Consider the following 57,671-nt stretch of genomic DNA (forward strand, 5'->3'; position numbering starts at 1 on the left):
TTTTGGGGCTTTTCTTTATTCTACTAGTTTGACTTGCATCACCTGTTCGGGATCCAAGTTGAAAAACTCTTTATGAACATTGAAAGGAGGCTCATCTCCTACAGGATGCTTGGCTACATAAGTTCCATTTTCCTGCATCACATAAGCGTTGCAATTATCTCTCAAATTGTAAGAAAGAATATTCATTAATTGCTTCTCCAAAAGTGGTGCTTCGACTTTAAATAAAGACTCCAATCTCTTATCAAAGCTTCTTACCATCATATCAGCACTACCCGCATAAGTTCTGGTATTTCCATTGTTATGGAAATGGTAAATTCTGGAATGCTCCAAGAAATCTCCAACAATTGAAATCACTTGAATATTTTCACTCAAGCCAGGTCTTCCAGGTCTTAGGCAACATATCCCTCTCACGATCAATTTGATGGTCACTCCTGACTGAGAAGCTCTATACAAAGCATAAATTATCTCGGAATCTTCAAGGGAATTTACTTTGATGAAGATCCCACTCGGAAGTCCATTTCGCGCATTCTCTGCCTCCTGCTCGATATATTCAATCAATTGATTTCGCATATCTCTAGGAGCAGTAATCAGGTTTTGATATTGAGATGGCATGCTATGGCCTGTGATTACATTGAAGAATTCCGAAACATCATTCGCCAACACCTCATTGGTAGTCAAAAGACCAATATCTGTATACAACCTTGCGGTATCTTCATTGTAATTCCCTGAACCCAAATGCACAAACCGGGTAATCTCATTGTCATCCTTACGAACAATCAACAATAGTTTAGTATGGGTCTTTAAGTGGGTAATTCCATAAATCACAAAACAACCAGCCTTCTGAAGCTTTTTAGCTTCACGGATATTGTTTTCTTCATCAAATCGAGCCTTCACCTCAAAGAGAACAGAAACGTGTTTCCCGTTTTCAGCAGCTTTCAAAAGTGCTCTGGTAATACGACTATCTTTTGCGAGACGATAAATGGTCATCTTGATTGCCATGACATCTGGATCATCAGCAGCCTTTTCAATCAAATCCAAAATCGAATCGATGTTGTTATAAGGATGGTGAAGTAAAATATCTTTCTCCTTCAGCGTATCAAAGATCTCAGCCTGTCCTTCCTCTTGATAAGAAAGTGGCTTAACAGGATCAGGCATTTGAGGAAGTCTATCTCTAAACTTTTTGTTTCCCACGATCTGCCAAAAACCGGTATAATCCAACATACTGGATCTTTTCACCATAAATACAGAATCATTTTTCAGATTCCATCTTTCCAAAAGTGAATTCAACATCCACTTGCTATATCCTTCTTCGATTTCAATTCGAACTACCCGACCAGTCTTTCTCTCCATCAATTTCCGCTTCACTTCCTCCAAGAAGTTAGCATCCATATCTTCACTTTCCTCAAGGGTAAAATCTCCATTTCGGGTGATTCTAAACAAACTAACAGCTTCGATATCTACATTTCGGAAAAGTGAAATGATATTCTCCCGAATCACCTCTTCGATTGGAATCATCAACAAAGAATTCTCTCTTTCAATCTCAAAGAAGCGAGGGATATTTGCCGGGATCTGCACAAAGCTCAACTTTCGCATATCCTTTCTTTCCCCTGGACTAGTCGTCACTACTCCAAATATCAAGAGTTTATTCATCAGAATAGGGAAAGTCCGGTACCCATCATAAACCATGGGAGTAAGCATGGGATAGATTGCTTTTTGAAAGTAATCTTTCACTTTGGCCTGCTCGGCATCCGTCAACTTAGAGGTATTGACCAAAGATATTCCTTCATCTTCTAATTGAGGAAGAACTTTATCAACAAATAAAGAATGTTGGTTTACATGAAACTGCTGACAATCTTTCATCAGTTTGGCTTTGAAGGGATCCTCTCTTAATCCGGAATAATCCACACGCTCTTTATCGTAATCCAGGTAATTATACAAGGACCCCACTCGGATCATGAAAAACTCATCCAAATTAGAGGCAGTAATTGCCAAAAACTTTAATTTCTCAAAAACAGAACGGTGCTCTTTCTTAGACTGATCTAATACCCGTTCGTTAAATTTCAACCAACTGAGATCTCTACTTACAAGATCACTTTTTTGGACTACTGATTCGTATCTGTCTCCTACTGCCAGTTTCATACTGTATAAAATTAAGGGACCGGAAAAATAAGCTTTTTAGCCGGAATTCGAATTTACATTTTTGTTAAGACTAAAAAAGGGGCCTGAGAGCCCCTTTATGATTAAGTATCGATTTTAGCGTATTTGGCATTTTTCTCGATAAATTCTCTTCTTGGAGCGACCTCATCTCCCATCAACATGCTGAAGAGGTGATCAGCTTCAGCTGCTGACTCGATGGTCACTTGCTTGATAGTCCTAACATTCGGATCCATAGTAGTAGTCCAAAGCTGCTCTGGGTTCATTTCACCCAAACCTTTGTACCTCTGGACGTTTACGCTATCTTCTTTTCCATCTTTTGCCATCTCCATAGTGAGAAGCTTTCTTTCTTCCTCAGTCCAGCAATAGCGCTCGTCCTTTCCTCTTTTCAATAAATAAAGAGGTGGAAGTGCAATATAAATGTATCCATTCTCGATCAAGGCTCTCATGTATCGGAAAAACAGAGTCAAAATCAATGTTCTAATGTGAGACCCATCAATATCGGCATCCGTCATGATGATAATCTTATGATATCTCAACCCTGCTAGATCCAATTCTTTATCGTCATTGACAGTACCGAACTTAACACCTAATGCGGTTAGGATATTTTTGATCTCATCATTGTCATAAATCTTATGTTCGTGAGCTTTCTCCACGTTCAAGATCTTTCCTTTCAAAGGCAAAATCGCCTGGAAATCTCTATCACGACCTTGCTTTGCAGATCCACCTGCAGAGTCCCCTTCCACAAGGTAAAGCTCACATACAGTTGGGTCAGAATTAGCACAGTCAGCAAGTTTACCTGGCAAACCTCCGCCTCCTAGGACGTTTTTACGCTGAACCATCTCACGTGCCTTTCTAGCAGCATGACGGGCCTGAGCAGCCAAAATCACTTTACCTACAATAGTCTTGGCCTCTTTAGGATGCTCTTCCAACCAAGATTCCAAAGTTTTGGATACTGCTGAATCCACTGCACCTACCACATCAGAGTTACCCAATTTGGTCTTGGTCTGACCCTCAAATTGAGGCTCAGCAACTTTCACAGAAATAACAGCTGTCAAACCTTCACGGAAGTCATCTCCAGACACCTCGATTTTCAATTTATCCAGCATCCCTGACTTATCCGCATAGGACTTCAAAGTTCTGGTCAAAGCTCTTCGGAAGCCGGTCACGTGCGTACCACCTTCATAGGTGTTAATGGTATTCACATAAGAAACCACATTCTCAGAGTATGAGCTATTATAGCTCATTGCTACCTGAACAGGTACCTCCTGATCGATTGATTCAATATAGATTGGCTCTTCGATGATTTTGTCTCTGGTTTCGTCCAAATATTGAACGAATTCAATCAAGCCACCTTCAGAGTAGAATTCATCTGATTTTGGATTACCATCCTCCTCGATTTCGCGAAGATCCTTCAGGAAAATTCGAATCCCGGCATTCAAAAATGCCATTTCTCGAAGCCTGTTGGCAATCGTTTCGTATTTGTACTCAGTAACGGTGAAAATGCTAGCATCCGGTTTGAAATGAATGGTAGTACCTCTTCTTTCAGTTTTTCCGATTTCTCTGGCTGCGTATTGAGGAACACCTATCTTAAACTCCTGCTCGGTAATGACCCCGTTTCTATAGACAGTAGCCTTTAGATCTGTGGAAAGCGCATTCACACAAGAAACCCCTACCCCGTGCAAACCACCGGATACTTTGTAAGTGTCTTTGTCAAATTTACCTCCAGCATGAAGAACAGTCAAAACAACCTCCAAGGCTGATTTCTTTTCCTTCGGGTGCATGTCCGTAGGAATACCACGGCCATTATCTTCTACTGTGATGGAATTATCTTCGTTGACAGTCACGTGAATGGTATCACAATGACCAGCTAAAGCCTCATCAATGGAGTTATCTACAACTTCCCAGATTAAGTGATGAAGACCTTTGATACCAACATCCCCGATATACATGGCTGGTCGCTTTCTTACTGCTTCCAGACCTTCCAATATCTGAATATTCCCGGCACCGTACTCTGCCGGCTTTTTCGCTTGTTCGTCGCTCATATTTGTTGGAAAAAAACCCTCAAAATCGGGCTGAAACGGTGATTTTTTGATAGTTTATTGATTCGGCAAGTTAAGCAAAAAATGTGAGTTTATCACTATAAAATTCAGGCAATCGCCGCCACAGGAAGCTTACCTAAAGTATCTAAAAAGCAATCACTTAAAACTGATTTGTACTGAGCATCACTAAGTTGCAGGCAGGAACCACCTCTACTCCCTGAGCTTTAGCCTTTTGAAAAAATTCTGGATTTTCCGTACCCGGATTGAAAATGATCCTCTTTGGATTCAGAGAAAGCAAATAATCAATCCATTCCCCCTGATGATCCGGCCCAATATAGAGTGTAATCGTATGAATATCCTCCAATTTGGGTTTAGTCTTCAAATCAAGAATTTCTTTACCATAAACCTCTCCCTTTTTAATACCGATTGGGATAAAATCGTATCCTTTATCGGTATACATTCCAGCAGCCACATAGGCATACCTAGAAGGATTCGGAGTAGCTCCTACTAGTAAGGTTTTGATGGTTTTTGGACTAGACATCCCTACTTCCCAAAACCCTGTCCCTTTCAAAAGTATCCATGTGTCTATGCTTCTTGGATTCGTAAATATCAGCCAAAGTGATCAGGATTCCTGTCTCTTCAACCTCTCCAAATTCATCATTCAAAGCAGTCCCGAAGGTCATCATAGTCGGAGAAAGATTCATATAAGTATTGATCAAAGGAGGAATGTTCTCTCCATAAGATCTAACCCTGGTATTCAATAATTTATATCCTTCTTTGTAATCCATTCTTTCAAATGGACTTGGCCCGCTTCCAACTGCTGTTTCATAGCCCAGTTTCAATTCTGGTTTAGGAACAACCAAGGAATACTTATCCGGAAAATAATGATTCATGAATCGAAGCAAAAGATCTCTTGCTTCACGATTATAATGAGGGTACATAGTTACCTTTCCAAACAGAAACTTCACGTCCGGATTGAGCAAAACCACCGCTCCCAAGCCATCCCACAAATTATCCAAACTGAAAATTCCTTTTCGATTATCAATACTTGGCTGATATTTCGGTTGAACGAAAGAACGCCCCAATTCAATGGTATAGGGCAGGTAATCTTTGACAAAATTCTCTGAAAAATCGAATAGATGAGTCGTAGAAAGGTTGATATCCCCATCCTCTCCAATTGCAGTCTTGCAATGGATCAGTCGGTACCCGGCAACTATTTCCTCATTCTCAGGATTCCAGGTGATCAATTGCTGATAGCAATTTTCACAAGTATCATTTTCATCCAAATCCAACTCGAGACCAGTCCCTCCTCCAGCAGCTCTAAAAGTCAATTCTCTCAGGCGACCAATCTCTCTTACCACATTTGGGGAGTTATGATAATCCACTAAATAGATCAAATTATCCCCATTGTTTGCATATCGAATGAATCGATCCGGGCTTAATTCGGCTTTTATCAGAGCTGTATCTACAGCAGGGATTATCTCAGCTTCTTTATCCATTTTTCGATCCAAGTTCATATACTTTTTCTTTCAATTTTTCGGCCCATTGAGTGTCAGTTTTCTCTTTGGTAAAACTTTCAAAAGAAATCTGCTCACCGACCTTAATTGTTACCTTTTGTCCGCGTTGCTTATACATTTCATCCACAAGATAAAACATCTCAACATTAGCTTTGATCCCCAGCTTCTTCCTCCAATTAGCTAAATTGTAAAAGAAATTTGAATTCTTCCCTTCAATAAAGCAAAGAAGGACATCTTTTTTATACTTCTTCGCCTTGGTGATAAAGCTCTTTTTCCACTGAAGGTCTTTTATTCCTTTACCCGATTTTCGAGATACAAGACCAGCCGGAAATACCAAAACTGCATAATCTTCTGAATAAACCTCCTCAATTTTCGCCAAACTGTCCAGAGAATTCCTCCCATGTTTGTTGACAGGTACAAAAAGCGGTTCGAAGTTGTCAAAAGTCATCAGTAAATCATTCACCAAAAAACGAATGTCAGATCTGATTTTGCCTAAAGCATACATCAGAGCAATTCCATCCAATCCACCCAAAGGATGATTTCCTGCAATGATCACCCCTCCTTTTCTTGGTATTTTTTCTTCACCGATCAGTTCCACTTCCAATTCAAACTCCTCCATAAGGGCATTGACAAAGTCAATTCCTTTCAGGTGTCCAATCCTGTTCAACACTTCATTCATCCAAGTTTCATGAGTCACTTTCTTGATGTATGAAAGTACAAATCCGGGAATCCACTTGAGTAGCTTTGGATTCTTGGAATGAATCGCATTTTCTATATCGATAAATTTTTTCGACATCTAGGTTATAGGCTCAAAAAGGAATTTTATATCTGGGTAATCTTCGGTAAAATAAAGTAAAAACAGGAAAAGTTCTGCATGCATACATTTTTTAATCATTTTTTAAAACGCAGCTACCTGAAAACCAAATGATATCAAATCTGAATTTAACATGGAAATAATTCAAGATTTGCGGATAATACTCCATCCTCTCCTCTTCCAGTTATAATTCCCTATTTTTGCCTGCTCAATAGACGAGCTATGAACGAACGCATTTTATCTCTGACTCCAGGTCCTTGGAAAGATTACGAATTGATCGATACAGGAGGCTTTGAAAAACTGGAAAGATTTGGAGAATTTATTGTCAGCAGACCCGAACCGCAGGCAATTTGGGACAAAAGCATGTCCGAGTCAGAATGGAGAAAAATGGCTCATGCTCATTTTGCCAAAGAAAAAAACAACCCTGACAAAGGTAAGTGGGAACAACTCAAAAAAATGCCCCACAATTGGCAAATCGCCTATTCCAATGAAGCGGGTCTAAATTTGAAACTCAACCTGGCCCAGACTTCCTTCAAGCACATCGGACTTTTCCCCGAGCAGGCAGTCAATTGGGATTATTTATACAAATCCATCCAGAGATCTCCTGTTCAAAACCCTAAAGTCTTAAACCTATTCGCCTATACTGGGGCAGCCTCAGTTGCTGCAAAAGCGGCAGGTGCTGATGTAACTCATTTGGATTCGGTCAAGCAGGTGGTAACCTGGTCTAGACATAATATGGAAGCTTCCAAACAAGAAGGAATCCGGTGGATGGTAGATGATGCGATGAAGTTTATCAAGCGCGAGGCCAGAAGAGGCAATAAATATCAGGGAATCATTTTGGATCCTCCTGCTTACGGTAGAGGCCCCGATGGAGAAAAATGGGTTTTGGAGGAGCAAATCAATGAAATGCTTAAAACTTGCGCAGAAATCTTGGATCCCAAAAACCATTTTCTTTTACTGAACATGTATTCACTTAGCTTTTCCTCCTTGATCGCAGTCAATTTGATCCGATCCAATTTTGGAGAGGTTAAAAACCCAGAGCACGGGGAATTATACCTACAGGACAGATTTGACAAAAAACTTCCATTAGGCATCTTCTTCCGGTTCTCTAGCTATTAAAACCCACCTATGAACAACCGACAATTATTCCTATCCCATCTAGCTCAAACCACGGATTTTCCTCTGCTGATAGAAATCGAAAAAGCTGAAGGAGTCTACATGTATGGCCCCAATGGCGAAAAATACCTGGATTTGATTTCTGGAATCGGTGTGAGTAATGTAGGGCACCGTAACCCCAAGGTTTTAGAAGCAATCCAAAATCAGCTTGACAAATACCTTCACCTTATGGTATATGGGGAATATGTCCAGAGCCCTCAAGCCCAGTTGGCAAAGGCTCTTTGTGACACCCTTCCTGAATCATTAGACAATGTTTACTTGGTCAATAGTGGCTCTGAAGCAGTTGAAGGGGCACTCAAGTTGGCCAAGCGATTTACTGGAAAGCCCAAATTGGTTTCATGCGTCAATGCGTACCATGGAAGCTCCAGCGGCGCTTTGAGTGTGGGTGGAAATGAGATTTTCAAAAGAGCCTATCGTCCCCTACTTCCTGGTGTTTCCAACATCAATTATGGTAGCCTAGAGGATTTGGAGAAAATTGATACTGACACCGCAGGAGTGATCGTAGAGACCATTCAAGGTGAAGCGGGAATCCGGGTTGGTACCAAAGAGTACTTTCAGGCATTGCGAAAAAAATGTGATGAAACGGGAACTCTCTTAATTTTGGATGAGATCCAGGCAGGTTTTGGAAGAACCGGGAAATTCTGGGCTTTCGAGCATTTTGACATCGTTCCTGATATCGTTGTTTGCGCTAAAGGAATGGGAGGAGGAATGCCGATTGGAGCTTTTATCGCCAACAAAGAAGTGATGGGAGTTTTCAAAAACAACCCGCTTTTAGGTCATATCACCACTTTTGGAGGACACCCAGTAAGCTCGGCAGCTTCTTTGGCTACTATTCAGGTCTTGCAGGAAGAAAATCTGATCAGTCAGGTTGAGGAAAAGGCAGATTTAATTAAAAGCCTGCTGGTCCACCCCAAAATTAAGGGAATCCGAAATAAAGGACTGATGATGGCCGTGGAGTTCGAGTCTTTCGAAGTCTTAAAACCTATCATCGATCAGGCAATTGAACTGGGAGTGATTACAGACTGGTTTCTTTTCTGTGATGATTCCATGCGCATTGCTCCTCCACTGACGATCACCAAAGAACAGATCAAAGAGGCTTGTGACAGTATCCTGAAAGCCATCAACCTGGTAACTGAAAGTTAATATGGGACAGAAAAAATGTCCTCACTGCCAAGAATGGTCTTCATGGAATCAAAACATTGAAGATATCTGCGAACATTGTGGAGAAAAACTAAGTCACTTAGAGCTTGCCAGAAATCAAAAAAGGGAAGAAGAAAGAAAGGCCAATGAGGAAAAATGGATGTTTTATATTCAAAAATCTGACCCTCCATTTGTCGTATTTCTTAAGAAAATGGGGAATTTGTTTTACACAGTCTTTATGGCTATCATGACTTTTATTATTTGGTTAATAGCAGCACTTCCTGGATAAATATGTCAGTATTCAAGAACCCTTTCTTTTTTATTTCAGCAGCATTTTTTTGGATCAATCAAGGAGCTGAGAAACTTTTTGGTAGGACATCTACCTTCATTTCCTCCTATTCCGATGATTTATTGGCAATGCCGGTAATTCTGGGGATTACGCTTCAAGTTTTCCAATGGATTCACCCTTTAAAAAATCAATTTCGATTTACTTGGGTACAATGCCTGGTAGGTTTCCTTTATGTTTCTATTGCCTTTGAAGGAGTTTTACCTCTTTATTCTGAAACATACACGCGAGATTACTGGGATATTGTATGCTATGCCATCGGTACCTTCGGTTTTTATAAATTGATCAATCCTGAGGTGAGGCCAAAAATTTCTTAAGGTTAGAAAAACTTACCACACCTATTATTTGTTGAAAACCTATGAGCAAAAAAGATAAAAAGGAATATCCGATCCAGATTTCCGAGGATGATTTAAAATTGAAATTAGATCCTGAATCCTATCATGTGCTTCGGGAAAAAGGAACTGAAAGACCTTTCACCGGTCAATATTATCTCAACAAAGAAACGGGCATTTACGAATGCAAAGTCTGTCACAATGAGATCTTTCATTCCAGCAAAAAATACGATTCAGGCTGTGGTTGGCCGAGTTTTACCGAACCGATTAGACCAGAAGCCATTGACGTTCAAATGGATTACTCCCATTTCATGATCCGTGAAGAAATTTTATGCTCCAATTGCGGTTCACATTTGGGACATCGGTTTCCTGACGGTCCAAGTGACCAAGGAGGAATCCGATACTGCATCAATTCGGTCAGTATGGATTTTAAAAAAGGAGAAGATTAAGGTCAGGAAAGGATTTTTGTCACTCTGAGCGGAGTCGAAGGGTTCTTGACTCCGCTCAGAGTGACTAGTTTTTAAAAATTCAATTAGAACTTTTTCTATTTCCAGGAACATACCTTTCCTCGGCCTTGGCTTCTACATCCTCACGATAATAGGCTACATCTTTAAAATTGGCATCCGCGTATCGCTGTGCTTGATCCAAGAAATGAGGTGAATCAGGATGACCACTTTCCCCTCCAGCCAACATACTTTTTGCTTTCACCTTGTCTCCAAATTCTACCACAGCAACGAAGCTATTTCCGGAACTACCATACAACCTTTTGGCACCTTCCTTGGCACTAGCGCCATAGGAAGCCAATGCACCCCAGCGTCCAGAAGCCAGGCCAATGGGAATGTAAGGTTGATCATCATCATATTTTAAGTCAATATCACCAGACAATCTCTGGAATCTATTGATCTCTCCCCAAGGTGTATTCCAGGTCCCAAAGTCTTCATTCATTTTATTTAAAGTGAAATCCAATACCTCAACCATTCTTTTTTGATAAGAAGGGTCAGCAAACTCCGGTAAACTTTCTACCTCCACCAATTGATTGAGGTTTCTAAACTCACTTTGGTAATTCATTGCATAAAAATGGGCCAAACTCATAGCCACAGACTCCTTGGATGTTTGAAAGTTCCAATCTTTCAACACTGCTATTGCTTGCTCAACCTCCTCAGACCCCCCCTGCTTTTCAGCTGCCTCCACTACTGCAGGAATAAGTCGCTCAAAAGCGGGAATAGTGGGATCATATGCTAATTCGATAAAACTGTCCAGGTTTAAATTACTGGCTTTTCTAAGAACACTGACGGCGTGAATTCCTCTGAAATTCTCCGAATCAGGAGCCATGTAAACTGGGTAGTCTTCTCTTTTTGGGCTAAAATCCCCTGCTGCGGTAAATGGTGTGGAATTACAGTTCTGTATCCAACCTGTCCCAGGATTTAAAATGGTTATCGTTTCATCCACTTCATGCAAACCCTTCCAATCGGTTGCAGGATCAAAACCATCCACAGGCATCGAATAATCAAGGTTAGGATCTCTTTTGGGGATAAAATTCCCATGGAAGTAGGCAATATTGCCTTCGGAATCGGCAAAAACCGTATTGTTTGAAGAGTTTGTCCGGATGTCCATCATCTTTCTGAATTCCTGGTAATTGGCCAATTTGGTTCTGGAAAAACTCTGAATCAAGGCATTCACAGGGTCCCAATTGATCTTGGTAGCCACCCAATAATCATCCAATTGATGAGTGATCGGGCCATGATGGGTTCGATAAAAAGTGAACTCTTTTTCCTTCAACTGTTCCCCTTCCCTGTATTTCAAACTGATTGTTTGACTTTGAACGGCACGCTGCTCATCTCCATATTTGTATTGGAAACCATCAGTTGTTTCACTCACTTCCTCTTTGAATTCATCGATGAAATCCACCCTAGTAGAGGTGTGGATCCAACCTGTTTTTTCATTGAATCCCTGGTAGACAAAAAACTGTCCCCAAGTAACAGCTCCATAGGCATTCAAACCTTCCTCCGAGACCACATGAACCTCAGGTCTAAAGTAAAATGAAGTGTGGGGATTGATCAAGAGCATGGCATTTCCAGATTCTGTCATTTCACCGGAAACTGCTATTCCATTCGACCCTTTGGGCTCCTCATAAGGGTCTGGATGCACCAATCCGTCTCCATATTCAGAATAGGCCAAAGCCTTTTGGTCCTCATAAAAAGCCTGAATTCTCCGAGTCGAAATCTGCTCTATGTCTCCTCCAATTGAGCCTTCAAAAAAGTACATTGTCAACCAAGGTTCATAGGTCTTGATCACTTGAGCCTCCACTTCAGGATGTTGGTTCAAATAGAAGTTAATTCCATCAGCAAAGGCCACACAGAGTTCCTTCAACCAATCTGGCGCTGTTTCATAGGCAGCTTTTGCTTCGGCCTCTGTCATATATAGATTCGCTCGCAAATCAGAGAAAATAGCTCCCTGTCCCTCTAACTCTGCCAATCTTCCAGATGCCCAAACATAATTTCTCTCAACTCTTCTGAAATCATCTTCACATTGTGCGTATAAGAGTCCAAAAACGGCATCAGCATCTGTTTTACCATAAATATGAGGGACTCCAAAATCATCTCGAATGATTTCAACATCATAGGTTTTACCGTTCCACTCAAGGGCGTTGGAAGTAGAAACTGGCTTGCATGAGCTTGACATAACAAGTGAAACCAGAAACAAAAAGGTCAAATTCTTTCTCATAAGATGGGGGTGATTGAATCCTTGAATTTAATTTATTCCAAAATCAATTTTCAACAAAATGATTAGCGGTGATCATGGTAAAAATTCGCAGGTAATTTCCTTCTGACTGCTTGGATAAAATCCTCTTCAATCCCTTCACTCTCCTCATAGGATCGAGCAATCCGTTCGACCTGTTTGACACTACTGGCTCCTATTACCAAAGATCCAACGGCTTTTTGATTCAATCCAAATCGGATCAACAAAGCCTCAGGAGAAATATCGAAGGAATTAAAAAAGTCTTGGACAGATTTCACTTTGGCAGCATCATAGCCTAAATATTCATGGGCTTCCTTGTTAATCAGTAATCCTTTTGCAAAAGCTCCCCGAACCAATACTTTGGTGTCACTTTGCTCCAAAACTGGAAAAACCACCTCTTCAGGCCTTCTGTCCAAGGGATTGTATTGCATCATGATCGTGGCTGGAGGGTTCATTCCCATCACTTTTCGAATGACATTGGGGCGAATAGAGGAGATTCCAAAGGCTAAAATTTTACCTTGTTTCTTCAGAATTTCAAAAGCCTCCAGTGTTTCTTCCCAAGGATCATCAATGGTTCCTCCATGCAACTGATACAAATCAATTCTATCGGTGCCCAACCTTTTCAGGCTCTTTTCAACTGCTTCTAGGATATATTCCTTTTTTGGATTCCAATCCCAACCACTTCCATCGGGTCTGATTTGGTTTCCAACTTTGGTTGCTAGAATCACTTCTTCCCTTTTGTCTCTGATGGCCTCTCCAACCATTTCTTCATTCAAGCCATTTTGATACAAATCCGCCGTATCCAGCAAATTAATTCCATGTGAAATAGCAGAATGGATAATAGCATGAGATGTTAATTTCTCATGAGGAAGAGACATACATCCCAGCGAGATTTCTGGGATTTTAACGTCCGTATTAGTTAGTAAATTTGTATTCATTTGTTTTTCAACAGGTTATAAATCGGGTTTTTTAGTTTCAAGAATCAGGTGATTTTTTACACTTAATTCATCCAAGAAACTACTGCTTTCCTTCTTTAATCCCTATTTTTGGGGGGCTTAAAACCTATTACTATGAAAAAAATCGCTGTTTTTACTTCTGGGGGAGACAGCCCTGGAATGAACGCCTGTGTGAGGTCGGTCGTAAGAACTGCCATCTATAAAGGACTGGATGTTTACGGTATTTATCATGGCTATGAAGGCATGATCGAAGGTGATATCAAACGCCTTCAATCAGGTTCTGTATCCAACATCGTTCAACGTGGTGGTACTATTCTAAAATCTGCAAGATCTCAAGAATTCAGAACTCCTGAAGGAAGAAAAAAAGCCTATGAAAACCTTGTCAAGCATGGAATCGAAGGAATCGTAGCCATTGGTGGTGACGGTACTTTTACAGGGGCGAAGATTTTCTTTGAAGAGTACGGAATCCCAACTGTAGGCTGTCCGGGCACCATCGACAATGATATCTACGGAACTGATTATACCATTGGCTTTGATACAGCTGTCAATACGGCTTTGGAAGCCATTGACAAAATCCGTGACACTGCCGCAGCCCATGACAGAATCTTCTTTATCGAAGTGATGGGAAGAGATGCAGGCTTTATCGCTGTAGAATCTGCCATTGGAGGGGGAGCTGAATTTGTGATGGTTCCTGAAACCAAAACTGATTTGGATGCGGTAGTTAAGTCTTTGAAAAACCTTCGCAAAACCAAGACTTCAAGCATTATCGTCGTTGCAGAAGGTGATGAAGAAGGAAATGCCGAAGAAATCATGGCAAAAGTGAAGTCCAAAATCAAGGACAACACCAAGGAGTTTAAAGTAACTACACTCGGGCATATTCAAAGAGGAGGAAGTCCGACTGCCAGAGATCGAGTTTTGGCAAGTAGATGTGGAATGGCAGCAGTGGAAGGATTAATTGCAGGAAAAGTAAATTGCATGGCAGGAATCATGAATCAGGAAGTGGTCTACACCCCATTCAGCGACTGCATTGGTAAAACCAAACAATTGATCCCTGATCAACTGAAATTGATTGATATTCTAAGTATTTGATATGGGCTATATCCCTTTATTTCTAACAGTAGGAGGCGCATGCCTCCTATTCTTTCTTACAGTAAAAAATTCACTCCAAAAGAAGCTAAACCTTCAAAAGGAGCTGACGGCTCAATTAACCATGGCTTTCCCGGAATTGGGAATTACAGGTTTTGAAAATTTGGATACCGAATCGATTTTCGAAAATCTAAAAGCATCTGGGCAAAAAAAATCCAAGGTTGAAGAAGCGTTAAAATTACTTCGCCAATTGAAAATCAACAGACTTCAGTATAACCAACTGATTAAAAAAGCCCCTTACAATTGGGTGGCTAAAATGAGTGGTTTTCAGGAAATCTGATTTTCAATAAAAGCAATGATTTCATCCTCTTGATCCGGGTGAAACCAATGGATTTTTTCATCTCTTCTAAACCAAGTCAATTGTCTTTTGGCGTATCGCCTAGAATTTCTTTTGAGAAGACGTATAGCCTCTTCCCTATCATATTTTCCTTCCAACATTGCGAAAATCTCCTGATATCCCACCGTTTGAAGGGAATTGAGATGTCTCTTGTCAAATAAACTTTCGGCTTCCTCAAAGAGTCCAGTCTCAACCATTTGGTCCATTCGAAGATCAATGCGTGAATACAATTCATCACGATCCCGGTTTAAACCAATTTTGATGGTTTTGAAAGGTCTTTCAATTTTGCTTTTCACTCGAAAGGAGCTAAAGGTTTTTCCAGTGCCCCTACAGACTTCCACAGCTCTCATCAAGCGTTGGGGATTCTGCTGATCCACTAGTTCAAAATAAGCTGGATCAAGCCTTTTTACTTCTTCTTGCAGGAATTCCAATCCTTTTTCCTGATACTCTTTGATAACCTGTTCTCTGATCCCTGCAGGAATCTCTGGCATCTCATCCATCCCTTCGGTGACTGCGTCTGCGAAAAGTCCAGAGCCTCCAGTCATGATCACCACTCTGTGCTTTTGGAACAATTGATCCAACAATTCCAGCACATCTTCCTCGAAAGATTTCACATCATAATTTTCCTCTATAGAATGAGAATTGATCATATGGTGAAGCACTTCGCTCAACTCTTCCTTGGTTGGTTTGGCAGTACCCAAATTCATTTCGCGATAAAACTGTCTACTATCGCAGGATATAATTTCTGTATCGAATTTTTTGGCTAGATTTAAACATAGGTTAGTTTTTCCAACCGCAGTTGGGCCTACCACCAAAATCAAAATAGGTTTTTCAGAAAAGTCCATAAGGCAAACTTGGGGCAAAATTGGTATTAAAGTATGAAAAGCAAAAACATTTTAATTGTTGATGACAATGATCTCAACAGGAAGCTTTTCGAAAATTTGGTCGGTCAGATTTGGTCTTACCAATCTGCTACCGATGGATTAGAAGCGATTCAAAAAGTAAAAGAAGATAAATTCGACTTGATCCTGATGGATATTCAGATGCCAAAATTGGACGGTATCTCTGCATTGAAGCAAATTAAAGCAAGTGATTTAGCTACTTGCCCAATCATTGCTGTGACAGCTTTTGCGGATGAATCCGACCGAATGGCCTTTCTGGATCAAGGTTTTGATGAGTTCATTACCAAACCCATCAGGCCCAGAGAGTTCTTAGAAAAAATCCAGCATTTTTTGGATATAAATCAGGAGAAGAACTCGAAATCTTCTGAAAAATTGAATGTAAAAAATGTCATATTGGATTTGGATGTATTCGGTCAGCTTGGCAAATACAACAATCCTCAGATGATCAAAAAAGTATATTTAGATTTCATAGAGGAATCTATGGGGATTTTGGAACGAATCCCCAAAGAATTAGAAACCAACAATTTTAATGAAGTAGCCGAGTCCCTACATATTCTGAAAGGAAATTCAGGAACTTTAGGTGCAAACAAAGTTTTTATGGAGGCCCAAAAGGCTGAACTTTTGGCAAAAGAGGGAGACAAATCAACTCTATTGTCTCAGCATGAAAAAATCCATAAGGAAATCGAGTCATTTCTAAATTATTTAAACGAAGCAACTATTTTTGAATCATGAATGAACCCAAAAAAATATTGGTTGGCGAAGACAGTTCAGTGATCATCAATTTGACTAAAAACGTCTTGGCATTTGAAAATTACAAAATGACAGCCGCCAGAAATGGTCAGCAAGTTTTGGATTTACTAGGCAAGGAAGACTTTGATCTGATTTTAATGGATATCAGCATGCCTGTCTTGGATGGAATCGCATGCACGAAAGCGATCAGAAACCTACCAGATGAAAAAAAATCCTCTCTTCCAATCATTGCCATTTCTGGAAATATTCTAAACATGACCCATGATGAATTCAGAAAGGCTGGTTTTGATGATTTCATTCAAAAACCATTGGATTATGATCAGGTCTTGGCCACAGTCAAAAAATTCCTAAGCTAATATGGCTATCAAATTCACAAAGCATTTTTTGGACAAATTGGAAAACCTTTTTGCAGCGTCGGATTATGTATTGCGCTATGAAAAGGGGAACTTCAAGTCCGGCTATTGTGTATTGAAAGAAACCAAAATTGTCATCGTCAATAAATACTTTCCCCTAGAAGGAAAAATCAATGCCCTAATCGACATCCTTGGCGAATTGCAATTGAACCCGCAGGATTTTAAAGAAAAATCAGCACAGGATTTCTTGAAAGAACTGCAACAAACTCAATTAAAATTTTGAAAATCAAATTCTTAGGAACTGGAACTTCCCAAGGAGTACCTGTAATTGGATGCCAATGTGAGGTCTGCAGATCCTTGGATTATCGGGACAAAAGATACCGATCTTCAATTTACTTGGAAATAGATGGTGTTCATCTGGTGATCGATACCGGGCCCGATTTCCGGTCCCAGATGCTCGCCCAGAACATCTCGAGACTTGATGCGGTTTTGTTTACCCATGAGCACAAAGACCATACTGCAGGATTGGACGATATCCGACCTTTTAATTTTTCTCAGCAAAAAGACATGCCTGTCTTTGGAAGAGAACAAGTTTTGGATCAAATCAAAAGAGAGTTTTCATACATTTTCTCAAGCCATAAGTACCCAGGTGTTCCACAGGTAGAACCCATAGAAATCACAGAATCACCTTTCAGTTTTGAAGGGATTACCATCACTCCCATTCCTGTTTTGCATTATAAGCTGCCGGTTTTTGGGTTTAGGATTGGAGATTTCACTTATATCACCGATGCCAATCAAATTCCCGAAAGTTCGATTCAATTGATACGTGGTTCAGAAACAATCGTCTTGAATGCCTTGCAGAAAACTCCACATATCTCCCACTTCACGCTGGAGGAGGCCATTGATATGGCTGGACAATTAGGCGCAAAAAACACCTATCTAACTCATATTTCACACAAATTGGGACTTCATGCTGAAGTGGAAAAAGAACTTCCTGAAGGAATCCATCTTGCTTATGACGGCTTGGAGTTATCTTTGCCTTAATGCACCTTAATTTTCATTTCCTACAGTACCTCTGCCCTGTTCTCAGTTCCGAATTCAAGGGAAAAACAATCACCGAATGCTTTTCTCAAAGTAAGGATGAACTGATCATTCATACCTCCGATGAACAAAGTGAACGATTTATTCGGGCGCACTTTTTACCACCACAGATTTATTATTCCTTTCCTGGCCAGTTTAGCAGAGCAAAGAGGAATTCGATCAATCTCTTCCCAGAAATCATAGGAGAGACCATTCAATCTTGTCAGGTCTTGCAATTTGAGAGGGCTTTCTACTTCGAAATGGAATCCAGCGGAATTCTACTTTTCAAACTCCATGGAAATCGAAGCAATGTCCTTTGGTATCCTGATGGTGAAGAAACTCCAGAAAAGATATTTAGAAATGAATTCCAAGAAGACAAAACCCTTAATTGGAAGGATTTAGAAAAGAATCTAGATCTCAGTAAGGAATCATTCGGAGCTCTTGATGGAAACGCTTCTAAGTATCTGCCCACCCTGGGAAAAGTACCACGCGAATGGCTAAAAAACCAGGGCTATATTGATGCGACTTTACCTGAAAAATGGGAATTAATGCAAAACCTAGTAGACATGCTATCCACTCCCCTGTTTACTTTGGCAGAAAAAGAAGGAGATGTATTCTTGAGTCTCCTTCCTGAACAAAATCCAATCAAGACTTTTTCCGACCCAGTTGAAGCGGTCAATGAGCTTTTCTACAAAGCCATGGTTGTTGGAAACTTTGAAAAAGAGAAAAAGCAGCTTTTGAAAAAATATGGGGATGAGCTAAAAAAAACCGAAAACTACATCACCAAGTCAAGGAAGAAGCTTGAGGACTTGCAAAACGCCCAACCACCCTCCCAAATCGCAGATGTCATCATGGCCAATCTGCATAAGTTCAATGCCTCACAGCGAGAATATGAATTAGAAGACTTTTACACAGGTAAAACACTTAATATCAACCTAAAACCGAATCAAAAAGCGACAGACCTGGCAGAAAATCTTTATAGAAAAAACAAAAACCGACAAATCGAAGTAGATCAAATCACCCAGGCTATTCAATCCAAGGAAAACAAGCAATTGGAATTGGAAGAAAAAATTCTGGAACTAGAATCCATGGATGGATTTCGAGATCTCAAGGATTTCAAAAAAAACCACAAAGAGGACAAGGCCCTGCAAAAAGAGCAAATCAATCTTCCATTCCGGCAGTTTGAGCTTCAGGGCTTTTCTATTTGGGTAGGGAAATCCGCCAAAGACAATGATGAGATGCTTCGTCATTACATCCATAAAGATGACTTATGGCTCCACGCCAGACAGGTTGCTGGATCACACGTGGTGATCAGAAATAAAGGAAAAGCGAGTATCCCTAATTTTGTATTGGAAAGGGCCGCATCACTGGCTGCCTTCTATTCCAAACTTAAATCCGACAGTCTGGCTCCTGTGATTTACACAGAGGCAAAATTTGTAAGAAAAGTGAAGGGATTGGCTCCCGGAGCGGTGATGGTAGACAAAGAAAAAGTAATCCAGGTTCCGCCACAAGGGCCATCTGAAGACATCATCTCCTGATTATTGGTTGATCCAATTTTTGAATTCGGCCACCCTTTCTCGGGCTACTACCACCATTTCCTCAAATTTTGAATTCATCGAAAGGACCAATCTTCCATTGACATAAGGTTTGATTTCGATGAGACTTTCCAAATTAATGATCATCGAGCGATTGATTCTGTAAAAATGAAAAGGGTCCAGCAAATCATTTTCCAGCTCATTGAGGCTGTGATTAAGGATGTATTTATTGGAAGAGCCATTTTCCATTAAATAAGTAATCCCGTCTTCTGTAAAGAAAAAAGCAATTTCCTGAGTGGGAATAAATACATACTTCTTCCCTATTTTGGTTAAAAACCGTCTTCTGAAAGACTTGGGTTTTTCTTCATTCCATCTATTTTCTTTTCTGAATTTGGAGGCTAGTATCGAATTGATTTTTCTGGTCTTTTCAAATGCCTGAATGATTCTATTTTCATTGGCTGGCATAAGGATGAAGTCCAGGCAAAAAAACTGAGTAGCCTGATACGCATATTCGGTTGATTGGGCTAAAAATATGATCGGAATAGCCATACTATCCCTTTTCAAAACATCAAAAACAAAAGGCTCTGAATCAGTGACTTGACAAAAAATCAAGTCAAATTGATCAAAATTGGGACTTGAATCTTCGAGGAACTGCATCGGAGATAAAGCTAAAAAGCAGGAATTCGGAAATTCAGTCAATTTCAATGCTTTTCTAACCAAATTTTGACTTACTGAATCACAGCCTACTAGAAGAATATTCATGGGTTATTTGGGTTAAAAATTGTGGAAACTGGGCACTTTATGAACAGGATCGATTATAAAATGTTTAAAAAAAAGGGGTAGAAACCTCTACCCCTCGATGTGCCTGTCTGAAATTAATATTAGAGAGTCGGTAATAAGACCCCGTCAATCACATGCACAACGCCGTTCCCGATTGCCACATCTGCAGCTACGACATTATAGGTATTCCCCATGGCATCGGTCACGGTTACTCCAGATCCAGATTTGGTAACGGTCAATTCTTCCCCTGCCAAAGTTGGAACCATTTGAGTGCCTTCAGCTAGGTCAAATGAAAATGCAGCAGCTGGAACTACATGAAATCCAAGCGTCTTTTGAACACCATCTAGACCAATCATACCAACCAATTCCTCCAAAGAACCCGCTCCCAATTCCGTTAACAAATTCATAAAAGCCTGATCAGTTGGCGCAAAAACAGTCATTTCCTCCGCATCCAATAAAGTTTGTCCCAAACCAGCTGCAGTCACAGCTTGCAAAAGAATAGTTAAGTTGGCCGCTGTTGCAGCTTCTACTACATTTGGAAGCGAATATTCAGGAAGTAAAACTCCATCTATTACATGTACAACTCCATTTTCAATGGCCACATCTGCTGCTACAACTTGAGCTGAATTTCCCCAAGCATCAGTTACCATTACACCTGATCCATCTTTTGTAACAGTCAAATCCTGACCGGCAAGTGTGGTAAAGGTATTGGAAGCGTCCAAATCAGTGGAGAAAGCAACCGCTGGAACAACATGAAAACCAAGGATCGATTGAAGGTTTTCAATACCACCTATTTTGGCTACCAGCTGGTCTAGATTATCAGCATCATATGCTTCCAAAGCTGCTGCAAATGCATCGTTAGTTGGTGCAAAGACTGTCATTGCTTCTGCATTTAACAAGGCATTGCCTAATCCTGCAGCAGTTACGGCGTCAATTAAAGTGGTCAATCCTGCCGCTTGTGCAGCTTCCACAACATTCGGCAACATCAAATCCGGCAACATCATCCCATTTAGAACATGAACCACTCCGTTTGAAATTTCAATATCAGCAGCCACAACTTGTGCTGTTCTTCCTAGTTGATCTATCACAGTAACTGTTCCACCAGATTTTTCTACTGTAATCTCTTGCCCAGAAAGTGTAGGAAAAGTATTAGTCGCCTGAAGATCCGAAGAAAATGCCACAGCCGGTACCACATGGAAGCCTAACACTTTTTCTAGGTTTTCAAGCCCTCCAATTTTAACTACTAATTCATTTAAATCAGAGGCATTGAAAACCTCCAAAGCAGCTGCAAAAGCCTCATTTGAAGGAGCAAAAACTGTGATCTGATCAGCAGAAAGCAGATTCTCCGCTAATCCATCGACAGCTGTCACTGCTGTGATCAGGGTTGTTAAATTATATTTTGTGGCTGCTTCTACTAAAGTCGGAGCAGGTAATTCAATCGACGGAATAAGAACTTGATCAATTACATGAACTAATCCATTTTCGATATTCACATCCGCCTGAATCACTCTTGAAGAATTTCCCGCATAATCCTTAACTATTACACCAGCTGGAGATCTTTCAATTTGTAAAGGTTGGCCTGAAAGAGTTGTAAAATAATTTACTTCTTTCAGGTTTCGAGAATAAATTTTGGATGGAACGACATGGAATCCTAAAACAGTTTGCACATTCATAGCTCCACCTACTTTTTCTACCAATTCATTTAGATTGGAAGCACCAAATTCTTGGAGTGCATTGGCAAATGCTTCATTGGTAGGTGCAAAAACGGTAATTTGATCCTGATCTTGCAGAGTTGCCTCAAGACCCGGAATGGATCTAACCGCGGTCACCAAGGTAGTCAAACCGGCATCTTCAGCCGCTTCCATTAAGGTTGGATAAGGAATCGGACCTTGATAATCTTGATCATCACAGGAAAGGATCGAGAGAAAAATCGATCCCAAAAAGAAGTACTTAAATAATTTTGTCATAGCTATTTTAGTTGTTTATCTCAACAACTACCAGCTATTCAGAAGAATCGAAAAAAACCCTTCGAATTGTACCAAATTCATGTTCAATTGTCATTTTTATTGGGTGAACCGAAAAACAAAAAAGGCTGAAACCCTTAGGAATCAGCCTTCTTTCAAAAGATTTGGAAAATCTATTCCACCATGTGGATTTTAAGCATATTGGTTCTTCCTTTTGCTTTCAATGGCATGCTAGCTGTATTGATAATTAAATCACCAGTGTTCACATGCCCATCTTTTTGAAGAGTTTTTTCGATATCAACAAAAGTCGCGTCAGTAGAAACTTGATTTTCATAGAAATAAGCTCTTACACCCCAAACCAATGACATTTGGGTAATTAATGATCTATTTCTTGTAAAAATAAAAATTCCAGCAGAAGGTCTATGAGATGCGATTTTGAAAGCTGTAAAACCAGAGGAAGTAATTCCTACAATTGCTTTGGCACTTACATTTCTAGATAATCTTGAAGCCATCAAAATCAAATTGCTGCTTAAGAAAGTAGGATCTTCTTCAGGGATCTTATACAAATGATGATAGATATCTGCATTTTGCTCCAAATAGCTGATGATGCTACTCATCGCTTTTACAGCATTAACAGGATATTTTCCAGAAGCTGTTTCTGCTGAAAGCATTACTGCATCTGCACCATCCAAGACTGCATTACCTACGTCATTTGTTTCTGCTCTAGTTGGACGAGGATTGGAAATCATACTTTCCATCATCTGGGTTGCGATAATTACTGGCTTACAGGCAACCTTACATTTTTGCACCATTCTTTTTTGCCAGAGAGGAACTATCTCCATAGGAACTTCAACCCCCAAATCACCTCTCGCTACCATGATCGCATCAGTAGCTTCAATGATGGCATCAATATTTTCTAAAGCTTCAGGTTTTTCAATCTTAGCAACAATCTTACAGTGTTTTCCTGCCTTTTGAATTCTTTCTCTCAAATCGATGATGTCTTCAGCAGACCGAACAAAAGAAAGAGCGATCCAATCCACATCCTGGCTTAATCCAAATGCCAAATCTTCAATGTCTTTTTCCGTCAATGAAGGTGCAGAAACTTTAGTATTTGGAAGATTAATACCTTTTCTGGACTTCAAAATCCCACCATGGATTACTGTACAGTTAACATTCTTACCATCAGTATCATTTACTACTACTTCCAAGTTACCATCATCAATCAAAATTCGATCTCCAGCCACTACATCATTTGGAAGGTTTTGATAAACAGTACTGACTAAAGAACTTGTACCAACTACCGGGTCATTGGTGATGGTAATAGGATCTCCTGGCTTGATTTCAACACCGTTATTTTCAACTTCTCCAACACGAATTTTAGGCCCTTGCAAATCCTGAAGAATCCCCAAATTCCAATTCATCTCAGCATTTACTTTGCGGATGATTTCAATATTGGCTTGGTGAACATCATGGGATCCATGAGAAAAATTCAATCGAAAGACGTTTGCGCCGGCCAAAGCAAGACTTTTAATCGTCTCATAATTATTAGATGCAGGGCCTATTGTCGCAAGAATCTTGGTTTTGTTAATATGACTCATTGATTTTTAATAAGTTAACAGGTTCTCTTTAGATTTAAGTTTGCTGACGTCCAATTTCATCACGTTCTGAATAAAAGGAATTTTCGCCAGTTCGTTTGCAAATGTATTAATACTTATTTGAAAGGTTTGGTCTTGTACCAAAAGGAAATAATCCATGGACTTCAGCTCAGGGATGAGATAAGACACCTGATTGTTGGTGTTTAGGGCTTTGTTTTTGAGCAATTGAACATATCCATGCGGTAAAGAAAGGAAATATTGACTAATTTTCAGATGTGGATCCGAAAGAAACTCAATTTCTAAGTCCTCCCATTTAATGAGGTCCAGGTCCAATTGCCGATTGATCAACCAGGCCATCTTATAGTCCCTCACAGGGGACACAAGGCCCAATACATCAAAATCATACGTATGTTCAATCTGTAATTTTACCTTCTTCATTGAGGAAGAAAATGGAGCTAAACAAAGTTAGAAAATTAAATTCTACACAAAGAAAACGCAATTTGCTTAAAAATTTACTTGAATCATTTCTTTGTCAATTAGCTTATAAATATATTTCTTTGCGGAGTGTTATTAACTAAACTGATCACAAAATGTCTGAAATTGCACAAAAAGTAAAAGCCATCATCGTTGACAAACTGGGCGTTGAAGAATCTGAAGTGACTATGGAAGCTAGCTTCACCAATGACTTGGGAGCTGACTCTCTTGACACTGTAGAACTAATCATGGAATTCGAAAAAGAATTCAACATCTCTATCCCAGATGATCAGGCTGAGCAAATCGGCACGGTGGGACAGGCTGTTTCCTACCTTGAGGCTAACGTAAAATAATAACCAATAAATTCATTCCATGAATTTAAAAAGAGTTGTTGTAACTGGTATTGGTGCCCTTACCCCCATTGGCAATACTTCCGAAGAATTTTGGAAGGGATTGGTTGCGGGTGTAAGTGGCGCTGCGCCAATTACCAAGTTCGACGCTTCACTTTTCAAAACCCAGTTTGCTTGTGAAGTAAAAAACCTTGACCTGGATCAGTTTATTGATCGAAAGGAAGCCAGAAAAATGGACCCTTTCACACAATATGCTATGATCACAGCGGATGAGGCTATGGCAGACTCCGGTTTGGATCTAGAAACAATCGACAAATCCAGAGCAGGTGTAATTTGGGGATCGGGTATCGGCGGTCTGAAAACTTTCCAAGATGAGGTGACTTATTTTGCGAATGGTGACGGAACTCCTCGATTCAACCCTTTCTTTATCCCAAAAATGATCGCTGACATCAGTGCAGGCTTTATTTCCATCAAGTATGGATTCAGAGGACCAAACTTTGTCACCGTTTCAGCCTGTGCCTCTGCAACCAATGCCCTGATTGATGCATTTAATTACATCAGACTAGGCAAAGCAGACATCTTTATTTCAGGAGGTTCCGAAGCAGCAGTAACTGAAGCAGGAATCGGCGGGTTCAATGCCATGAAGGCACTTTCCCAAAGAAATGATTCTCCTGAGACTGCCTCCAGACCATTTGATAAAGACCGAGACGGATTTGTATTAGGTGAAGGTGCAGGAGCATTGATCCTTGAAGAATATGAGCATGCCAAAGCCCGTGGAGCAAAGATTTATGCTGAGCTTGTAGGTGGCGGAATGTCTGCAGATGCCAATCACATCACAGCACCACATCCAGAAGGATTGGGAGCTAGCTCTGTGATGGACTTTGCACTTCAAGATGCTAATTTGAAACCAGAAGATATTGATTACATCAATGTGCATGGAACTTCCACTCCTCTTGGAGATGTGAGTGAAACCAAAGCAATCCAAAAAATATTTGGTGACCATGCATACAAATTGAATATCAGTAGTACCAAATCCATGACGGGTCACCTTCTTGGAGCTGCAGGTGCTATCGAAGCAATTGCTTCTATCAAGGCCATTCAAACAGGCATAATCCCTCCTACTATCAATCATTTCACCGATGATGAAACCTTTGATCCGGGATTAAACTTGACCTTTAATAAAGCTCAGCAAAGGGAAGTAAACTATGCTTTGAGTAACACTTTTGGATTTGGCGGTCACAACTGTTCTGTCATTTTCAAAAAATATAACTGATCAGGGTTTGAAACTCTTTCAGCAACTCGGAGTACATCTTCTCTTTCTCAATAAAAAAGACAAAAGGCTTGCTGCCGCCATCAAATTGATGACTGGCAGCAAGCCTTTTAATATTTCCCTATACCGACTCGCCATCACTCCTGCAGGATTGGGTGAAGAAACCAGCCAAGGATTTAAAATTTCCAATGAACGACTGGAATTCCTTGGGGACGCTATACTAGGAGCTGTAATAGCAGAGCATCTTTTCCAGAAATACCCCTATAGAGACGAGGGTTTCCTAACAGAAACCAGATCAAAATTGGTCAACAGGGAAAGTCTCAACCAAACAGGGATCAAAATTGGTCTTCGTAAGATTCTTGACCAAGAACTGGAAAACAGAACTTTTACAGGCAATAAATCTCTCTTTGGAGACATGTTGGAGGCATTAATCGGAGCCACTTATTTGGATCATGGCTATGCTTTCACCAAGAAGTTTATTCTAAAACGGATCTTGCTTCATTTTGACCTGGAAGGAATGATCGCCACCACTACCAATTACAAAAGTAAAATCATTGAATGGTCCCAAAAGGAAAATAAACAGGTAGAATTTAAAGTTTTACATGTGCATGGGAACCAGAGATTCAAGGAATTTATTGTTGCTTTGGAAGTAGAAAACAAAGAAGTAGCCCAAGGCAAAGGGAGTACCAAGAAAAAAGCAGAACAGGATGCTTCCAAAAATGCCTGTGAAGAACTCAACATAGCCACCTGATTTTGATATCAATTCTATGTCATCAATAAAAATCGGAGCAGCCACACTCAACCAAACTCCACTAGACTGGAAAGGAAATTTTAATAGGATTGTCAGTGCCATTGAGCAAGCGAAATCTGAACAAATTGAAATCCTTTGCTTTCCCGAGCTGGCTATCACCGGCTATGGATCTGAGGATCTATTCTTAAGCTATTGGTATCCTAAAAAAGCTCTGGAACAACTCAAGGCTTTAATTCCTTTTACAAGCGGAATTACAGTGGCTGTAGGCCTTCCGGTAAGGGTTGGCACTCAAGTATACAATACAGTCGCTATCGTTGAAAATAGCCAGCTAAAAGGCTTTGTAGCGAAGCAATTCCTTGCCATAGACGGAGTTCATTATGAATTCCGATGGTTTACCCCTTGGAAGGCATTTGAAAAAATTGAATTTGACTTTTTTGGCCAGACCGTCCCATTCGGGGACATAACTTTCCATCATGAAAATATCCACTACGGATTTGAAATCTGTGAAGATGCATGGAGAGGACCTGTCCGACCGGCTTATAGACTACAAGAAAGAAAAGTTGACCTCATTTTCAACCCAAGTGCAAGCCATTTTGCAATGGGTAAAACTCAGGAGAGAAAAGAACTGATCGAATCCAGCTCAGAGATTTTCGATTGCTACTATTGCTATGTCAATCTCTTGGGAAATGAAGCGGGAAGGATGATCTTCGATGGAGAAACGATGCTAGCCAAATCAGGCAAACTCCTGTACAGAAATCAGCTGCTCTCCTACCAAGATATCCAGTTGCAATCCTTTTATTTAAAGGATGAAGTGCAGCTAGTGGCTCCTATTTTGGAGAAAGAGAAAGAATTTGTCCAGGCAGCTAGCTTGGCTCTTTTCGATTATATGAGAAAAAGCCGAAGCAAAGGATTTGTCCTCTCCCTATCTGGAGGTGCTGATTCCTCCACGATTGCCGTTTTGGTGGCGGAAATGGTAAGACGTGGATTGGAAGAATTGGGAGTAGAGACATTTTGTAAAAAAGTCGGTATACCTATTCCTGAAACTGACAAAGACATTGAAAAAGGGTTGGTTAATCAGTTATTGACCACTGCGTATCAAGGGACTAAAAACTCTTCAGACGATACCTTCCAAAGTGCCAAAAATTTGGCAGAAAGTCTGGGTGCAGTCTTTTATGATTGGAAAATCGATGAAGAAGTAGAATCCTACACTTCCAAGATCGAAAAGGCAATTGGTAGGGAATTGACTTGGGAAAAAGACGATATTACACTTCAAAACATTCAGGCAAGAGCGCGTTCTCCGATTATCTGGATGCTTGCCAACATCAATAATGCATTGCTTCTTTCCACTTCCAACAGGTCTGAAGGAGATGTAGGCTATGCGACCATGGATGGAGATACGAGTGGCAGTATTTCACCGATAGCCGCTGTAGATAAATATTTTATTCTTCATTGGCTCAGATGGGCTCAGGAAAACTTGGACAGACCAGGGCTGCAATATGTTAATTCTCTTCAGCCAACGGCAGAACTGAGGCCTCTGGAAAGAACCCAGACGGATGAAAAAGATTTGATGCCTTATGCATTGATCGTGGAAATAGAAAAACTTGCCATCCGGGATCAACGTTCACCCATGGATATCTATTTAATCCTGAAAGAAGAGCTTGAAATAGATGCTCTTCAATTAAAAGGATATATTAAAAAATTCTTTCAACTTTGGTCACGAAATCAATGGAAGCGAGAAAGACTTGCCCCTTCTTTTCACTTGGATCAATTTAATGTAGACCCGAAAACCTGGTATAGATTCCCGATTCTTTCTGGTGGATTTGCCGAAGAGTTGGAATTATTGGATAAAACTGAATAAAACTTATGCTTTCTTATTTACTGAATTATGTAGTGTGGGATCCCAATCCAGCTGTTTTTGCTGGTTTTGAGCGCCTGAGATGGTATAGCCTTCTCTTTGCCTTGGGATTTATCATCTCCCAGCAGTTCATGATTTACTTTTTCAAAAAAGAAGGGCAAAATCCCGAATTGGTTGACAAACTAACCGTTTACATGGTTTTAGCTACCATTATCGGAGCTCGTTTGGGCCATGTTTTATTCTACGAACCGGACAAATATCTCAGCAATCCCATCGAAATCCTGAAAGTTTGGGAAGGAGGGTTAGCCTCTCATGGAGCAGCTATTGCCATTTTATTTGCCCTTTGGCTTTATACTAAAAGAACTCCCGGCCAAAGCTATCTCTGGGTGGTAGATAGAATCGTCATCGTAACGGCCATGACAGGAGCTTTGATCCGGTTTGGGAACCTGATGAACTCAGAAATTGGTGGAAAAGATTCGGGTTCAGACACAGGAATTGTGTATATGTGGCATACGGATGAATTGCTTCAATCTCTTCGAGTACCGATCGAATCGATTGATTCTTATAAACCATCAGATCGTGAAGGAGAAGCTACCGGAAATGGAGTGGTTCCTGTGAATATTGAAATCAAAATCAATAAAGGAAACTTCACCAAAGAAACACTTGAGACCACACTCAGAAGCGATATTAAGTATGCTTTGACTCAGTTTGAATCCTCTAAAACTTATTTAGCTGAGGAACCTGAAAGCCCACTGGATATGATATTGGAAGAAAATAGCAGTGGATATGTGGCCACTGTAAAAACATTTGGCCGAGTGAAATATCCAACCCAAATCTATGAGTCTCTTTCTTACTTTGTCATTTTCTTGATTCTTCTTTCCATTTGGGCTAAATACAAGTCACAAGTCCCAGAAGGCCTATTGCTTGGTCTCTTCTTGATCATGGTGTTTGGAATGAGATTCGTTTGGGAGTTTTTCAAAGAAAACCAAGTGGAATTTGAAGATGCAATGCAATACAATATGGGACAGCTTTTGAGTATTCCTTTAGTATTAATTGGGGTAGGCTTGATTATTCGAGCTTTGAAAAACGGGCTTCCCAAAAAGATCAATTAAGGGACAGGATCATGTCCATGGCCTCCCCATGGATGGCAGCGACCGATCCGTTTCAAACCCATCCAGCCACCTTTGAAAGGACCATGTTTCAAGATTGCTTCTTTCATATATTGGCTACAAGTAGGTGTATACCTACAATTTGAAGGAAATAAGGGCGAAATCATGTATTGGTAAACCAATACTGGGAATATTGCAATCTTTCTGATGAGTGTTTTAACCATTTGTATTACCTTTTGAAAAGGTCTCGATCTAGAAACCAAAAGTATTGAATCAGAATTCCTTTTGAAACTGAAAATTTTACATAAACTAGTAATTATACTCTTTTGTCTTTTATGGGAATTGCCGATTGGCTTTGCTCAGGACACCTCTTTGGCACCAGCCAACTCTAATGCTGGTGATACTCCAGAACGAGTGAAGGTGAATAACATCTTTATCATTGGGAATGAGAAAACTCAAAAAAACATCATTCTTAGAGAACTCGATTTTACAACTGACTTCTATTATGATTGGGCCACATTTTTAGAAATAATAGAAGCTGACCAAAAGAAAATATATAATCTTAGATTATTTACCTCAGTTGAGATAACTCCTTTGATCACCGGTGAAGAAGAAGTTGAAGTATTGATTGCCGTAAAAGAAAGATGGTACATTCTTCCTTCATTGATTTTTCAATTGGCAGATAGGAATTTTTCAGAATGGTGGACCAACCAAAATCGTGATTTTTCTCGTGTTAATTATGGCTTGCGACTATCTCATTCCAACGTTGGTGGAAGAAATGAAAAACTAAAATTCGCAGGCCAATTAGGTTTTACAAAAGCCTTGGATCTGCAATACAGCAAACCTTATATCGACAAGAAACAAAAGCATGGTCTGGCCATGCAGGTCACCTATTTTGAGCAGAAAAATATCCCCCTCAAATCAAGTAATAACAAACAAGTATTCTATACCAATGAAACAGAGGATGTATTGCGAAGAAATATCGGTTTGGCCATGCGCTACACTTATCGCAGAACATTCTATAATTTTCATTTCTTGACGCTTGGGTACAGCAACACCAAAGTTCACCCTGATGTCTTGATCCAAAACCCGGAATATTTTCAACATGGTGACAATAAACTCCGCTACCTCTATGCCACCTATAGTTTCCGACATGATCGTAGAGACAATGTTTCTTATGCTACCGATGGAGAATTGTTACAAATCTCTGCCACCAAATATGGATTGTTTTACACCAAAGAATTGGACGAGGTAGAAGTCAATTTGACTGCCAATAAGTATTTTAAATTCAACGAGAAATTCCACTTTGTAACTGGCCTGACTGCCAACTGGTTTTTGAGTATCAGTCAACCCTATACTTTGGTAAGGGGGATTGGCTATAGCCCTAACTTTATCCGGGGCTATGAGCTAAACGTCATAGAAGGTCAACAACTCTATGTGCATAAAAACAGCTTTCGATGGAAGTTTGTGGATTATGACATAGACATTTCTAGTCTGGTACCTCTCGAGCAATTTAGCACCATTCCTATCCGGTTATATCTCAGTGCGAATTTTGACCATGGCTATGTAAAAGACCGTAATTTCAAACCTGAAAACGCCAATTTGACCAATCAATATCTATTTGGATATGGACTGGGAATTGATTTTGTTGGATTGTATGATAATGCAATCAGATTTGAATATTCTTTCAATAATAATGGCGGGGCCAACTTCTTCCTAAACTTCAAAGCTCCCTTTTAACTTGAAAAAATCACTTGATTATTTAGTGATTAGTTGATTTTTTTTAACTAATTTACACATAGATTTTCAAGTCTCCAAACAGTTATCCTTGAGATCTCGAGTACTTTGGAGTGATGTTAATGTTAATAATTCCCAAAGCCATGGTTACATGATCCTCCAGGATGTCAAATTGGGGATGAACCGCTGGAGATTAACAGGCAGATAAACCCTATTTGATACGATGATTAGGATTCAAGAATTTACACTTTTGAAAACCATGTCCTTTGGACTTTTTCGATCCCAGCCTTCTCTGGACAAGGCCAACGATTTTATTTGATTGGACAATATGATCTAGGTAAGAAAACCACCCTGAATTTGCGATTTGCTCGAACTACCTATGCCGATCGAGATAAAATCAGTAGTGGATTGCAAGAAATTGCCAGTTCCCACCAAACTGAAAGCAGTTTTTTGATCCGATATTTCTTGAATCGTTAATTTTCCATCAATGGTGTATAGATACCTTCCATTTTTTAATAATTTGACGTCAAAGACAAACCTTTATGAAAAGAACATTTACCACCACCTTCTTCCTTCTTTTCTGCATTTTCCAGATTCAGGCCCAAGGCTTGGATTTAAGTAAAATGACCAAAAAAGAAGGATTTATTACCTTTTATCTGGATGAGGATAAAGGGAAAATTTATCTGGAAATCGACAAACTAGATAACGAATTTCTCTATGTAAGCTCTCTGACAGCGGGTGTAGGATCCAATGATCTCGGTCTTGACCGCGGTCAATTGGGCGGTACCAGAATCGTTGAATTTCGCAAAACCGGAAACAAGCTTTTAATGGTTCATAAAAACTATGATTTCAGAGCTTATTCAGACAACCCGTATGAAGTAAAAAGTATTCAGGATGCCTTTGCCGAGTCAGTACTTTGGGGCTTTGAAATCGCTCAGAAAGACGGAGACAAAATGATTGTGGACGCTACCAACTTCTATATGCAGGATACGCACGGAGTTGGTGACAGACTGACTCAACGAAGACAAGGGAGCTATCGAACTGATGCTTCTAGATCCGGTCTTTATTACCCGATGATCAAAAACTTCCCTGAAAACACAGAAGTGGAAGCCACAATCACCTTAACAGGCAATGCAACTGGTGGCTTGGTAAGATCAGTAACTCCTAGTCCAGATGCGGTTACTGTGAGACAAAGACATTCCTTCATCAAATTACCTGATGATCAATACACGCCACGTGAATTCGATCCTAGAGCTGGATTTTTCTCCATCAATTACATGGATTTCACCACGCCAATTTCTGAGCCAATTGTCAAAAGATTTATTTCCAGACATAGATTGATCAAGAAAAATCCAAATGCAACGGTTTCAGAAGTGGTTGAACCGATCGTTTATTATTTGGATAGAGGAACACCAGAGCCAGTTGCCTCGGCATTGATCGAAGGTGGGAACTGGTGGAATCAGGCTTTTGAAGCGGCTGGATTCAAAGATGCATTCCGCGTCGAATTAGCTCCTGAGGGAATGGATTTGATGGATGTGAGATACAATGTGATCCAATGGGTTCACCGGTCCACTCGTGGCTGGTCTTATGGTAGCAGCGTTCGTGATCCAAGAACAGGAGAAATTCTAAAAGGCCACGTTTCTTTGGGATCCCTTCGAGTAAGACAGGATTATTTGATTGCCCAAGGCTTGATCCAACCTTTTGAAGAAGGAAAAGAAGCTGACCCAAGAATGCTTGAAATGGCCTTGGCTAGGTTGAGACAGCTTTCTGCACATGAAATAGGTCATACTATCGGCTTGGCACATAGCTATGCAACATCTGCCGACAATCGTTCATCCGTAATGGATTACCCTTACCCTTTGATTACTATGAATTCCAAAGGTGAAATCGATTTGAGTGATGCCTATGATGATAAAATCGGAGCCTGGGACAAATGGGCTATAACAGTAGGATATGGATATCCTAAAGCAGGTCAAAGTGAAACAGAGTTTATCAATGAAACTTTGGAAAAAACCTATGAAGATGGCCATGAATTCATCACCGATTCGGATTCAAGAGATCCTAGCGGTGCACATCCAAGATCACACTTGTGGGATAATGGAAATTCAGCTTCAGAAGAATTATTAAGAATGCTTGAGATTAGAAAAGCAAAATTGGCAACTTTCGGTCTGAATGCCATTCCAACTGGAACACCAGAAGCATTATTAGAAGAAGTTTTGGTTCCTTTATACTTAATGCACAGATATCAACTAGAGGCAGCCAGCAAAGTGATTGGGGGATTGGATTACAATTACAAAGTAAAAGGCGACAACCAACCTCAACACTCTTGGGTGTCATCTTCCGACCAATCAAATGCACTAAATGCTCTTTTAACCACTATTTCTCCAGAGGAGTTGGAGATTCCTGCTGATATTTTAGCATTGATCCCACCAAGACCTTATGGGTTTTATAGAAACAGAGAAACATTCGTGTCCAGAACTGGTCCAGTTTTCGATCCAATTGCACCTGCCGAAAGCGTGGTAGATTTGACTTTGGACTTCTTGCTTGAATCCGGAAGAGCAAACAGGATATACCTTCAAAAACTTCAAAATAGTTCACTTCCTGGATTTGAGGATCTTTTGAAGAAAATAGATGAATCTGTTTTCCAAAAATCACTTCCATCAGGACTAAAAGGAGAAATCAAGATGATGACCGAGGCAAAAATCGTTGATCATTTAATTTCTTTGGCAAACAATGCCAATGCCTCCAATACTGTCAGAGGATTGATCAGAGCCTATTTGGATGGTTTAGCAAATAAAAGTTTGAATTCTAGAAACGGTTCAACATTGTTTGCTGCCCACTCAAGCTATCTTGCGGATAAAATCAATTCTTATCTGGAATTACCTCAAGAATTGGTCGTTCAAGAAAGTCTTAAAGTACCGGATGGATCACCCATCGGCAGTGAAAGCATGACTTGCGACATGGATTATTAATCTTTTGAAGGCCGAGATCTTTTCTCGGCCTTTTTTATTCAAACTCTTCAAAACAAGATTCCCCGCTTGGAAATATGAATTCTTCATTGAAAAACTTAGATTAAGGAGAATAAATCACTCTTAATCAATTTTTTAAAATGGGAGAAACTAAAAGAAGATGTTTTGTGGTCATGGGCTTTGGAATCAAAACCGATTTTGTAAATGGCCGAAAACTGGATTTAAACAAATCCTATCGGCTTCTAATCAAACCAGTGGTGGAAGCTAAAAACCTGGAATGTGTCAGAGCGGATGAAATCCTCCACTCTGGAAATATAGATGTACAAATGTATCGAGAACTTCTCGAAGCTGATTTGGTCATTGCTGATCTTTCTACAGCTAATCCAAATGCCTTATATGAACTAGGGGTCAGACATGCATTGAGACCTTATACCACCATTGTCATTTCCGAAGACAAATTGGTTTACCCCTTTGATCTCAATCATATTCTGATCACCAGTTATCAACATTTAGGAGACGCTATTGATTATGAAGAAGTGGAGCGCTTTAGGGATACACTTGGAAAACTCATCGACTCTGTAATTGACAAAGATGAATCAGACAGTCCGGTTTATACTTATTTGAATTCTTTGGTCCCCCCCTCTATTCATAAGAAAATCAAAGAAGCAATTCAGGACTCTCCTCCTGTAGCCGCCCCAGCCGCAGAACCTTCAGCAGCAGTTGGCAAGGCCTTTTCACTCATTATCCAAGAAGCAGAAGACGCCATTGAGGTCAAGGACTTTGCAAAAGCTCGGGACCTTTTCAAATCTGCCCAAATCCTCTCTGGAGATCAAAAGGACACCTATCTGGTTCATCGACTGGCTTTTTGTACCTACAAAGCAGCCGAACCGGATTTGGTAAGTTCACTTTATCAATCTTTGGAATTGCTAAAATCCATCAATCTGGCTCATACAAATGATCCTGAAACAGTCTCTTCTGCTGGCGCAGTGGAGAAAAAACTATATGAATGTGGTGAAGGAAACCAGCATCTGGAGGATTCCATTTTATATTACCAAAGAAGTTACTATTTGCTTAATAATCGATATAATGGTATCAGCTTGGCCATGACCTTGGTCTATCGAGCGACATCCTCCATTGCAAAAACAGATCAAGATCGCATTGCCGATTTAATTTTTGCTCGAAGAACATGGGAAAGAGTCTTATTTTTATGTGACAGGGATTGGCCTATCATACTTTCTAAAGAGATGAACGACTCCCAGTTGATGAATGATGGAACCAAAGACGGACAAGAATTAGGAGAATATTATAACTCCCAAAAATATTGGATCCTTGTCAATCGAGCTGAAGCTTTATTCGGTCTGGGCAGATTTGACGAATTCAGGCAATCAATAGAGGAATCCAAAAAAGTCCAGCATCATCCTTGGCAAGTTGAGAGCTTTCAACAACAATTGGGTAAATTAGCGACTGAAATGAAAAAAGTCGGGCATCTTCTTGAACCAAAATGGATCTCTCCCGATTAAGTAATTAAGCTAATCGAATCTTTATGAATAACCCACTTTTGGCGAATTTCACCACGCCATTTGAGACTGCACCATTTGATAAAATCAAAAACGAAGACTTTTTACCTGCTATTAAAAAGGCAATCAAACTAGCCAAAACGGAAATTTCTAGCATCAAGTCTGAACCACTTCCGACCTTTGAAAATACCGTTGAAGCTTTAGATTTGGCAGGTAAAAAACTTAATGTTATTTCTTCTATATTTTTCAATCTCAATTCCGCTGAGACAAATGAAGAAATTCAAAAGTTGGCTCGTGAGATTTCACCATTGCTGACAGAATACTCGAATGACATTCTGTTGGACAAAGAACTATACGAGCGGATTTCTCAAGTTTTCAACCAAAAAGAAGAATTAAATCTAAGTCCTGAGCAAAAAACCTTATTAGAGAAATCTTACAAATCTTTTGTAAGAAATGGAGCCAAACTTTCCGATGAAGATGCTTCAACTCTTCGAAAGATAGATCAGGAATTGGCCCAAAAATCTCTTCAATTTGGTGAAAATGTATTAGCAGAAACCAATAAATATGTCCATTTCGTAGAATCTGAAGACCTTTTAGCTGGTTTGCCGGATAGCATCAAAGAAGCAGCTGCTCAAATCGCTGAAGAAAAAGGGAAACCTGGCCAATGGGCTTTTACCCTTGCCTATCCATCCTATATTCCGGCAATGACCTATTTGAAAAACAGGTCTTTGAGAAAGGAATTATTCATTGCATACAATACAAAATCTAGTAAAGGTGATGACTTGGACAATCAAGAAACAATCAAGTCAATCCTGAAACTCAGAGATCAACGAGCCAAGCTATTAGGATACCAATCTCATGCACACTTTGTTCTGGAAGAAAGGATGGCAAAAAGCCCCCAGGCGGTCATGGATTTCTTGAAAAACATGTTGGTTAAAGCCAAGCCAAAGGCTGAGCAAGAAGTTGCTGAATTGGAAGCTTATGCGCAGAGATTGGATGATCTGGATCGATTGGAAAAATGGGATTTCGCATTCTACTCTGAGCTTCTTAAAAAAGAAAAATACGAATTGGATGATGAGCTATTAAGACCTTATTTCCAATTGAAAAATGTGATCAATGGTGTTTTCCAAACAGCTGAAAAACTCTATGGGCTTCAATTCATCCCCAATCCTGATATACCTGTTTATCATCCAGATGTAACTGCATATGAGGTGAAAAATCAGGAAGGAAAGCATATTTCGGTATTCTACGCAGACTTTTTCCCACGTGCTGGAAAGCGAAATGGAGCTTGGATGACCAGCTTCAAAGGTCAATTTCAATCTCATGGTCAAGACCACAGACCTCATGTTTCCATTGTCTGTAATTTCACCAAACCAACCAAGAGCAAGCCAAGTCTTTTAACCTTCAATGAGGTCACAACGCTATTCCATGAATTCGGTCATGCCCTCCATGGAATGTTGGCAAATGGACATTATGAAACCCTTTCTGGAACCAGCGTCTATTGGGATTTTGTAGAGCTTCCTTCTCAGATTTTCGAGAATTGGTGTTATGAAAAAGAGTGTCTGGATCTATTTGCAAGGCATTATGAAACAGGAGAAAAAATCCCAGAGAAGCTGATTGAAAGAATCAAGAAAGCGGCCAACTTCCAACAAGGCTATCAAACTGTTCGCCAATTGAGTTTTGGCTTGCTTGACATGGCTTATCACAATCAAGACCCTGCTAGAATTCAGGATATTTTTGATTTTGAAAAAACGGTCATGAAGCAAACCGAACTCCTACCCGATGTTCCTGGAACATTGATGAGTACTTCATTCTCTCATATTTTCCAAGGGGGATATTCAGCTGGCTACTATAGCTATAAATGGGCAGAAGTACTGGATGCAGATGCTTTTGAGTTATTTCAGGAGAATGGAGTTTTTGATCCAGAAACTGCAGAATCATTTCAGAAAAATATCCTTTCAGCAGGTGGAAGTGAGCATCCATCTGTCTTGTATAAACGATTTAGAGGTAGAGAACCCAAACCAGATGCACTATTGAGAAGAGCGGGATTGATTAACTAACCTTTGTTTTTCGAAATTGTAGAATTATCTTCTGAAAAATTTCCAAGATGACCGTTAAAAAGCTGAATATCCCACCCTATTTATCAGCACTCTCAATTATGTTATTCATAATTGTGCTGGTTTTCTTTCTAATCATTGGGAAAAGTCTTCTTATTCCGCTTTTTCTCGGAGGTTTCTTCGCAATCCTCTTTACTCCTTTGAGTAATCTAATGGAAAAAGTAAAGTTTCCGAGGGCTCTTTCTTCTTTTGTATCCCTACTGCTAATGACAATGTTAGTCGGTGGTCTGATCTCATTTATAATAGCAAATGTGGCCACTTTCACTAAAGATTTCGATGACGTATCAGGGAAATTTGGACAATATGCAGAACAGGTTGATACATGGACTAAAAACAACCTGCAAACGGATTATGAAATCAGAAAGAAAGTAAATACAGAATACTTGAAGAATATTCTTGTTGAAAACAGTTCAAGTATTTCAGATTTTGCGCTTAAAACGGTTGGCTCACTTTCTGGAATTGTATTGATTCCAGTGTTTATGTTTTTCTTCCTATTGTATAGAGATCATTTGACAAAAATGATGATCATGATTTACCGTGATCGAGATCCAGTACTGGTAAAAATGCGGATTACAAGCCTTACCAAGGTAATACAACATTATATTGTAGGTGTCGGAAAAGTGATGGTCATTTTGGCAATTTTGTATATCATTGCCTATTCTATACTTGGAATCAAACATGCTATTTTCTTTGCAGTTCTAGGAGCAGTTCTTAATATTATTCCTTACGTTGGTCCTTTTATTGGGATTCTACTTCCGGTTCTATATTCATTTCTTACAAAAGACAGTCTTTTTTATCCAGTTGCTGTATTAGTTTCATACCAAATTATTCAAATGTTGGAAGGGAATTTCTTGACACCAAAAATTGTCGGAGGAAATGTAAATCTGAACGCATTTATAACCTTCATAGGATTATTGATCGGTGGAACAATTTGGGGCGTAGCTGGTATGGTTTTGGTTATTCCGACGATGGCCATCCTACGGGAAATATTTGACCTAAGTGAAGAAACTAAACCATTTGCCTTTCTCATGGGAGAAGAAAAATCCAATGAGACGGAAAAACCAACTAAAAAAGATGAAAATTCAGAATAGCCTTTTGGCTGGAATAATAGCCCTAACACTTTTCTCATGTGACTCAATTGAAGATAAGAAAGGCCGGTTTTTGCTCAAAGGAAATGAAAAGCTAGAAGAAAACGACCCAAAATCTGCAATAGATTTCTACCATGAAGCTATTGAATTGGACTCAACCTATTCAGATGCTTGGTTTAATAAGGCTGTTGCACATTTGAAATTACATCAATTAAATGAGGCTATTGCAGATTTTTCTCAAGCCATCAATTTTCGTCCCGACTATCCGAATGCATATTTTCAACGTGGTTTAAGTTATTTGGACAATGGAGAATTCTACAAGGCAAAATCCGATGCAGAATGGCTTCATAAAAATGACTCAGAAAACTGGGAAGGTTATTTTTTATCAGGGTTGGTAGCTGAAAAATTAGAAGATTATCCTACTGCTTTGACCTCTTTTCAGAAAGCCTCAGAATTAAATCCCTCTAATTCAGACCTGTTGGTCAATCAAGCTACTGTCTATTACTATCAAAAAGAATTTGAGGAAGCTTCTAAACTTTTGGATAAAGCTGAATCTATCAATCCCTCAGAACCAAACCTTCATAATTTAAGGTCTATGATTGCTTTTGATTATGGCAAATATCAAGAGGCTCTTGAAGCAGTCGAGAAGGCAATTTCTCTGGATAGCCGACAAGCTTATTATTACAATAACAAAGGGCTTTATCTCTTATTCTTAGGAGAAAAAGAAAAAGGGCTTGAATTAATCAATCAAAGCATCCAAATGGATGACTCCAACCCCTTTGCCTTGAGAAATAAAGGGATATTTTATGTAATGGAGGGAGATAAAATTTCTGCATTACAATATTTGACAGAGCTCTACAAAGACTATCCTGATATGGAATTAGTAGAGGAATATTATAAGAAAGCTCAAGATTTATGATTCTCTAAAATCACTTCTTTAATTTTCTTTAAAAGTTCAGCTGCATCAATAGGTTTGGCAACGAATCCCTCAAAGCCTATTTCATTGATTTTCTCCATTATCTCCAATTTTGCTGCAGCCGTAAGGGCAATCACAGGTGTATCGGAGATTTTTTTGATTTCTGATGTAGCCGTAAAACCATCCATTACTGGCATTTGAATATCCATTAAAATGCAATCGTAATTTTTGTTTTTAATTGCCTCGACAGCCTGGGCACCGTCTCCCACTCTTTCAAAAGTATAGCCCCATTTTTTGATGATTTTACCTAAAACCAAGGCATTTACATCATTGTCCTCTGCCATGAGAAGGTGGAGATTGGAAAAATCTTTTGAATAACCATTGAACTGATTGTTAGAAATAATTTTCTCAGTGGCCAAATCAAACTCGAGTTCAAAATAGAACTTACTACCTTTTCCTACTTCAGAATCCAATTGGATTGTACCTCCCATCAAATTTAACAAACGACGAGTAATGGAGAGACCTAATCCTGTACCTCCGTATTTCGTGCTAAAAGTTGGTTTTACCTGATCAAAGTCTTGGAAAATTTTTTCCTGATTCTCTTTAGCAATTCCAATCCCGGTATCTTTTACTTCAAAATATACTTTGACTTTATTTTGATTACTATCTTTCAATTGAAGAGACACATCTACGTGACCTTCATTTGTGAACTTCAAAGCATTAGTGATCAGATTATTTAAAATCTGAGAAATTCGAGTTTTATCCCCTTTAACAATTACATCCAATCCATCACTTAGATGAAGTTGGAGGTCATTTTTAGTATCCCTAGCATGGAATGAAAGCCCCTTCATCACTTGTACTACCAGTTCCTTCAATTGGAAAGGTGCTTTTTCAATTGTCAATTTACCTGCTTCAATTTTCTGGAAATCAAGCAAATCATTAATCATAATGATCAGATTATCTACCGCAAAATTGATAGTATTGAGTGTATTCTTTTGAACCTCATTTGGGCTCTCTTGAAGCAATGAATAAACAGAACCTGAGATTGCATTCAAAGGAGTTCTCAGTTCATGACTAATCATCGATAGAAAATCTGATTTGATCTGGCTTGCTTTTTCAGCTGTCTTTCTCGCTTCATCAAGTTTGGTTTCAAACTCCTTTTGTTGACTGATATCCGCCAAATACCCATACCAAACCATATCGCCATTTTCCAATGTCTGGGGTCTAGCAGCACCTAAAACCCAACGATATCCAGTTGGCTCTGCCTCATTTTTCACTCTGAACTGACATTGCCATGGCTCTTGCTTTTTGGCTGAAGCAACAGAACTCATGATTACATTTGGCAGATCTAGTGGATGAACTCTTGAAATAGCAACCGATATATCCGTAAAGTTTTCAATATCCTGAGAAGACAATCCCAAAACTGAATTAATCCCTTTGGATAAAAATGAGAAACTCATCTTGCCATTTTCATCCAATACCAATTGATACAGACCTCCTGGGACCTGTTCTGTCAAATTCATTAAGAAATCACTACTTGCCTCCAATGATTTTTCAAGTACAACCTTCTCAGTTATATTTTTAAATGAGAGCAATACATAGTCTTTGCCCTGATCATTAAAAGGTTTGGAAGCTATTTCCAGAGTTAGCTGTTTTCCAATTCCATTTATCAAAAGTGTTGAAAAACGCTTTGGCCCCAATTCATATCCAGAGGTATTGATCCAGTCCTTCCATTGGTCTGTTTCCTCAAAAATTACATTCAATTCAATCAAATGCTGGAAACTTTGTCCGGGATCTATTCCTAATAATTTTCTCGCCTCATCATTACACAAAAAAATCTTTCCATCAGGATAAACCACCATCAAAGCATCAGGAGATTCAGTCAAAATATTATTGACCAGCTGAACTGAAATTTCTAACTCTCTCTTTTCGGAATTATCAAAAACAACTCCCACCCATTGTTTCTTACCAGAAATGGAATTGATTAGTTCACCTTTAATCTCCAAAGAAAGTGATGCTAGTGTATCCTTAAAAATTTCCTCCCCTTCAGGTAATTCCTTGAGCTTTGCCTTTAGCTCGGTTTCTAACACTGAAAGTTCAGGTTTTTCAAGCGGCAAAATAGATTCCGCAGATTCATCCCAATGGATTCCCGACTCATCTAAGTACCAAGTTCCTGTTTTATTTAAACTATGAGCTTTTTTCTGAACCTGAGAAAGATGTTTCTCTTTTTGCTCTAACTCAAGTTGATCAGTTTTATCCCTTCCTATCAAATAAAAATGTTCTTCTGTAAATTGGACAGAACATTCCAAAAATCTAAAATTCCCATCTTTCCCTTTTATACGTGCCTTAAAGAATCCTAATTGATCTTCGTTTCCCTTATTTTTCCAAATTTCTCGAACAGTTTCCAAATCCTGTTCATGGATCAATGGACATAGACTGGTATTTAATAATTCAGATGAATCAAACCCAAGAATTGGAGAAACTGCAGCATTGGTATAAGTTAGAAAGTCATGCTGTCCAATCCCTATTAAATCTAAACCTGATTTAAAAAATTGGTGAATTTCCTTTCTATTGGGGAACCCATGTGTTTTAAGTTCTTTTCCTTTGTAAAACAAAAAATAATTGGCCCCACTCTCTTGAGGCAATTCCAAGCGAAAAGAATAATCACTATCGCCGTGTGTCAGCACCAATTCTTCCTTGAAAATATAGGCATTGATATCTAGGCCTAACCCAACTAGGTTTCTATCTTTCAGAGATTCCCCTATTTGACTCTCAAAAGACTCATTACCATAAAAAATAGCATAGGGGAAGGTATCATCAGCCAAAAACACCATCTCTGAAGATTCATAGATGATCTTTTTAAAAGTACTATTGATACCCCTTGCTTGCATTGAATTATTCTTTCAAATGAGGGTATTATGCGTATTAGTCTTTGAGAATAATTAACCCTTCACTTATCTACTGTAAACATACAGCAATTTGTATTTCATAGCAAGTATTTAACTTTTCAAACCAATAAAAAGGCATTATTTTTTATAAAAACCACTGATTTTGTTCCATAAACGGACGACTAAATTCTTCCTTGAAAAAATCCAGCTATTCTAAAATCAATACTATTATCACTTTTCGAGTAAAATGAATAAACAAGTTTACTGGAAAATATAGCGCATAAAAAAACCGCAACTGAAATCAGCTGCGGTTTCTTGTTATTATTCAATGTAGATTAAGCATTCGCTGCTTTGATCAAATTCAAGGCAGAACCAGCCTTGAACCATTCGATCTGACCTTCATTGTAGGTATGATTCACTTCAATAGTATCAGAGGATCCATCCGCATGATTCAATACTACTTGAAGAGATTTTCCAGGAGCGAAAGATTCCAAGCCTACGATATCGATAGAATCATCTTCCAATACTTTGTCATAGTCTACAGGATTGGCAAAAGTCAATGCCAACATACCTTGCTTTTTCAAGTTAGTTTCGTGAATTCTGGCAAATGATTTTACCAAGATCGCACGAACACCCAAGAATCTAGGCTCCATAGCAGCATGCTCACGAGAAGAACCTTCACCGTAGTTTTCATCACCAACTACGATACTTCCGATTCCATTCGCTTTATAATTTCTCTGAGTTGCAGGCACCTCACCATATTCACCAGTCAATTGGTTTTTCACAGAGTTGGTTGAATCGTTAAATGCATTAACCGCTCCGATCAACATGTTATTGGAAATGTTATCCAAGTGACCTCTGTATCTCAACCATGGACCTGCCATAGAGATGTGGTCAGTAGTACATTTTCCTTTTGCTTTGATCAAAAGCTTCAAGCCTTTCAGGTCCGTTCCTTCCCAAGCTGGGAATGACTCAAGCAACTGTAGACGCTCTGAAGTTGGGCTTACAATCACATCAACACCTGAACCATCAGTTGCTGGAGCTTGGTAACCTGCATCTTCAACGGCAAAGCCTTTGGTAGGAAGTTCCAAACCTTTTGGCTCGTCCAATTTCACCGCTTGACCTTCTTCATTGACCAAGGTGTCAGTCATTGGATTGAAAGTCAAATCGCCGGCAATTGCCAAAGCAGTTACGATTTCAGGAGAAGCTACAAATGCGTGGGTATTAGGGTTACCATCGGCACGCTTTGCAAAGTTTCTGTTGAAGGAGGTAATGATAGAGTTTTTCTCTTGCTTATCAGCTCCATGTCTAGCCCACTGACCGATACAAGGCCCACAAGCATTTGCCAAAACAACTCCGCCCATTTGACCGAAGGTATCTAAGAAACCATCTCTGTCCACTGTAAAACGAACTTGCTCAGACCCTGGAGTAATGGTATACTCAGATTTAGCAACCAATTTTTTATCAACCGCCTGCTGCGCCAATGAAGCAGCTCTTGAGATGTCTTCATAAGAAGAGTTGGTACAAGAACCGATCAATCCCACATCCAATTTTGCAGGCCAACCGTTTTCCTTTACAGCTGAAGCGAATTTAGAGATAGGCCAAGCCAAATCCGGAGTGAATGGTCCATTCACATGAGGCTCTAGTTCAGAAAGGTTGATTTCGATTACTTGATCAAAGTAAGTAGCCGGATCAGCATAAACCTCCGCATCACCAGTTAGGTGTTCTGCAATTCCATTAGCCAATTCAGCGATATCTGCTCTACCAGTACCTTGAAGGTAAGCTGCAGATTTTTCATCGTATCCGAAGATAGAAGTAGTTGCGCCGATTTCGGCCCCCATGTTACAAATGGTGCCTTTACCAGTTGCAGAAAGAGAACGAGCTCCTTCACCAAAATATTCAACGATAGCTCCCGTTCCACCTTTAACAGTAAGGATACCAGCAACTTTCAAAATAACATCTTTAGCAGAAGTCCAACCAGACAATTTTCCAGTCAACTTCACACCGATTAGTTTTGGAAACTTCAGCTCCCAAGGCAATCCAGCCATCACGTCACAGGCATCAGCACCACCAACACCAATTGCGATCATTCCTAGACCACCTGCATTTGGAGTATGAGAGTCAGTTCCGATCATCATTCCTCCCGGGAAAGAATAATTCTCAAGAACTACCTGGTGAATAATACCTGCTCCTGGCTTCCAGAATCCGATACCATACTTATTGGAAACAGATGCCAAGAAATCATAAACTTCACGGTTTTTGTCTTTGGCTTTGCTCAAATCTTTGTCAGCTCCTACTTCAGCCTGGATCAAGTGATCACAGTGAACTGTAGAAGGTACAGCAACCTTGTCTTTCCCAGCTTGCATAAACTGCAACAATGCCATTTGGGCTGTTGCATCCTGCATAGCAACTCTATCAGGTTGGAAATCCACATAGGATTTTCCTCTTTCATAAGCCTGAGAAGCAGTTCCTTCAGTCAAGTGAGAATACAAAATCTTTTCTGTCAGGGTAAGTGGCCTACCTACTGCCGCTCGAGCAGCTGCTATTCTTTCTGGATAGCGGGCATACACTTCCTTGATCATGTCAATATCAAAAGCCATTGTATATGATTTTAGGTGTGTAAATGGTTCAAAATTTTCGCTGCAAATATAGGAAGTTCGAAGCGAAATAGATAACCAGACAAATGTTCAAAACGCTGGTTTATCCTTATTTAAAACCATTTTAGACTATTTTAATTCCTTTCAAAAAAATAAAAAAACAGCTGCAACTAAAAATGTAAAGCCCGCTAAAAAAAGCCAACCAGTGTATCTCAGTAATTCTCTGGCAGTTAGACCTGTAATAGCCAATAAAGGCAAGGCCCAAAAAGGTTGAAGAAGATTGCTGATTTGGTCACCATAGGCAAATACCATGATCATTTTGCCGGAATTTAAATCTAGATTTTTAGCCACTTCCATGATTATTGGTCCTTGTACTGCCCACTGCCCCCCACCAGAGGGCACCATTAAATTGACAATAGCTGAAGAGCCTAAGGCCAAAATCGGAAACACCTGTGCGTTGGTAGTATGAAGAAAAAACTCTGAAATAGAATCTAAAAGGCCGGAATAAGTCACCAGCCCAAGGATTCCCGCATAAAAAGGGAATTGGATAAAAATATCGATGGAATTCTTTAAACCTTCCAAAGTAGCTTTGGTAAATTGATCAAGGCTTCTGTAAAAGATCAAAACCAAAGCGAATAGAACAAAATTGACCCAATTCAAATTGATATTTCCTAGAGTAAATTCTCTCTCCTCTCCAAAAAACTGGATAAAAGCTGCTAAAAGTATTATGAACCCAAATAAGATCCCCAAATACCCACTTTTCCCTGATGGTATTGGCTTTAACTCTTTGGAATGAATTGAAGTTTTGCCTGTATTCTCCTTCTTTGCTAATAGAAAAAGAGTCAATAAGAAAACTAGCATCAAACCTAGGGTTACCAACAAATTGAAACTTGTGAAAATGGTATCTGAAACCGGTACCACTCCTATTAGACTTTCTAAAAAATGTCCCTCCTCTGCTACTTTCAATGGTGCCGAAGCAGAAATACCTCCGTGCCAGACTGCCATTCCAAGGTATCCGGCTGATCCCAATAATGCAGGGTGGATTTCCACCTGTTTTCTTTCCATTTCTTTAGAGACAAATCGGGCCAATAATGCACCAACTATTAATCCAAATCCCCAGTTTAATAATCCTGCCAACATGGTGATGACAGCTACAAAAAATAGAGCTGAAATCTTTTGTTCAGGAAATGAAGCCACTTTTTTCAGAAATCGATGAACTGGCTCAAATACTGCCAAGGCATAACCAAAAACCAAAATCATCATCATCTGCATGGTAAAATCCAGCAAACTAAAAAAACCTTCTTTCCAAAACTCTAATGATAAAACTATCCCCTCTCCTAATGATTTCCCCTCTTTACTCAAGTGCATCAAGGCAATACAAAAACAAAACAGCGTCAAAAGTAAGACAATATCGAAAGGTGAAACGGAATAATTATTTGAATTTTTAGAATCCAAGCCTCGATGATTTAAAACATTTAAAATATTGATGTAATATTATACTTCAATCCCCTTAACATAACATAATATAAATACCTATAAAGGTATTCCAACTAACAAATGGAGATTTTATCCAATCCATTTTCTTCTACACTGGTAATTTCCAGTCTATTAATCGGTGCGCTATCTTTTTATATCGCCTATAAGCTAAGTGATTCTACAAGGTGGATAGCAGTTACCATGTTGCTTGTTTGTATTTGGGGCTTTTTTTATGGATTGGAGTTAAGTAGCCCCACGCAAGAAGAAATGCTCTTCTGGATTGATTATGAATATGTTGGTATTAGCTTCATGCCAGCCGCTTGGCTAGTTTTTTCTTTACAATACACCGGGTATAAAAAATGGCAATCTCCATTAATGTTAGCAGCTATATTTCTGATCCCTATTCTGACTTTTTTGGCTGTCATAACAAACGATTTTCATCATCTCCACTATCTTCATACTGAGGTAAATTCCAAAGGGCCTTTCCCCATTTTAAGTATTGATGTTGGCCCATGGTATTATATCCATACTGCCTACAGTTATATCGCTTTTTTAGCTGGGACTTTGATTCTTTGGAAAAGATTTAGGTACGCTGATCCTATTTTCAGAACTCAGACCAAACTATTGATCATAGCAGGCTTTTTTCCCTTGATTTTAAATGTGTTATATCAATTAAACATCATTAAGCCCTTTGATGGAATTGACCTTACACCTTTTTCATTTTTATTAACCTACCTACTTCTTGGTTTTGCCATATTAAGATATAGCTTATTTAGCCTGAAGCCCATAGCACAAAACAGAGTTATGGAAGCTTTGAATAAAGGTGTGTTAGTAATAGATGCCCGTCAAAAAATAGTGGATTTTAATCCGGCGATTTTGAATTTTTTCTTTGACTCCAAAAGAATTTCAATCGGAACTTCCTCTAGAAAATTATTTGAAAGCCACCCTGAAATTCAAAATCTAATAGATGGCTCGGAAGAAAAAAGCATTACCATTACATTTCCCAAAGGTGACAAATCGCAAATTGTCAAGGTAGACTTAATCCCAATGATAGAAAATCAAACGGTAGTATATGGTGAAATCTTACTTTTTGACGATCAAACCGAACAATTTGAAATAAATAAAAGACTCACTGAACAAAAGAAAGACCTCCAACAACTCAATGATTTAAAAGACAAATTTTTCTCTATCATTTCCCATGACTTAAAAGGACCGATTTTCGGTGTAAAAGAAATGATTCACATGACTCAAACTGGACTGATTAGCCAGGAAGAGTTTATGGAAATGCTTCCTGAACTTTCCAAAAATATGGAACAGGTAGCTATTCTATTACAAAACTTGTTGGCTTGGGCAAGCTCTCAGATTAGAGGAGAACAGGTATCTATTGAGAATTTTAGAATCCAGCACCTTTTGCAACAGCAACAAAAGCTACTTTTAAGAATTTCACAGGAAAAAAATATTCAAATTGAGATCTACTCTAAGGAGGATCATTGGGTAGCTGCAGATAAAAATATGATTGATTTAGTCTTGAGAAATTTGATCAACAATGCAATTAAGTTCTCCAGACCTGGAGAAAATGTTCGATTAAGCTCAAGTTTAGAAGGAAAATTCATAAAAATATGTGTGCAAGATACTGGCACAGGAATTAGCCCAGAAAACTTAGAAAAAATCAAAGAGGGAATCTCCTTTACGACAAGAGGCCAAAATAACGAAAGTGGTACGGGCCTCGGATTAGTTTTGGTAAGAGATTATGTAGAAAAGAATCATGGAAAACTAAGCATCCATTCTGAATTAGGTAAAGGCTCTAAATTTTGTCTTGAACTTCCAAAAGGAAGTTCGGAAGCTAATTAGAGTTTGGTCAAAAACTCCAAAGTATCCACTCCATCTGCATAATTCCATGGTTCTGGGAATTGCGCCTCCCCAAAAGAAACGGCTCCTTCCCACTTCACTGGATCAGCAACCACACATTGTATTTTTGTTTGGAGATTGCCGAGCTTTTCTTTTAATTTTTCTTCGGAATCGTAAATCTCGTAATAAACTACAGCAATTGGAGAAACCAATTCTTCACTTTCTTTCAATATTAAAAAGCCATTATCGAGATGCTTCTCGCCATTAACGAGGTAGATTGATTTATTGTATTCATAATTATTATGAAACTTATGCAAGGAAACCTCTTCTGAAAAACTATTCAAAGCATCCAACAAGCGAGTCAATTCTTCCTCTGATTGAATAAAGATTTTGGACACATTTCTACATCCCAACCCAAAATAGGTTAAGATATCGATACCTAGTTTCTTCAATGCAACTTCACCTTCAGAACCGTCTAAAACAGCTATAGATGTTCTATTTTGACGGATAACCGAAGGATACTTTCCAAAATAGTAATTAAAATATCGAGCGGAATTATCAGAGCCAGTTGCGATATAGGCATCTTTTCCTTTCAACATTTCTGGCGTTTCAATCAGCTTTTCAAAGTCAGGCTCAATCTCAATCAACTGGCCAATCAGCCATTTCATTAAAACCTCATCAGCTGAACTCAATTTTGCACTCAATTTATGGCCAGATAATAAGACTGTCATCATATCATGGAACCCTACTGCAGGAATATTTCCCGCCATCAAGACTCCGACATCCTTGATATCAGAAACATGTTCCAATGAATACGCTGATAGCCACTTTTTCAATTTACCTTCTTGCAACATGAAGCTTAGGCCTTCAAATGCGGTTTCACAGCTCTTAGGTGTAAACCAATTATTTTTATTCCCAGCTCTTCGGAAAAGTTCTTCCTTCTCGAAAGCGTCTAAATTTTGAATTCTTTTTCCTAAAGCAACAAAGGCATCAATTCGTGCAGTCAATTCAATCATGCTGCAAATTTATCAGATTCAGATGGATGAGTCTAAGAATTATTTTAAATTAGTTAGTATAACAACTTTTTATTGTCGGTCTAGGTTATGCTTATTACTTTTGAACAAACAGTTTGAGTTATGGCTATAATGATTACAGACGAATGCATCAATTGTGGTGCATGCGAACCAGAATGTCCTAATACCGCGATCTATGAAGGCGGAGTAGAATGGACTTGGGGTGGAGGTACAACTTTGAAAGAAGTGACTTTGGAAGACGGAACAGTAGTAAGTGCTACAGAGAAACAGGATCCTGTTTCAGATGAGTTTTACTACATCGTAACCGACAAATGTACAGAGTGTAATGGATTTCACGAGGAACCGCAATGTGCGGCAGTTTGCCCTGTAGATTGCTGTGTGGATGATCCAGATCACCCTGAAACTGAGGAGCAATTGCTTGCTAAAAAGGCATTTATGCATGGAGAATAAAAGGCGGCTCAACCGCCTTTTATTTTGTTTTCTTTGGCTGTTTTTAAGCTTCTCATAATAATTCTATTATTTTTTTAAAAATATTCTAATATCTATTTGATTTCTAGAATTGATTTATGCTATCTTAGTTTTGAAAAAATTACCCCTTTAAACTAAAAATATACGCATTGTGGAAGATCGAAGAGGTTATGATAGAGATGAAATATTTTCTAAAAAGGTAAAAGCCGGAAAGAGAACTTATTTTTTTGATATCAAGTCTACTCGTGCTAATGATTACTACTTAACCATTACCGAGAGCAAAAGAAAAGTAAATGGAGACAACTTTACTTACGAGAAACATAAAATATTCTTGTATAAAGAAGATTTCTTCAAATTTGTAGAAGCTCTAAATGAGACTGTTGATCATGTTAAAACGGAATTGATGCCTGATTTTGACTTTGAGCAATACGAAAATGAGGAATCTGAAAATGAATACAGAGATGAATTAAAATGGGAATAGAAATGCCCATCGGGATATTTTTTCCCGCATTGTAATACTTATATTAGAGGAGGCTTTTGCCTCCTTTTTATTTCTACATGATGCAACGGTTTTTTATTTATCCAATTTTAATTTTAGCCGCCCTCTTCCTTTTTGGGTGGTATTTTTCAAATATTACAGCCTACCTGATCCTTTCTTTGATCTTGGCTGCATTACTCCGTCCGCTCACCAACAAACTCAATGATTTTCATGTTCTGGGTCAACATATCCCCCGTTGGACTGCGATATTAATTTCCTATTCGGCCATCATTTTATTATTGGTCCTATTGAGTTTATTGTTTTTCCCGTTAATCAATAATCAAATCACTATTCTAAGTGGCCTGGACTTGGAAGGAATATATGAACAAATTAAAATCCCTGTTGGAAGATTTGAAAATTGGCTACACAAATACCAATTAGTTGAATCCCAGCCAGGTCATTTATTTGAAGAGATAAAATCTACTTTTATTCAGATGATTGCTGGGATTGATTTTGGAAATATCATCAGTCAAATTATCAATACAGCAAGCACAGTATTTATTGGGCTGATGGCAGTGGCGTTTATTACTTTTTTCTTGCTTCTGGAAAATGGACTATTAAGAAGGAACTTGTTGAATTTAATTCCTAATCCCTATTTCGAACTATCAGTAGCTACATTCACCAAAGTCGAAAAACTTCTTTCCAATTATTTAACGGGACTATTCCTTCAGATTTTGGCCATATTTTCCATAGCAAGTCTGGGGCTCTCCATTATGGGGGTTGAATACGCCTTGACCATTGCGCTTTTTGCAGCAATCGCAAACCTGATCCCCTATGCCGGACCAATTCTTGGGGCAACTTTTGGAATCATAGTAGGCATCTCAACAGGTAATTTCACAGACAGTGACGCTATCACCTTCTTATTAATTAAGATTCTGGCAGTATTTGGAGTGGTTCAAATGACAGATAACATCCTCCTTCAGCCATTGATTTTTTCGAAATCTGTAAAAGCGCATCCCCTTGAAATATTTGTTGTTATCTTTGCCGGTGCAAAAATCGCCGGAGTACTGGGGATGATTTTTGCAATCCCGGTTTATACCATATTTAGAGTGACAGTCATGGAATTCTTTCAAGGGTATAAATCCTATAGAATATTTAAAATAAAATCTTGAATTAATGGCCTTACAATGTGGCATCGTAGGACTTCCAAATGTAGGAAAGTCCACTTTGTTCAATGCGCTTTCTAGCGCCAAAGCTGAAGCAGCAAACTTCCCCTTTTGTACAATTGAACCTAATGTAGGAGTAGTAACTGTTCCAGACAGAAGACTTCAGATCCTTGAAGAACTTGTATCCCCTCAAAGAGTCTTACCAACAGTTATCGAATTTGTTGATATCGCTGGATTGGTAAAAGGTGCTTCCAAAGGAGAAGGTTTAGGAAATAAATTTTTGGCAAATATCCGGGAGGTAGACGCAATTATCCACGTTATCAGATGTTTTGAAGACGAAAACATTGTTCACGTAGCTGGAAGTGTTGACCCGATTTTTGACAAAGAAGTAATCGACACGGAACTTCAATTGAAAGATCTGGAGTCTGTCGAAAAGAAAATCCAAAGGATTGAAAAAGTCGCCAAATCAGGGGATGCCAAAGCAAAGAAAGAGCTAGAAACTCTACTAGCCTTTAAAGAGGGATTAAAGTCCGGTTTGAATGCAAGAGCTGTTGATGTAGAAAAAGAAGACTTGGAAGCTGTTAGAGATTTACATCTTTTAACAATCAAACCAGTTCTTTATGTTGCCAATGTTGACGAAGGCAGCATCCAAGAGGGCAATAAATTCGTAGATCAATTAAAAGAAAAAGTAAAAGAGGAGAATGCAGAAGTCATTTTACTCTGTGCAGCAATTGAGTCTCAAATCGCAGAATTCGATGATCCTGAGGAGAAGGAATTATTCTTGGGAGAATATGGTTTAGAAGAAAGCGGTCTGAACAGGCTGATATCTGCCGCCTACTCCCTTCTCGACTTAATCACCTATTTCACAGCAGGGGTACAGGAAGTAAGAGCTTGGACTATCAAAAAAGGATGGAAAGCACCGCAAGCGGCAGGGGTAATTCACACAGATTTCGAACGTGGATTTATCAAAGCTGAGGTTATCAAATTAGCGGATTACCAACAATTCAAGACCGAGGCCGGATGTAGAGAAAATGGAAAAATTGCGATAGAAGGGAAAGAATATATTGTAAAAGACGGAGATATTATGCATTTTAGATTTAACGTTTAACGTTTTTTCAAAAATATATGTAATTTTGTCGCTACTTATCATCCCAAATTACGTTATCTGTTTTCCTTAATTATTGTCTCATAATTTTTAAAAACCGTGAGAGTTAGACTAATATTTTCATTAAAAAACAAAGGTTCCTATCTGCCTTTTCATCACCAGTACATCCTTGCTCAATTCCTAAAAGGACTGATAGTCAAGGGTGGTAGAGAGGAATTCTTCAACTACAACTACTTCAACTTTTCTGGCTTAAAAGGTCAGACTAAAGTAAGTAGAAGCGGTTTGCATTATTATTCCAGTTTAGTCACCCTAGTTCTGGCATCCCAAAGTGAGGATTTCATGGACTATCTATTGGAACAAGTATTTGCTACTCCTAAAATCGAGTTGGGGAATCTCATCCTTTCGCCTGAGTACACAGAAATAGAGGAGGAACCGACCTTGGAAACTTCAAACAAATTTGTTTGTATTTCTCCATTGGTATTGATCACTCCTGCATTCAATGAAGAAGCAGGAAAAAGATTCATCAGCCCAGACAGTGATGAATTCTCAGATTTGCTTTACGAATCGACCCTGACCAGAATGGAAAGATCCGGCTGGTATACTCCAGAGCAAATGGAAAGTTTTTACAAATTCCAAGTTGTACCTGATATGGTTTATGTCAATAAACTAAAGGAGCAACAAAAGAAATTTGCTAGAATCTATGCCGTTTACGATATGGACGTAAAGTATGAAGTAAGAGGATACACTCTTCCATTTACTTTATATGCAGCACCAGAGGTTCAGGATTTCGTATTTAAATGCGGATTGGGAGCATTTACTCATAAAGGCTTCGGTATGCTGGATTTAGCTAACCATCCTGCTGGAAACAGAACTACTACATACAAATTCAAAAGGGAAGGCTTTGTTCCTTACAGACCTACTGAAAGAGTAAGACAAAATGTAGCTCCTGCTGAAGGTGGCGAAGAATCCACAGAAAGTTCAGAAGATTAAAAAATTAAATCCCTGATTTTCATCAGGGATTTTTTTTGTCCATTTTTTAAATATTTCGCTTAAGGCATATCTCCTAAAGCATATTTTATCTTTTCCCACAGATCAACACCGAAAAAGTCGCAGATTTTAACAGATTATTTCTATTCTATCTCTCCAAAGGCATATCTCAATCGACGAAGGAGATTGTAATTCAGCGAAGCTGTATCTCTTTTAATTTAAAGTCTTCTTCTATTTGGATGGAGATAGACGTAGCCTACTAGTTGATCATATCTTGATCCCAAAGCCCTGAAGTAAACCATAACTTCGTATTCGTTCTCTGTTTCAAAATAGGCTCCTTCGAAAGGCAATGTGTCAAACACCCCTTCTTTTTGAACTCCATATTGATAATCATACCAGCCCTGTTTTAAAAGCAAAGTTGATTCATACACTTTCAAATCTTTGTTCCAAGCCAACTTGGCATCCGGAGAATTTCCCCAAGAAGTCATACTTCCCAATAAATAAATTGGAGTGCTTTGCTCAGGAATAGCCAAACGGAAAGTAGTCAGCATATATTCACTCTCTATCTCAGGATCTCCACCCGGCCTGTCATTCGTATAGACAATGTACTGTCCATTCAGGTCCAAATATTGGGAATAGGATTCTTGAGGTCTTGGGGTATCTATTTTGGCAGTCGCATAAATGACATCGTCCTGGACATCCACTGCGGCCACATTCATCCCGGTTGCCCTCATAAATCGCAAATCTACAAATCGAAATTCATTACCAGCATTGAAGGTATTGCTCCCATCAAAACTTTCAAACCGCATCATTTTGGTGGATTCATTAATAAATGTAGGTGCTTGTAGGAATTTAGCATTATCCCATCTCTGATTTTGACGGAGAATAACCTTGACTTGATTTTGAGGATTCATCACTTCCCCTTTAGAGTAATTCACTACCACATTGATCTGCTGCCCATTTTTCCTTTGAGAAGTCTGGGAAGGAGGCACAATGGAAGCTCCCACTGCAAATAGCTCCTCAAATACCATAAATCGTTTGGTCAAAATTACATCCTCTTCATTCCTTTCGGAATAGACTTTCAATACATAGTTACCCGACTTTGTAACTTTTGGAACCTGAAAAAAATAGTGGATGTAAGGGATTCTTGTATTCACAGAGTAATCAAAATCCTGAACATTGAATTGATTAAAGGTATTTAAAAAATCATTATCCTTCAGTTGGGATTTTTCCCAATTAGCATCACAGTGTATCAACTTAGCTGTGTATAAAGCAGGGTCGTAGGCAATGTCATCAAAATATAACATTAATGGCCTTTGATCCGAAATAGAAACTACTGGAGCATCCAGCTGACTATCGTACTCTGTTCCTACTGGAAAAAGCCGGACAGATTGAATATGGTCTTTGTAAACTTGATCCTTGATTTGGGAAAATGAAAAGGAAGGAAGAAGGCCAAGCAAAACCAGCACTGAAATTTTACTTCCTAAGGTTGGAAACTCCTCAACCCTCCATTGTTTGTTAGAGTGAATACACTCTCTCCTGCTTCTTTTGAAAAGACTAAAAAAAAGCCATGAGATTTTCTTAAAATACTCCATGGCTTAAAATAGGCAAAATGAGGACCAATTTGAAAGAGAATTAGTTAAGTAGCTCCTGCAATTCTGAAATTTGATCTACCAAAGATTCCCAATCTCCATTTTTTTGTTCCAATTCAGTTTTCACTTTTTGATATTGATCTTGAATCTTAGCAGATTTCTTTTCATCAGCGTATAATTCAGGATCTGCTAATTCTTTTTCAAGATCGCCTTGTTTACTTTCCAGCTTTTCAACCTCCTTTTCTATCTGCTCTAGTTGATATTCCAGCTTCTTCAAATCCTTCTTAGCTTGTTGCACTTCAGGATCATGAGGAGCTCTGGTTTTTTTCTCCTCTTTTTTAGCAGGTTTCTCTACTACTTTACTCTCTTCCTGAACCTGATTGGCTCTCCAGGTTTCATATTCGTCATATGTCCCAGGATATTCCTTGATCTGATGATCTTCAATATACCAGATTTTATTGGCCACTCCTTTGATGAAATGTCTATCGTGAGAAACAGTAATGAAAGTTCCTTCGTATTGCTGCAGTGCCTGGATCAAAATATTTACAGACTGAAAATCCAAGTGGTTGGTCGGTTCATCAAGTAAAAGGAAATTTGCTTCAGAAATTAGGGTCTTTGCCAAAGCTACTCGAGATTTTTCCCCTCCAGAAAGCACCTTGATCTTTTTGAAAACATCATCATTTGTAAAAAGGAAACAGCCCAGCACATTTCTCAATTCTGTTTCTGTTTTACCACTTCCTGACTGTCCCATTTCCTGGATGATCTCATTATCCAAAGTCAAGGCCTCTAGCTGATGCTGAGCAAAGAAAGATTTGATCACATTGTGACCCTCGGTTCTTTTTCCAGAAATCCGTTCAGAACCATCAATAACCCTCAATAAAGTAGATTTCCCTTTTCCATTGGCTCCAATCAACGCAATCTTATCCCCTCTTTCGATTCTGGCGGTACTGTTTTCCAAAATCTTAAGATCTCCATAAGACTTCCCTATATGGTCCAGTACCACAACATCTCGCCCTGATTTCTGGGAAAAAGTAAACTTGAAATTCACAGACACCTGATCGTCCACTACCTCATGTACACGGTCCATTCTATCTAAAGCCTTGATTCGGGACTGAACTTGATTTGACTTAGAAGCTTTGGCTCGGAATCGCTCAATAAAGCGTTCCGTTTGCTTAATCATTTGCTGCTGGTTTTCGTACGCATTCTGCTGGATTTCCATACGTTCTTTTCTCTCATGCTTGTAGAAAGAATAATTCCCAGCATAAACGGTCAATGTATGATTGGCAACCTCCACAGTTGTGGAAATACAATTATCCAAAAAAGTCTGATCGTGAGAAACCACGATTACAGCACCTTCATAAGTTTTCAGGTAATTTTCCACCCATTGAATGGAAGGAAGGTCCAAGTGGTTGGTTGGTTCATCCAGCATCAAAAGCGAAGGCTTTTCCAAAAGCAATTTCGCAAGCATTACACGCATTCTCCAACCTCCAGAAAAAGTCTTCAATGGTTTTTGAAGATCCAGGGTTTTGAAACCGATCCCTTCCAGCACTTCTTCAGCTTTGGCTTTGATCGTATATCCCTCGTTGGCTTCAAATTGATCCTGCAAACGCGCCAGGCGATTGATGATTTCCTCGGAATGATCCGTTTCCATTTGCTTCAGTACTTCATCGATCTGGTCTTGAAGTGCCAAAGTCTCTTTAAATGCCTCCAAAGCAACATTTAAAATGCTGTCATCAGACTGATAGGATAATAAATCCTGATTCAAAAAACCGATGGTACAGTCTTTTGCTTTTTGGACCTCACCACTTGAAGGCTGATAATCCCCAGAAATTATCTTTAGTAAAGTTGATTTTCCTGTTCCATTTTGACCTACCAACCCGATTTTATCCTTGGGTTTGATATGTAGGTTGGCATTTTCATATAGAGCCCTACCTCCAATGAAATAGGAAAGATTTGAAATCGATAGCATGGCGCAAAAATAAGGAATCAACCGTTTATTGAGGTCCCATTTAAAAACATTCTCAAAAAGAATTAACTTCAAGTACTTAACACATAAACCAATGAAATCACTCTATAAAACTTCACTACTTGTAGCCATGACCTTTAGCTGTATGGTTGCGAGCTGTCAACAAAAGGGGAAACTTAGCCCAATCCAAACTTCAGATTCACCCAATAGAAGCTCAATTTCTTCCGCAAAGGCAGATGTTCAATTGGATAAATT

The 57,671-nt window shown here is 39.2% G+C and carries 49 protein-coding genes (1 of these 49 running past the window's edge); 30 read left to right on the forward strand and 19 right to left on the reverse strand.

What is annotated here, in order from left to right:
- Positions 1–15 precede the first annotated feature (15 nt).
- The 5 genes from ppk1 to O0V13_RS12030 all read right to left on the reverse strand — a co-directional run bounded on the left by ppk1 (position 16) and on the right by O0V13_RS12030 (position 6,509).
- Positions 16–2,139 (reverse strand): polyphosphate kinase 1, encoded by a 2,124-nt coding sequence (ppk1, locus tag O0V13_RS12010; RefSeq protein WP_268035208.1) that lies wholly within the window; start codon positions 2,137–2,139, stop codon positions 16–18.
- Positions 2,140–2,240: 101 nt separating this feature from the next.
- Positions 2,241–4,199, reverse strand: a complete 1,959-nt coding sequence (gene gyrB / locus O0V13_RS12015) for a DNA topoisomerase (ATP-hydrolyzing) subunit B (protein ID WP_268035209.1) — start codon at positions 4,197–4,199, stop codon at positions 2,241–2,243.
- Between the two features lie 157 nt (positions 4,200–4,356).
- Complete coding sequence (locus tag O0V13_RS12020) at positions 4,357–4,737, reverse strand: CoA-binding protein (RefSeq protein WP_268035210.1); 381 nt, start codon at positions 4,735–4,737, stop codon at positions 4,357–4,359.
- Positions 4,730–5,713 (reverse strand): GNAT family N-acetyltransferase, encoded by a 984-nt coding sequence (locus O0V13_RS12025; protein WP_268035211.1) that lies wholly within the window; start codon positions 5,711–5,713, stop codon positions 4,730–4,732. The genes O0V13_RS12020 and O0V13_RS12025 overlap by 8 nt, the downstream gene beginning before the upstream one ends.
- Entirely contained in the window at positions 5,688–6,509 is an 822-nt protein-coding gene (locus O0V13_RS12030; RefSeq protein WP_268035212.1) for a 1-acyl-sn-glycerol-3-phosphate acyltransferase, read from the reverse strand. Before O0V13_RS12030 ends, O0V13_RS12025 begins: the two co-directional genes overlap by 26 nt.
- 240 nt (positions 6,510–6,749) lie before the next feature.
- On the opposite strand from O0V13_RS12030, the gene O0V13_RS12035 reads away from it, so the two are divergent.
- From O0V13_RS12035 to msrB, 5 genes are read left to right on the forward strand one after another with little or no spacing between them, the layout of a single operon-like run.
- A complete protein-coding gene (locus O0V13_RS12035) occupies positions 6,750–7,646 on the forward strand; it encodes a class I SAM-dependent methyltransferase (RefSeq protein WP_268035213.1) in 897 nt (298 codons plus the stop codon).
- 9 nt (positions 7,647–7,655) lie between these two features.
- Positions 7,656–8,846, forward strand: coding sequence for an aspartate aminotransferase family protein (locus tag O0V13_RS12040; protein WP_268035214.1), 1,191 nt, complete (start codon positions 7,656–7,658; stop codon positions 8,844–8,846).
- A 1-nt stretch (position 8,847) separates the two neighbouring features.
- Positions 8,848–9,132, forward strand: coding sequence for a hypothetical protein (locus O0V13_RS12045; RefSeq protein WP_268035215.1), 285 nt, complete (start codon positions 8,848–8,850; stop codon positions 9,130–9,132).
- A 2-nt stretch (positions 9,133–9,134) separates the two neighbouring features.
- On the forward strand, positions 9,135–9,506 hold the full coding sequence (locus tag O0V13_RS12050; RefSeq protein ID WP_268035216.1) for a magnesium citrate secondary transporter: 372 nt from the start codon (positions 9,135–9,137) through the stop codon (positions 9,504–9,506).
- Between the two features lie 41 nt (positions 9,507–9,547).
- A complete protein-coding gene (msrB, locus tag O0V13_RS12055; RefSeq protein WP_268035217.1) occupies positions 9,548–9,970 on the forward strand; it encodes a peptide-methionine (R)-S-oxide reductase MsrB in 423 nt (140 codons plus the stop codon).
- A 79-nt stretch (positions 9,971–10,049) separates the two neighbouring features.
- Here the strand turns inward: msrB and O0V13_RS12060 are convergent, their stop codons facing one another.
- On the reverse strand, positions 10,050–12,245 hold the full coding sequence (locus tag O0V13_RS12060; protein WP_268035218.1) for an acylase: 2,196 nt from the start codon (positions 12,243–12,245) through the stop codon (positions 10,050–10,052).
- Positions 12,246–12,307: 62 nt separating this feature from the next.
- Positions 12,308–13,198 carry an aldo/keto reductase gene (locus O0V13_RS12065; RefSeq protein WP_268035219.1) on the reverse strand — a complete coding sequence of 297 codons (891 nt, stop codon included), beginning with the start codon at positions 13,196–13,198 and terminating at the stop codon, positions 12,308–12,310.
- A 132-nt stretch (positions 13,199–13,330) separates the two neighbouring features.
- On the opposite strand from O0V13_RS12065, the gene pfkA reads away from it, so the two are divergent.
- Both pfkA and O0V13_RS12075 read left to right on the forward strand, forming a co-directional pair.
- Positions 13,331–14,305, forward strand: a complete 975-nt coding sequence (gene pfkA, locus O0V13_RS12070) for a 6-phosphofructokinase (RefSeq protein WP_268035220.1) — start codon at positions 13,331–13,333, stop codon at positions 14,303–14,305.
- A 1-nt stretch (position 14,306) separates the two neighbouring features.
- Positions 14,307–14,642, forward strand: a complete 336-nt coding sequence (locus O0V13_RS12075) for a hypothetical protein (RefSeq protein WP_268035221.1) — start codon at positions 14,307–14,309, stop codon at positions 14,640–14,642.
- On the opposite strand, the gene miaA is transcribed toward O0V13_RS12075, so the two are convergent.
- A complete protein-coding gene (gene miaA / locus O0V13_RS12080) occupies positions 14,630–15,544 on the reverse strand; it encodes a tRNA (adenosine(37)-N6)-dimethylallyltransferase MiaA (protein ID WP_268035222.1) in 915 nt (304 codons plus the stop codon). The genes O0V13_RS12075 and miaA overlap by 13 nt on opposite strands.
- A gap of 33 nt (positions 15,545–15,577) precedes the next feature.
- Between miaA and O0V13_RS12085 the strand changes: the two genes are divergently transcribed.
- From O0V13_RS12085 to O0V13_RS12105, 5 genes are read left to right on the forward strand one after another with little or no spacing between them, the layout of a single operon-like run.
- The gene (locus tag O0V13_RS12085) at positions 15,578–16,333 is read left to right on the forward strand and encodes a response regulator (RefSeq protein WP_268035223.1); all 756 of its coding nucleotides are present in this window, start codon (positions 15,578–15,580) and stop codon (positions 16,331–16,333) included.
- The gene (locus O0V13_RS12090; RefSeq protein ID WP_268035224.1) at positions 16,330–16,707 is read left to right on the forward strand and encodes a response regulator; all 378 of its coding nucleotides are present in this window, start codon (positions 16,330–16,332) and stop codon (positions 16,705–16,707) included. The genes O0V13_RS12085 and O0V13_RS12090 overlap by 4 nt, the downstream gene beginning before the upstream one ends.
- Before the next feature lies 1 nt (position 16,708).
- On the forward strand, positions 16,709–16,987 hold the full coding sequence (locus tag O0V13_RS12095) for a hypothetical protein (RefSeq protein WP_268035225.1): 279 nt from the start codon (positions 16,709–16,711) through the stop codon (positions 16,985–16,987).
- Positions 16,984–17,748, forward strand: a complete 765-nt coding sequence (locus O0V13_RS12100; RefSeq protein WP_268035226.1) for an MBL fold metallo-hydrolase — start codon at positions 16,984–16,986, stop codon at positions 17,746–17,748. The genes O0V13_RS12095 and O0V13_RS12100 overlap by 4 nt, the downstream gene beginning before the upstream one ends.
- Positions 17,748–19,322, forward strand: coding sequence for an NFACT RNA binding domain-containing protein (locus O0V13_RS12105; protein WP_268035227.1), 1,575 nt, complete (start codon positions 17,748–17,750; stop codon positions 19,320–19,322). Before O0V13_RS12100 ends, O0V13_RS12105 begins: the two co-directional genes overlap by 1 nt.
- On the opposite strand, the gene O0V13_RS12110 is transcribed toward O0V13_RS12105, so the two are convergent.
- The 4 genes from O0V13_RS12110 to O0V13_RS12125 form a co-directional block, all read right to left on the reverse strand.
- A complete protein-coding gene (locus O0V13_RS12110; protein WP_268035228.1) occupies positions 19,323–20,081 on the reverse strand; it encodes a LytR/AlgR family response regulator transcription factor in 759 nt (252 codons plus the stop codon).
- A 119-nt stretch (positions 20,082–20,200) separates the two neighbouring features.
- Complete coding sequence (locus tag O0V13_RS12115) at positions 20,201–22,066, reverse strand: fasciclin domain-containing protein (RefSeq protein WP_268035229.1); 1,866 nt, start codon at positions 22,064–22,066, stop codon at positions 20,201–20,203.
- Between the two features lie 170 nt (positions 22,067–22,236).
- Positions 22,237–23,661 carry a pyruvate kinase gene (gene pyk, locus O0V13_RS12120; RefSeq protein WP_268035230.1) on the reverse strand — a complete coding sequence of 475 codons (1,425 nt, stop codon included), beginning with the start codon at positions 23,659–23,661 and terminating at the stop codon, positions 22,237–22,239.
- 6 nt (positions 23,662–23,667) lie between these two features.
- Positions 23,668–24,096 (reverse strand): IPExxxVDY family protein, encoded by a 429-nt coding sequence (locus O0V13_RS12125; protein WP_268035231.1) that lies wholly within the window; start codon positions 24,094–24,096, stop codon positions 23,668–23,670.
- Between the two features lie 152 nt (positions 24,097–24,248).
- Between O0V13_RS12125 and O0V13_RS12130 the strand changes: the two genes are divergently transcribed.
- The 5 genes from O0V13_RS12130 to O0V13_RS12150 are packed head-to-tail and all read left to right on the forward strand — an operon-like array spanning position 24,249 to position 29,470.
- A complete protein-coding gene (locus O0V13_RS12130) occupies positions 24,249–24,485 on the forward strand; it encodes an acyl carrier protein (RefSeq protein ID WP_024282156.1) in 237 nt (78 codons plus the stop codon).
- 19 nt (positions 24,486–24,504) lie between these two features.
- Positions 24,505–25,755 (forward strand): beta-ketoacyl-ACP synthase II, encoded by a 1,251-nt coding sequence (gene fabF / locus O0V13_RS12135; RefSeq protein WP_268035232.1) that lies wholly within the window; start codon positions 24,505–24,507, stop codon positions 25,753–25,755.
- 7 nt (positions 25,756–25,762) lie between these two features.
- Positions 25,763–26,503: a ribonuclease III gene (rnc, locus tag O0V13_RS12140; protein WP_268035233.1), complete on the forward strand. Its 741-nt coding sequence runs from the start codon at positions 25,763–25,765 to the stop codon at positions 26,501–26,503.
- 16 nt (positions 26,504–26,519) lie between these two features.
- Positions 26,520–28,361, forward strand: coding sequence for an NAD(+) synthase (gene nadE, locus O0V13_RS12145; RefSeq protein ID WP_268035234.1), 1,842 nt, complete (start codon positions 26,520–26,522; stop codon positions 28,359–28,361).
- 5 nt (positions 28,362–28,366) lie between these two features.
- On the forward strand, positions 28,367–29,470 hold the full coding sequence (locus tag O0V13_RS12150) for a prolipoprotein diacylglyceryl transferase (protein ID WP_268035235.1): 1,104 nt from the start codon (positions 28,367–28,369) through the stop codon (positions 29,468–29,470).
- On the opposite strand, the gene yidD is transcribed toward O0V13_RS12150, so the two are convergent.
- Entirely contained in the window at positions 29,467–29,691 is a 225-nt protein-coding gene (gene yidD, locus O0V13_RS12155; RefSeq protein WP_268035236.1) for a membrane protein insertion efficiency factor YidD, read from the reverse strand. The two genes, O0V13_RS12150 and yidD, sit on opposite strands and share 4 nt — an antisense overlap.
- Before the next feature lie 61 nt (positions 29,692–29,752).
- Between yidD and O0V13_RS12160 the strand changes: the two genes are divergently transcribed.
- The 6 genes from O0V13_RS12160 to O0V13_RS12185 all read left to right on the forward strand — a co-directional run bounded on the left by O0V13_RS12160 (position 29,753) and on the right by O0V13_RS12185 (position 39,814).
- Positions 29,753–31,207, forward strand: coding sequence for a hypothetical protein (locus O0V13_RS12160; protein WP_268035237.1), 1,455 nt, complete (start codon positions 29,753–29,755; stop codon positions 31,205–31,207).
- Positions 31,208–31,746: 539 nt separating this feature from the next.
- On the forward strand, positions 31,747–34,176 hold the full coding sequence (locus O0V13_RS12165; RefSeq protein WP_268035238.1) for a zinc-dependent metalloprotease: 2,430 nt from the start codon (positions 31,747–31,749) through the stop codon (positions 34,174–34,176).
- Positions 34,177–34,313: 137 nt separating this feature from the next.
- Positions 34,314–35,693, forward strand: a complete 1,380-nt coding sequence (locus O0V13_RS12170) for a tetratricopeptide repeat-containing protein (RefSeq protein ID WP_268035239.1) — start codon at positions 34,314–34,316, stop codon at positions 35,691–35,693.
- A gap of 23 nt (positions 35,694–35,716) precedes the next feature.
- Positions 35,717–37,750 (forward strand): M3 family metallopeptidase, encoded by a 2,034-nt coding sequence (locus O0V13_RS12175; protein WP_268035240.1) that lies wholly within the window; start codon positions 35,717–35,719, stop codon positions 37,748–37,750.
- A gap of 98 nt (positions 37,751–37,848) precedes the next feature.
- Entirely contained in the window at positions 37,849–38,898 is a 1,050-nt protein-coding gene (locus O0V13_RS12180; RefSeq protein WP_268035241.1) for an AI-2E family transporter, read from the forward strand.
- Positions 38,882–39,814, forward strand: coding sequence for a tetratricopeptide repeat protein (locus tag O0V13_RS12185; RefSeq protein WP_268035243.1), 933 nt, complete (start codon positions 38,882–38,884; stop codon positions 39,812–39,814). Before O0V13_RS12180 ends, O0V13_RS12185 begins: the two co-directional genes overlap by 17 nt.
- Here the strand turns inward: O0V13_RS12185 and O0V13_RS12190 are convergent.
- The 3 genes from O0V13_RS12190 to O0V13_RS12200 form a co-directional block, all read right to left on the reverse strand.
- A complete protein-coding gene (locus O0V13_RS12190) occupies positions 39,802–42,702 on the reverse strand; it encodes an ATP-binding protein (RefSeq protein WP_268035244.1) in 2,901 nt (966 codons plus the stop codon). The genes O0V13_RS12185 and O0V13_RS12190 overlap by 13 nt on opposite strands.
- A gap of 332 nt (positions 42,703–43,034) precedes the next feature.
- Entirely contained in the window at positions 43,035–45,299 is a 2,265-nt protein-coding gene (locus O0V13_RS12195) for an aconitate hydratase (protein WP_268035245.1), read from the reverse strand.
- 141 nt (positions 45,300–45,440) lie between these two features.
- The gene (locus tag O0V13_RS12200) at positions 45,441–46,751 is read right to left on the reverse strand and encodes a TIGR00366 family protein (RefSeq protein ID WP_268035246.1); all 1,311 of its coding nucleotides are present in this window, start codon (positions 46,749–46,751) and stop codon (positions 45,441–45,443) included.
- A gap of 102 nt (positions 46,752–46,853) precedes the next feature.
- Between O0V13_RS12200 and O0V13_RS12205 the strand changes: the two genes are divergently transcribed.
- Entirely contained in the window at positions 46,854–48,623 is a 1,770-nt protein-coding gene (locus O0V13_RS12205) for a sensor histidine kinase (RefSeq protein ID WP_268035247.1), read from the forward strand.
- Here the strand turns inward: O0V13_RS12205 and O0V13_RS12210 are convergent.
- Positions 48,620–49,636 (reverse strand): acyl-CoA reductase, encoded by a 1,017-nt coding sequence (locus O0V13_RS12210; RefSeq protein ID WP_326492726.1) that lies wholly within the window; start codon positions 49,634–49,636, stop codon positions 48,620–48,622. The genes O0V13_RS12205 and O0V13_RS12210 overlap by 4 nt on opposite strands.
- Positions 49,637–49,756: 120 nt before the next feature.
- On the opposite strand from O0V13_RS12210, the gene O0V13_RS12215 reads away from it, so the two are divergent.
- The 5 genes from O0V13_RS12215 (at position 49,757) to cas6 (ending at position 53,861) form a co-directional block, all read left to right on the forward strand.
- Positions 49,757–50,104, forward strand: a complete 348-nt coding sequence (locus O0V13_RS12215; RefSeq protein WP_268035248.1) for a 4Fe-4S binding protein — start codon at positions 49,757–49,759, stop codon at positions 50,102–50,104.
- A 169-nt stretch (positions 50,105–50,273) separates the two neighbouring features.
- On the forward strand, positions 50,274–50,603 hold the full coding sequence (locus O0V13_RS12220; protein WP_268035249.1) for a DUF3276 family protein: 330 nt from the start codon (positions 50,274–50,276) through the stop codon (positions 50,601–50,603).
- Between the two features lie 80 nt (positions 50,604–50,683).
- Positions 50,684–51,772 carry an AI-2E family transporter gene (locus O0V13_RS12225; protein ID WP_268035367.1) on the forward strand — a complete coding sequence of 363 codons (1,089 nt, stop codon included), beginning with the start codon at positions 50,684–50,686 and terminating at the stop codon, positions 51,770–51,772.
- A gap of 4 nt (positions 51,773–51,776) precedes the next feature.
- Positions 51,777–52,874, forward strand: coding sequence for a redox-regulated ATPase YchF (gene ychF / locus O0V13_RS12230; RefSeq protein WP_268035250.1), 1,098 nt, complete (start codon positions 51,777–51,779; stop codon positions 52,872–52,874).
- Positions 52,875–52,970: 96 nt separating this feature from the next.
- Positions 52,971–53,861 carry a CRISPR-associated endoribonuclease Cas6 gene (cas6, locus tag O0V13_RS12235; protein WP_268035251.1) on the forward strand — a complete coding sequence of 297 codons (891 nt, stop codon included), beginning with the start codon at positions 52,971–52,973 and terminating at the stop codon, positions 53,859–53,861.
- A gap of 215 nt (positions 53,862–54,076) precedes the next feature.
- Here cas6 and O0V13_RS12240 read toward each other — a convergent pair whose 3' ends face one another.
- Together O0V13_RS12240 and O0V13_RS12245 are read right to left on the reverse strand one after the other, a co-directional pair.
- Positions 54,077–55,453: a type IX secretion system plug protein gene (locus O0V13_RS12240; protein ID WP_268035252.1), complete on the reverse strand. Its 1,377-nt coding sequence runs from the start codon at positions 55,451–55,453 to the stop codon at positions 54,077–54,079.
- A 40-nt stretch (positions 55,454–55,493) separates the two neighbouring features.
- Positions 55,494–57,419, reverse strand: coding sequence for an ABC-F family ATP-binding cassette domain-containing protein (locus O0V13_RS12245; protein ID WP_268035253.1), 1,926 nt, complete (start codon positions 57,417–57,419; stop codon positions 55,494–55,496).
- Between the two features lie 91 nt (positions 57,420–57,510).
- On the opposite strand from O0V13_RS12245, the gene O0V13_RS12250 reads away from it, so the two are divergent.
- On the forward strand, positions 57,511–57,671 hold the 5' portion of the coding sequence (locus tag O0V13_RS12250) for a PQQ-dependent sugar dehydrogenase (protein WP_268035254.1). The gene runs 1,033 nt beyond the window's last position; 161 of the gene's 1,194 nt are visible here — the first part of the coding sequence; the start codon lies at positions 57,511–57,513; its stop codon lies off the right edge, out of view.

Origin of the sequence: Algoriphagus sp. PAP.12, assembly GCF_026652115.1 — a bacterium.
GTDB lineage: Bacteria > Bacteroidota > Bacteroidia > Cytophagales > Cyclobacteriaceae > Algoriphagus.

Coding starts and splice junctions, on each gene's coding strand:
- O0V13_RS12205 (WP_268035247.1), top strand. CDS start 46,854: ATGGAGATTTTATCCAATCCATTTTCTTCTACACTGGTAATTTCCAGT.
- O0V13_RS12045 (WP_268035215.1), top strand. CDS start 8,848: ATGGGACAGAAAAAATGTCCTCACTGCCAAGAATGGTCTTCATGGAAT.
- pfkA (WP_268035220.1), top strand. CDS start 13,331: ATGAAAAAAATCGCTGTTTTTACTTCTGGGGGAGACAGCCCTGGAATG.
- ychF (WP_268035250.1), top strand. CDS start 51,777: ATGGCCTTACAATGTGGCATCGTAGGACTTCCAAATGTAGGAAAGTCC.
- O0V13_RS12035 (WP_268035213.1), top strand. CDS start 6,750: ATGAACGAACGCATTTTATCTCTGACTCCAGGTCCTTGGAAAGATTAC.
- O0V13_RS12095 (WP_268035225.1), top strand. CDS start 16,709: ATGGCTATCAAATTCACAAAGCATTTTTTGGACAAATTGGAAAACCTT.
- miaA (WP_268035222.1), bottom strand. CDS start 15,544: ATGGACTTTTCTGAAAAACCTATTTTGATTTTGGTGGTAGGCCCAACT.
- O0V13_RS12165 (WP_268035238.1), top strand. CDS start 31,747: ATGAAAAGAACATTTACCACCACCTTCTTCCTTCTTTTCTGCATTTTC.
- O0V13_RS12130 (WP_024282156.1), top strand. CDS start 24,249: ATGTCTGAAATTGCACAAAAAGTAAAAGCCATCATCGTTGACAAACTG.
- O0V13_RS12050 (WP_268035216.1), top strand. CDS start 9,135: ATGTCAGTATTCAAGAACCCTTTCTTTTTTATTTCAGCAGCATTTTTT.
- O0V13_RS12020 (WP_268035210.1), bottom strand. CDS start 4,737: ATGTCTAGTCCAAAAACCATCAAAACCTTACTAGTAGGAGCTACTCCG.
- O0V13_RS12195 (WP_268035245.1), bottom strand. CDS start 45,299: ATGGCTTTTGATATTGACATGATCAAGGAAGTGTATGCCCGCTATCCA.
- ppk1 (WP_268035208.1), bottom strand. CDS start 2,139: ATGAAACTGGCAGTAGGAGACAGATACGAATCAGTAGTCCAAAAAAGT.
- gyrB (WP_268035209.1), bottom strand. CDS start 4,199: ATGAGCGACGAACAAGCGAAAAAGCCGGCAGAGTACGGTGCCGGGAAT.
- O0V13_RS12215 (WP_268035248.1), top strand. CDS start 49,757: ATGGCTATAATGATTACAGACGAATGCATCAATTGTGGTGCATGCGAA.
- O0V13_RS12185 (WP_268035243.1), top strand. CDS start 38,882: ATGAAAATTCAGAATAGCCTTTTGGCTGGAATAATAGCCCTAACACTT.
- O0V13_RS12030 (WP_268035212.1), bottom strand. CDS start 6,509: ATGTCGAAAAAATTTATCGATATAGAAAATGCGATTCATTCCAAGAAT.
- nadE (WP_268035234.1), top strand. CDS start 26,520: ATGTCATCAATAAAAATCGGAGCAGCCACACTCAACCAAACTCCACTA.
- O0V13_RS12060 (WP_268035218.1), bottom strand. CDS start 12,245: ATGAGAAAGAATTTGACCTTTTTGTTTCTGGTTTCACTTGTTATGTCA.
- O0V13_RS12245 (WP_268035253.1), bottom strand. CDS start 57,419: ATGCTATCGATTTCAAATCTTTCCTATTTCATTGGAGGTAGGGCTCTA.
- msrB (WP_268035217.1), top strand. CDS start 9,548: ATGAGCAAAAAAGATAAAAAGGAATATCCGATCCAGATTTCCGAGGAT.
- O0V13_RS12105 (WP_268035227.1), top strand. CDS start 17,748: ATGCACCTTAATTTTCATTTCCTACAGTACCTCTGCCCTGTTCTCAGT.
- O0V13_RS12175 (WP_268035240.1), top strand. CDS start 35,717: ATGAATAACCCACTTTTGGCGAATTTCACCACGCCATTTGAGACTGCA.
- O0V13_RS12170 (WP_268035239.1), top strand. CDS start 34,314: ATGGGAGAAACTAAAAGAAGATGTTTTGTGGTCATGGGCTTTGGAATC.
- O0V13_RS12085 (WP_268035223.1), top strand. CDS start 15,578: ATGAAAAGCAAAAACATTTTAATTGTTGATGACAATGATCTCAACAGG.
- O0V13_RS12110 (WP_268035228.1), bottom strand. CDS start 20,081: ATGAATATTCTTCTAGTAGGCTGTGATTCAGTAAGTCAAAATTTGGTT.
- O0V13_RS12115 (WP_268035229.1), bottom strand. CDS start 22,066: ATGACAAAATTATTTAAGTACTTCTTTTTGGGATCGATTTTTCTCTCG.
- O0V13_RS12025 (WP_268035211.1), bottom strand. CDS start 5,713: ATGAACTTGGATCGAAAAATGGATAAAGAAGCTGAGATAATCCCTGCT.
- O0V13_RS12225 (WP_268035367.1), top strand. CDS start 50,684: ATGCAACGGTTTTTTATTTATCCAATTTTAATTTTAGCCGCCCTCTTC.
- yidD (WP_268035236.1), bottom strand. CDS start 29,691: ATGGTTAAAACACTCATCAGAAAGATTGCAATATTCCCAGTATTGGTT.
- pyk (WP_268035230.1), bottom strand. CDS start 23,661: ATGAGTCATATTAACAAAACCAAGATTCTTGCGACAATAGGCCCTGCA.
- O0V13_RS12065 (WP_268035219.1), bottom strand. CDS start 13,198: ATGAATACAAATTTACTAACTAATACGGACGTTAAAATCCCAGAAATC.
- O0V13_RS12090 (WP_268035224.1), top strand. CDS start 16,330: ATGAATGAACCCAAAAAAATATTGGTTGGCGAAGACAGTTCAGTGATC.
- O0V13_RS12210 (WP_326492726.1), bottom strand. CDS start 49,636: ATGATTGAATTGACTGCACGAATTGATGCCTTTGTTGCTTTAGGAAAA.
- fabF (WP_268035232.1), top strand. CDS start 24,505: ATGAATTTAAAAAGAGTTGTTGTAACTGGTATTGGTGCCCTTACCCCC.
- O0V13_RS12150 (WP_268035235.1), top strand. CDS start 28,367: ATGCTTTCTTATTTACTGAATTATGTAGTGTGGGATCCCAATCCAGCT.
- O0V13_RS12240 (WP_268035252.1), bottom strand. CDS start 55,453: ATGGAGTATTTTAAGAAAATCTCATGGCTTTTTTTTAGTCTTTTCAAA.
- O0V13_RS12125 (WP_268035231.1), bottom strand. CDS start 24,096: ATGAAGAAGGTAAAATTACAGATTGAACATACGTATGATTTTGATGTA.
- O0V13_RS12075 (WP_268035221.1), top strand. CDS start 14,307: ATGGGCTATATCCCTTTATTTCTAACAGTAGGAGGCGCATGCCTCCTA.
- O0V13_RS12190 (WP_268035244.1), bottom strand. CDS start 42,702: ATGCAAGCAAGGGGTATCAATAGTACTTTTAAAAAGATCATCTATGAA.
- O0V13_RS12180 (WP_268035241.1), top strand. CDS start 37,849: ATGTTATTCATAATTGTGCTGGTTTTCTTTCTAATCATTGGGAAAAGT.
- O0V13_RS12040 (WP_268035214.1), top strand. CDS start 7,656: ATGAACAACCGACAATTATTCCTATCCCATCTAGCTCAAACCACGGAT.